The following is a 57,671-nucleotide window of genomic DNA, read 5'->3' as shown; positions in this document are numbered from 1 at the left end:
GCTCACCGCCGGCCTCGCGCTGGCCGTCATCGCGGTGTGGGTGGCCAAGCGGGGGCGCAACCCGATCGTGGTCGTCATCCCGCTGGTCTTCCTGCTGTTCATGACGGTCTGGGCGCTCATCGAGCAGCTCATCGGCTTCCTCGACACCGGCAGCGCCCTGGACATGTTCCTGCTGGCCCCGCTGGACACCATCATCCTGGTGCTCGCGCTCTGGATGATCGTCGAGGCCTTCGTGGCCCTGCGCGACACTTTCCGCGGCACTGCCGACCCGATCGACCCCTCGTCCGAGACCGACCAGGTCGTGGCCGAGGGCGGCACTGTCGTCGGCGGCCGCAAGGACGGGCAGGACCGGGACGAGGCCGCCGTGAAGGACCGCCCGGAGGAGGAGAAGTAGGTGCACCGCACCGACCACGGACGCACGCGGGGGCGGACCCCGTGAGCGCCGGGGACGAGGGCGCCGGGTCCGGCCGCTTCGGCCGGGCCTGGCGCCGCACCGTGAGGGCCTGGCGCCGCGTCGAGGACTTCCACCAGCAGGTCTTCGAGGCGCGCTGGGGCCACGCCCGCGAACGCGAGGCCCGTACCCAGCAGGACACCCTGCGCGCGCTGCTGCTCACCGAGACCCTCGGCGTGGACAACCCCGTCGCCTACGAGACACTGGACCTGATCCCGTACATGGTGGCCGACCTGCACGAATGGCACCAGCGCATGGGGCGGGACGATTTCGGCGGTCCAGGAGGATGCTGTTGAGCGCGCCCATCACTTTCGTCGGCGGCAAGGGCGGCGTGGGCAAGACGACCCTGGCCGCCGCCCGCGGCCTGACCCTGGCCGGGCAGGGGCGGCGCACTCTGGTGGTCTCCACCGACCCGGCACACTCCCTGGGAGACGCCCTCGAACGCGACCTGGGCGACGAACCGGTCGAGGTCGCACCGAACCTGTGGGCGGCCGAACCCGACGCCGACGCCGCCGTGCGCCGCCGTATCGCCCAGGTCGCCGACGACGCCCAGGACGCGGTGCCGCACGAGATCATGCCGGCCGTGCACCGGCACCTGAAGCAGGCCGGATCGAGCCCCGGGATGGCCGAGTCCGCGCTGGCCGACCTGCTCGTGGACCGGATGGAGGAGGTCGGCCGCCGCTGGGACGCCCTGGTCGTGGACAGCGCACCGACCGGCCACCTGCTGCGCCTGCTCAACCTGCCCACCCTGCTCACCCCGTGGGTGCTGGGCCTGACCCGCCAGCGCGAGCGGGCCGCCCGCGCCGAGGCCTTCGCCGACGTGGTCTCCGACCGCGGCCCCGACATGGCCGAGGACCCGCTCCTCAAGCGCCTCAACGAACGCCGTCACCGGTTGGAGCACGCCGCGGTGCTCCTGCGCCGGGACTCGCAGGTGATGCTGGTGACGCTGGCCCGGCGCATGGTGCTGGCCGAGACCGCACGCGCCGTCGAGCAGCTCTCCGAGGCCGGGTTCGTGCTCGCGCCCGTGGTGGTCAACCAGATCCCCGAGCCCGGCGCCGCCGGACCCGACACCGAGGAGGCGCTGCGGGCCACCCGGGAGCGCTTCGCCGGCCTGGGCACGGTCGAACTCGGCCTGCGTACGAACGAGCCCACCGGCCCCGAGGCCCTGCGGGAGATCGGCGAGGCCCTGCCCGGGTGAGGCGGCCCCGGCCCCGGCTCCCGATCGCGGCGCAGCAGGCCGGGCCGATCCTGTGCCACCGGGGTCACACGGGAACCCTCGGGGCCCGGCGCTGCGTTGGTCCCAGTGGAGGACGAACACGCAAACCGGCTATGCGTTGTCATTCCTGTAAAAACGGACTAAACGTACACGCTACGATTGGCGGGCGATCGTCTCCGCACGCAGGGCCGGTGTGCGGACGGGCGCCACACGACGGGACGCAGGTGGCAGCAGTGGTGAGGCCGGTGCCCAGTGTGCCGGAGGGCCGTCCAGTGCCCGCCGGTTATCGTTGGCGCCATGGGGCGATCGGATCACGACGGCAGACACACGGCGGGGGGCGATGTGGGCAGCCCGGTGGTCAGTGACCGCATCTGGACGGTTCCCAACCTCCTGAGCATGCTCCGGTTGTTGGGTGTGCCGCTGTTCCTGTGGCTCGTCCTGGTCCCCAGGGCCGACGTGCTCGCCCTGGTCGTACTGGCCCTGGCCGGGCTCAGCGACTGGCTCGACGGCAAGATCGCCCGCGCCTGGAACCAGGCCTCCAAACTGGGGCAGATCCTCGATCCCCTGGCCGACCGGCTCTACATCTTCGCGGCGCTGCTCGGCCTCGTCGTGAGGGGCATCGTGCCGTGGTGGCTCATGGCCATCCTCGTGCTGCGCGACGTGCTCATCATCGGGGCGCTGCCCCTGCTGCGCCACTTCGGCTACGGCCCGCTGCCGGTCAACTTCGCGGGCAAGGCCGCGACGATGTGCCTCCTCTACGCGTTTCCCCTGCTCTTCCTGGCCGGATACCCCGGTGCCGTCGGGGATGTGGCCAGAATCATGGGTTGGGCCTTCGCCCTGTGGGGAACGGCTCTCTACTGGTGGGCCGGACTGCTCTACGCCGTACAGGGTCTGCGCCTGATCGGCCGGACCCGACGCGACGAACGCGCTGATCGAGCGGGCACTCGCCATGAGGCCCCCGGCGGCGACACCCCGGGCCACGGGGCCGGGTCGACCCGATCCGGAGACGCCGGAGACCGCTGACGTCCGGCGGGACGGCTCACCCCGAGTCCATCCGGATGGAAAGGGAGTGTCGTCTCCGCATGAGCACATGTCCCGCCGCGCGCGACGGTGCGCGTCGCCTGCCGCACGAACACACCAGATCCCCCGCACGCGCGGCCGTACGGAGGTTCCGCTGATGAGCGCCCCGACCGAGTCCGGGGCCGCCTCCGGCACCCCCCAGCCCACGCCCCCCATGAAAGCCGTCGTGATGGCAGGCGGTGAAGGCACCCGCCTGCGCCCGATGACCGCCAACCAGCCCAAGCCGCTGCTGCCGGTCGTCAACAAGCCCATCATGGAGCACGTCCTGCGCCTGCTCCGCCGCCACGGTTTCTCCGAGACCGTCGTGACCGTGCAGTTCCTGGCCACACTGATCCGCAACTACTTCGGTGACGGCGAGGAACTCGGCATGAAGCTGAACTACGTTGCCGAGGAGGTGCCGTTGGGCACCGCCGGCAGCGTGAAGAACGCCGAGGAACACCTGCGCGGCGAACCCTTCATGGTCATCTCCGGCGACGCGCTCACCGACATCGACCTCACCGACATGGTCCGCTTCCACCGTGAGAGCGGCGCCAAGGTCACCATCGCCCTCAAACGGGTGCCCAACCCGCTCGAGTTCGGCATCATCATCGTCGACGAGCAGGGCCGCATCCAGCGTTTCCTGGAGAAACCCACCTGGGGCCAGGTCTTCTCCGACACCGTCAACACCGGCATCTACATCATGGAGCCCGAGGTCCTGGAGAGAGTGGCCGAGGGTGAGGTCGTGGACTGGTCCGGAGACGTCTTTCCCGAGCTCCTGGCCGAGGGCGAACCCCTCTACGGATACGTCGCCGACGGGTACTGGGAGGACGTCGGCACCCACGAGAGCTATCTGAGCGCCCAGGCCGACGTGCTGTCCGGCAAGGTCGACGTCGACATCGACGGTTTCGAGGTCTCGCCCGGGGTCTGGGTCGGGGAGGGCTCGGAGGTCCACCCCACCGCCGTGCTCAAGGGCCCGCTGTTCATCGGCGACTACGCCAAGATCGAGGCCGGCGCCGAACTGCGCGAGTACTCCGTCGTGGGCAGCAACGCGGTCGTGCGTGCGGAGGCCTTCGCCCACCGCACGGTCCTGCACGACAACGTCTTCATCGGGCGCGGCGCCAACCTGCGCGGCACGGTGGTCGGCAAGAACACCGACATCATGTCCGCGGTGCGTATCGAGGAGGGCGCGGTCGTGGGCGAGGACTGCGTCATCGAGTCCGAGGCCTACGTGCACAACGACGTCAAGGTCTACCCCTTCAAGACCATCGAGGCCGGGGCGGTGGTCAGCTCCAACGTCGTCTGGGAGTCCAGGGGGCAGCGCTCGCTGTTCGGCCCGCGGGGCGTCTCGGGGCTGATCAACGTCGAGATCACGCCGGAACTGGCCGTGCGGCTGGCCAACGCCTACGCGACCACGCTCAAGAAGGGCGCGGTCGTGACCACCTCGCGCGACGTCTCCCGCGGGGCGCGCACGCTCAAGCGCGCGATCATCAGCGCACTGACGGCCGCGGCGATCGAGGTGCGCGACCTGGAGGTGGTGCCGCTGCCGGTGGCCCGTTTCATCACCGGCCGCACCGAGGTGGCCGGCGGGATCACCGTACGCACCAGCCCCGGCGACCCGGAGTCGGTCGACATCGTCTTCCTCGACGGGGACGGGGCCGACCTGTCGCCCGGGGCCCAGCGCAAGCTCGACCGGGTCTTCTCCCGCGCCGAGTACCGCAGGGCCTTCCCCGGGGAGATCGGGGAGCTGTCCTTCCCCTCCCGCAACGTGGAGACCTACGCACACGATCTGTTGCGTTCGGTGGACACCTCCGGGGTGGCCGAGGCCGAGCTCAAGGTCGTGGTCGACTGCGCCGGCGGGACCAGCTCGCTCATCCTGCCCTCGCTGCTGGGCCGCATCGGCGTGGACGTGCTCACCGTCAACAACCGCCTGGACGAGGACTCTCCCACCGACACCGTCGCCAAGAAGATGCGCGACCTGGAACGCCTGGGCGAGCTCGTGGCGGGGTCGGGTGCCGACTTCGGTGTGCGCTTCGACCCGGTGGCCGAACGGCTCTTCATCGTCGACGAGAACGGCGGGCTGATCGACAACGACCGCGCTCTGCTGGTCGTGCTGGACCTGGTGGCGGCCGAGCGGGGCCGCGGCACCGTGGCCCTGCCGGTGACCACCACCCGCGTGGCCGAGACCGTGGCGGTCTCGCACGGGCTGCACGTTCGCTGGACCCCCACGGCCACGCACGAGCTCACCAAGACGGTCAGGGACGGCGGCGAGGAGATCGTCTTCGCCGGCGACGGCCGCGGCGGTTTCGTCGTGCCCGAGTTCGGCTCCACCAGTGATGGCATCGCCGCGTTCGTGCGGCTGCTGGGCCTGGTGGCGCGCACCCGGCGTTCGGTCGGCCGGATCGACCACAGCATCCCCCAGGCGCACCTGCTGCGCCGTTCGGTGCCGACCCCGTGGGCGATCAAGGGCAGTGTCATGCGTGCGGTCGTGGAGGCCGCCGGCGACCGGGAACTGGACACCACCGACGGTGTGCGCGTCGTCGAGCCCGACGGGAGCTGGGCGCTCGTGCTCCCGGACACCGCGGAGGCCGTCACCCATCTTTGGGCCGAAGGTCCCGACTCCGACATCGCGCACCGTCTGCTCGACGAATGGGCGGCGGTCGTCGAACGCGCCGAGGGCTGAACACCCGCCGGCGGTGGGGAGGGCACCCGGTGTCCGTCCCCGCCGCCGGCCGGGCCCCGCGCTCCAGTCGAGGGCCGCGCACTCGGGGTCAACCGGTCGGATTCCGGCGCGAAACCGCAGTTCAGTGCCGTGCGGGGAAGATATTCACCAATTCCTCGGTTGAGGGGAGAACCAAACCCGCCTCGGCCGCATCAGCACCAGAACAGGTGTCCGCTCACAGGGGGGCGCGGATCCGGCCCCGGGCCTGGCTCCGACCACCCGCCGAGCGGCGGTCCGACCGTGCCGTGCACCCCGGTGCCACGGCAGGCCGAGGAGGAGCAGAACCCTGCCTGGACAGGGATATGGTTTAAAGTCGAGTGTTCCCTGAGCGCCGAGTCACCACCCGCACCGGGAGTCCCGGCAACGGCGGACACCTCCCGGAGGGTGACAAGGAGTACAACATGGGGGATGAGACCTAGCGACCGACCGTGCGAGGCGGCCCAGCCGCAGTGATGGCCCACCGCCTCGCCTCGTTCCCGGCGGTGTGCGGGCCCCGGCCCGCACCGGCTCGGGGGCGTGCCACCGATCAGCCGAATCAAGCACCGCCCCGTGCGGTAGGAGGCCGAGCCGACCTATGTCGAGCGTTTACTGCACGCAGTGCGGTCACGCCGTTGCGGATGATGCCCGTTTCTGCTCCCACTGTGGAACCCCCATCCGCAGGGCCGAACAGGACAGCCCACGGCCCCAGGGGGGAGGCGACGCCGCCGGAGACGTCACGTCCACCATCTCGATCTCGGGCATACAGGTCCTGGACGAGGAGGAATCGGGGGACGAATCCGGGGGCGAGGACTCGGGCAGCGCCGACGCGCTCCCTCCCGGAACGGCCCTGCTCGTGGTCCGGCGCGGCCCCAACGCCGGGAGCCGGTTCCTGCTGGACAGTGACGTGACCACCGCCGGGCGCCACCCCAACAGCGACATCTTCCTGGACGACGTCACCGTCTCCCGCCGCCACGTGGAGTTCTTCCGCAGGGGCAACGGCTTCGGGGTCCGCGACGTGGGTAGCCTCAACGGCACCTACGTCAACCGCGAGCCGGTCGACGAGGCCGAGCTGGGCGGCGGCGACGAGATCCAGATCGGCAAGTTCCGTATGGTCCTGCTTACCAAGCCGCGCCGCTGAGAACGTCGCAGTCGGCGGCGGTGGGCCGGGAGGTTTGCGGTCCCCCGCCGCCGGAGAGCTTTGTAACGAAGGGTGCCGATTTCGCCTTCGGGTCCTGATCCGACCAAGAGCAGGGAAGAGCGCGCATCCGGCATGACGACTCGTGGGACGGAGACGCTGTGAAACACATGGAGGTCGTCGGCGTCCGGGTTGAGATGCCTTCGAACCAACCGATCGTCCTGCTCAAGGAGGCCGAGGGCGACCGCTACCTGCCGATCTGGATCGGCGGGGTCGAAGCGACCGCCATCGCACTCGCACAACAGGGTGTGGCGCCCGCACGGCCGCTGACGCACGACCTGTTCCGCGACGTGCTCGATGCCCTGGAGGCCGGCCTGGAGGCGGTCCGCATCACCGGCCTGTCGGACGGCATCTTCTACGCCGAGCTCGTCTTCGACAACGGTGTCGAGGTCAGCGCACGCCCGTCGGACTCCATCGCCCTGGCTCTGCGCACGGGCACCCCGATCTACGCCCACGAGGACGTGATCGAGGAGGCCGGCATGCCGATCCCGGACGAGCAGGAGGACCAGGTCGAGGCCTTCCGCGAGTTCCTGGACAACATCTCGCCGGAGGACTTCGGCCGCAGAACCTGAGTCGGCCCTGGCGCCGGGCCCTGCAGGGCCCGGCGTTCGTGTGCCCGCCCGACACTGCTGTGACCTGCGACGATGCAGGGTTCGGCGATGATAGATTGGTCGGTGGACATGACCTTGGGAACCGGAGTGAACGCCCGCGGAGCAAGGGCGGACCGATGAGTCCGGTCCTGCGGTGTGCTCGCGCCGCGACGCGCCGTGGGGTGTCGTTGACGCTGTCTTTGCCTCGTCCTACCGTCGGTGCAGTGGAACCCACGGCGCATCCGTTCCCTCAAGTGGACATCCCCTGTCGAGACCGCCGTGGGACGAGGAGCCGGAGGTCGGCGTGGCGGTAGCGGGCGGTAAGCAGGATCCCCAGGACCGGAGGTCCGCGCTGCGGCTGGCGGGGCAGCGAGGCCTACTGGGCGAAGAGGACGTGGTGGCGCTGCCTATGGACGTCGGTTATCGGGGCCCGGCAGCGTGTACGGCTGCCGGAGTGACCTACCGTCAACTCGACTACTGGGCCAGAACCGGCCTGGTGGAGCCGAGCGTGCGCAACGGTGCCCACAACGCCCCCCTCTACAGCCTCCCCGACATCCTCTTGCTCAAGGTGGCCAAGCGTCTGCTGGACACCGGGATCTCCCTGCAGCAGATCCGTACGGCCGTGGAACACCTGCGCGGCCGCGCCGCCCAGGACCTGGCCCGGATCACCCTCATGAGCGACGGCGTCAGTGTCTACGAATGCACGACGCCCGACGAGGTCGTCGACCTCATGCAGCGCGGCCAGGGCATGTTCGGCCTGGCGCTGGCCAACGTCTGGCGCGAGTTGGAGGAGGCGCTCGGTGTGGTCGCTCCCGAGGAGCGCGCCGATCTGCCCCAGTCCTCCGCCCCGCAGGCCGTGGACGAGTTGGCGCGGCGCCGGCGCGAGCGCCGTACCGGCTGAGAACGGCCGGCCCCACGCATGCGTGGGGACCGTCGTGTGGGGTGCTGCACAAGCGGGCGCTCGGAGCGCGGGTGGGCTGGGTGTTCTGGGGCACCATCAAGTACCGTCGTGGTTGCAATGGGGATGAAGACGACATTTCCCTGTTCGTATGACACGACAACGTCATAGGCCGTCAATACCGCGCGGGAGAGACCTCGGGAACGGGGCGCCGACGGGGCAATACTCCCCAGTAACCTCTCAGGCACCACGGACCGCGCGGAGGAGGCCACTCTGGAGCCGGTGCCCGCGCGCCCGGTGACAGAGGGGGAGACCGTGAGGAACACCGCCGATCCGTTCGGCCCTGTCACCAGGAGGTCTCCGTGCCAGAACAGTCGCCCCACACCCACGGGACACCCGCCCGGGTCTTCGCCGACCGGCACATCGGCCCGTCCCCGGCCGAGACCGAGGAGATGCTCAAGACCGTCGGCCACGGCTCCACCGCCGAGCTCATGGCCGCCGCCGTCCCCGAGTCCATCCTCACCGGCCCCGGCCGCCAAGCCCCGCTGGACCTTCCCGAACCGGCAGGGGAGGCCGAGGCCCTGGCCGAACTGCGGGGTCTGGCCGCGCGCAACCAGGTCACGACCTCGCTGATCGGGCGCGGTTACTACGGGACCCACACCCCGCCGGTCATCCTGCGCAACATCATGGAGAACCCGGCCTGGTACACGGCGTACACGCCTTACCAGCCCGAGATCTCCCAGGGCCGCCTGGAGGCCCTGCTCAACTTCCAGACCGTGGTCTCGGACCTGACGGGGCTCCCGGTCTCGGGCGCCTCCCTGCTCGACGAGTCCACCGCCGCGGCCGAGGCCATGACGCTGGCCCGCCGCGCCACCAAGGCCAAGAGCAACGTCTTCGTCGTCGACTCCGACGTCTTCCCCCAGACCCTGCAGGTGCTGCGCACGCGCGCCGAGCCCCTCGGGATCGAGGTCGTGGTCGCCGACCTGTCGAAGGGGCTGCCCGAGGGCGAGGCCTTCGGCGTGCTCGCGCAGTACCCGACCTCGTCCGGGGAGGTCCGCGACCCCTCCGCCGTCATCGAGAGCGCACACGAGCGCGGCGCCCTGGCCGTCGTGGCTGCCGACATCCTGGCCCTGACCCTGATGCGCAGCCCCGGCGACCTCGGCGCCGACATCGCGGTCGGCTCCACCCAGCGCTTCGGTGTACCGCTCGGCTTCGGCGGCCCGCACGCCGGTTACATGGCCGTGGGCGAGAAGCTGCGCCGCCAGCTCCCGGGCCGCCTCGTCGGCGTCTCGGTCGACAACGCCGGACGCCCCGCCTACCGGCTGGCTCTGCAGACCCGCGAGCAGCACATCCGGCGCGAGAAGGCCACCAGCAACATCTGCACCGCCCAGGTGCTCCTGGCCGTCATGGCCGGCATGTACGCCGTCCACCACGGCCCCGACGGTCTGCGGGCCATCGCCCGGCAGGTGCACACCCGCACCGCCGCGCTGGCCGACGCCCTCACCGAGCGCGGCTTCGAGATCGTGCACCAGGGCTTCTTCGACACCCTGCGTGTGCGGGTCCCCAGCTCCGCCCGGGTCCTGGAGGCGGCACTGGAGCGCGGGTACAACCTCCTGGCCGCGGACGAGCGCACCGTCGGCGTCAGCGTCGACGAGACCACCTCGGAGGCCGACCTCGAGCAGGTGCTCGCCGCCTTCGGCGAAGCCGACCGCTCCGCCGCCAAGCACGGCCCGGTCGTGGACGGCGAGGCCGACCGCATCCCCGACACCCTCGCTCGACGGATGGACTACCTGACCCACCCGGTCTTCAACACCCACCGCAGCGAGACGGCGATCCTGCGGTACATGCGCCGGCTCTCCGACCGCGACCTGGCGCTGGACCGCACCATGATCCCGCTGGGCTCATGCACCATGAAGCTCAACTCCACCACGGAGATGGAGCCGGTCACCTGGCCCGAGTTCGGCACGCTGCACCCCTTCGTCCCGCTCGACCAGGCCGAGGGCAGCGTCGAGATCATCCGCGACCTCGAGGCCTGGCTCGCCGAGGTCACCGGCTACGACGCGGTCTCCCTGCAGCCCAACGCCGGCTCCCAGGGCGAGCTGGCCGGGCTCCTGGCGATCCGGGGCTACCACCGCTCCCGGGGCGAGGCCCACCGCGACGTGTGCCTGATCCCCAGCTCCGCGCACGGCACCAACGCGGCCAGCGCCGTGATGGCCGGCATGCGGGTCTCCGTGGTCGCCTGCGACGAGGGCGGCAACGTCGACCTCGACGACCTGGCGGCCAAGACCGAGAAGCACGCCGACGACCTCGCCGCGATCATGGTCACCTACCCGTCCACGCACGGGGTCTTCGAGGGCACCATCACCGAGGTGTGCCGCATGGTCCACGAGGCCGGCGGTCAGGTCTACATCGACGGCGCCAACTTCAACGCGCTCCTGGGCTGGGCCAAGCCCGGCGAGTTCGGCGCCGACGTCAGCCACCTCAACCTGCACAAGACCTTCTGCATCCCGCACGGTGGCGGCGGCCCCGGCGTCGGTCCGGTCGCGGTCCGGTCCCATCTGGCCGGGTTCCTGCCCAACCACCCGAGCCAGCCCGACGCCGGCCCGCACACCGGGGTCGGCCCGGTCTCGGCGGCCCCCTTCGGTTCGGCCGGGATCCTGCCGATCTCCTGGGCCTACGTGCGGATGATGGGGGAGGAGGGCCTGCGCTCGGCCACCGAGATCGCCGTGCTCTCCGCCAACTACCTCGCCAAGCGCCTGGAGCCCTACTTCCCGGTCCTCTACACCGGGGCCGACGGCCTGGTCGCGCACGAGTGCATCATCGACCTGCGCCCGCTGCAGAAGGAGACCGGCGTCAGCAACGAGGACGTCTCCAAGCGCCTGATGGACTACGGCTTCCACGCGCCGACTATGTCCTTCCCGGTCAACGGCACGCTCATGGTCGAGCCGACCGAGAGCGAGGACCTCGCCGAGCTCGAGCGCTTCGTGCAGGCCATGGTCGAGATCCGCCACGAGATCGACAAGGTCGCCTCGGGTGAGTGGGACCGCGAGGACAATCCCCTGGTCAACGCGCCGCACACCGCGGAGATGGTCACCGCCGAGGCCTGGGAGCACGGTTACAGCCGCTCCGAGGCCGCCTACCCGCTGCCGTCCCTGCGCCAGGACAAGTACTGGCCGCCGGTGGGCCGCATCGACCAGGCCTACGGCGACCGGAACCTCGTCTGCTCCTGCCCGCCGCCGGAGGCCTTCGAGATCTAGAACCGGACCACCACCGAACCACGCGTACCGAGGGGGCCGTCCGCCGGGCGGCCCCCGTCGTGTGCGCTCGGACGCCGGGTCCGCCCGCGTTACAGTGGCCCCACGCCCGCGCGCCCCGACGAGAGCCCCCACCGAAAGCGGTACGCATGACCACCACGCCCGGATCCCCCGCACGTTCCGGAGCCCCCGAACCGCCCGAGGCCACCGACCCCGAGGACCACCCCGACGACGGCGCCGCACCAGGGGCCGAGGACGCCGCGGACCTGTGCGACCAGGCGCAGGACCTCGCCGAGAACGGGCACCTCAAACGCGCCGCCGCGCTCTACGAACGTGCCGTGGCGGCCAACCCCCGCCCCCGTCTGCAAGCACGCGCCCTGCTGGGCCTGGCCGTGGTCCAGGACCAGCGCGGGGACCTCGCCGCCGCCCGCGACGCCGCACGCCGCGCGATGGCCACCGGAGACCAGCGCTTCGGCCCGCGCGCCGCCCACCACCTGGCCCTGTCGCTGGAGCAGGAGGGCGAGCACGCCGATGCCGAACGGGCCTGGCACCGCCTTCTGGAGATCGGCGGCCCCGCCCACGCCGCCGTCGCCCATTACGGTCTCGCCCGCGAGGCCGAGGGCCGGGGCGCGAGCGGGGTGGCCGAGGAACACTGGGAGGCGGCGCTGACCCTGCCCGCGGCCTCCGACCCCATCAGCCGCCTGCACGCCGACACCGTCGTGGAGGCCGCCCGCGACCTGGCCGGGCGTCTGCTCGAACGCGGGCTGCCGGGCGCCGCGGCCGCCGCCGTCGAGCGCGGCCTCTCCCTGTCCGACGACCCCGGCCTGCGCCTGCTGCGCTCGGCCGCCCACCTGGAACACGCCATCGCCGACGCGGGCGCGGTCGTCGACGCCGCCGACACCTCCGACGCGGACGCCGCCCGTCCGGGCCCGCGCACCTCGGCCGCGGCCGTGGAACTCCTGGCCGGGCTCCTGGCGCTGCGCGGGGACCCCGAGTCCTCCGCACGCGCCTGGCGCGTGGGGCTGGACAACCGTGACGGCGAGACCGTCGCCCACGTGCGCCACCGGCTGCGGCGCGGGTTCGCCGCCTCCGACGAGCAGGAGCAGGAGGGAGCGGGGGAGCCCTGGTGGGAGCCCTACCTGGAGGAGGCCGTGGCCACCGCCAGCGCCCCGGCCCTCGCCGGCGAGCTCTTCGCGGTCGTGACCCAGATGCACAACCACCTCGGGGTCCCGGTCGCCGAGGGGGAGGTGCGCCCCGCCGTCCTGCGCGAGGCCATGGAGCAGGCGTTGCGCACACCCGGCGATCTCGTGTGGGGGCAGGACGTGCACGCGGACTTCCGGCGCAGACTCACCGAGGCGATGGGCGGCCAGGACGTGCTGCCCGAGGGCTGGCCCGACCACACCTGACCCAGGGCAGGCACCGGCACACCGGAGGCCGGACACCCCGCTCGGGGATGCCCGGCCTGCGCGGCGGGGTCAGGCCGCGGCGCGGGGGCGGTGCGGGGCGACCACGGCCCCGTCGGGAAGCAGCTCCCCGGTGTCGTCGAACATGACGACCCCGTTGCAGAGCAGGCTCCAACCCTGCTCCGGGTGGCTGGCGACGACCCGCGCGGCCTCGCGGTCGACATCCTCGGAAGAGGGGCAGGCAGGTTCGTGGCTGCACATGGGAACGCCTTTCGGTCATCAGGTGCTCGTCGTCGAGCTGACGCCAAGAGTAGTGGTTCACATCACATGCGTGTGCACGTTTGGGATCGAATGTGGTGGCACCGCTGTTGCCGTTCGCTCTCACCCGGTGAGACGGCGCAGGTCATGCGCGGGTTCTGGCCCGATGCGGACAGAACCGAACCGGCGCCGCACAACCCCTTCCGGAGGCGTGTCGGGGCCTCCGCGGGGCCTCAGTACCCGCCGCGCGTACGCCGGGCAGCCGGACGGCTGCGCATTCCCGCGCCGGCCAGACCGCCGCGCTGGAACGCCCGTACGAGCTCACCACCGAGGTTGACCCCGGCACCCAGCGCCAGCCCGACCGTGACCGCCTCCACGATGCTCAGCAGGCCCGCCACCGTGGTTCCGTGCGTGATCTCGATCAGCCCCCGGTAGAGGATGCTCCCGGGCAGCAGCGGCGCGATCGAGGGGATCAGGTACGGCAGCACCGGGCGCCGGGTGCGCCGTGCCAACCAGTGCCCGACCACACCCACGGCCACCGCCCCGACGACCGTGCCCACCACGGGCGGGGTGTCCAGGAAGGAGCGCAGGCCCGCGTAGATCACCCAGATCATCACGCCCATGACCCCGATCGCGGGCAGCATCCGGGGCGGCACCGCCAGGGAGATCGCGAACGCCATCGCGATGCCGGCCGCGCCCACCAGCACCCACGGCTCCAGGGAGGTCCCGGCCGAGGGCAGGTTCTCCAGGTCCAGGTCCACACCCAGGCGCACCGCCGTGTAGGCGACCACACCCACACCCGAGACGATCGCACCCAGGGTGAAGAAGGTTTCCAACAGGCGGGCGGCCGCGGAGACGTAACTGCCGCTGATGCCGTCCTGCAGGCTCGACACCAACGGGCGGCCGGGCAGCAGCGCCATGATGTTACCGGTGATGATCGCACCGGCCTGGAGCCCAAGATCCAGTTCCGTGCTGGCCCACAGCAGCGCCACACCGATCGTGGAGGCCACCGCCGCGGCCGACGTCATCTGGTAGAACTCCGCCACACCGCGCCGTGCCAGGAACACCGAGGTGCGGTCGCCCAGCACGGTGGCCAGGAACGCCACCGTCGCCACGATCGGGCCGCCGCCCATCATCACACTGGCGCTGGAGGCGATGAGGCCGAAACCGAGCGCGATGCCCCAGTTGGGGTAGGGCATGCGGGCCTTCTGGATCTGCTTGAGCCGCGCGGTGGCGTCCTCGACCTCCAACAGGCCCAGGGCCGACTGCTCCACCAGCGTGTGCAGCTCGTTGACGCGGAAGTAGTCCAGGGTGCGGCGGCGCACCACACGCTCACCGGTGATGGGGGGCTGGTCCCCGCCCGGGTGCGTGGACAGCGAGATGTTGGTGAAGGTGACCGAGACCTCCGACCGGGGCAGCTCGAACGCGACCGTCAGGCTGAGCATCGCCTCGCTGACCGCCTCGGTGCTCTCACCGCTGGCCAGCATCAGCTCGCCCACACGCAGCACGAGGTTGATCACGCGCGCGTCGGGCAGCTGGACCTCCTCGTCCTGGTCCAGGCCCTCCGGCGACAGCTCGCTCTCGTGCGCCGCACGCCAGTCCCGCATCCTGCTGAGCAAGCGGTCCTCGCTCGGCGGGACCGGTCTCCCGCGCCTGTTCGGCATGCCCGTCTTCTCCGTTCCCTCCTCGCCTGTACCCCCGCGGTGGTCAGAGCGATGTTCACAGTCCCTGAGGGGACGCCGCCACGGCTGTCGCGGTTCGCCGCGCGCGGGGTCGGGGGCCCGTGAGGTCGATCACGGGTTCATCCTGCCAAGGCCCGAGGTGCCCCCACAGCGACTCGCCGCGTGTTCAGCGGTTGTTGGCGTGTCCCTCACCGGGGCGTACGAGACCGGTCTCGTAGGCATGGATGACCGCCTGCACGCGGTCGCGCAGACCCAGCTTGGTGAGAATGCTGCCCACATGCGACTTGACCGTCGTGGAGCCCACGAACAGGTGGGCGGCGATCTCGGCGTTGGACCACCCCCGCGCCAACAGCCGCAGCACCTCGCGCTCGCGCACGCTCAACGGGTCCCGCGGTGCGCGCCCGGCGGGCTCGCCGGAGGGCAGCAGCGGGGCGACCTCGTCCAACAGCCGGTGCAGGACCAGGGGCGGTAGCACGGCCCCGCCCGAGGCGACCACCCGCACCGCCGAGACGAGTTCCTCGGGAGGGGTGTCCTTGAACAGGAAACCGCTCGCCCCCGCGTGCAGCGCACCGTGCAGCAGGGGTTCGGAGTCCTGAGGCCCCAGCGCCAGCACCCGGACCCGGTGGCCCAGCGGCCGGGCCCACTCCAACACGGCGCGGATCGCCCTGGTCCCGGCCGGGCCGCCCATGAGGTCCATGAGCACCACGTCCGGAACCAGGGAACGGGCCTCCCGTGAGGCCTCGCGTGCGTCGGACGCCTCACCCACCACCGACAGATCGGGGGCCGACTCCAGGATCATCCGCAGGCCGGCACGGACGAGGGGCTGGTCGTCGACCAACAGAAGAGAGACGCTCACACCGAGATTGTGCCGTATCGTCCGCCCGCCGCGGGACGGAACGGTGCCCGGATCGCCCGTCGGGCGAGGTCAGGCCGTCGGCAGCGGGGGAGGGGTTCCCCCGAACTCCGGGCACAGTGCCTGGTGCTCGCACCACCCGCACAGCTTGCTCGGCTTGGGCGCCCACTCGCCGGTGCGCCCGGCCTCCTCGATGCGCGCCCAGATGTCGGAGATCTCCGACTCGGCGGCGCGCAGTTCCTCCTCGGTTGGGTCGTACCAGCGCACCGCCCCCTTGCCGCCCAGGTAGACCAGCTGCAGCCGGCTGGGGACCACACCCAGGTCGCGCCAGATCATCACGGCGTAGAAGAAGATCTGGAACTTGGCCTTGTCCTCGAACCTCGGGTGCGGGGACTTGCCCGTCTTGTAGTCGACGACCCGGATCTGTCCGCCGGGGGCCACGTCGAGCCGGTCGACGTACCCGCGCAGCCGCAGACCCGTGGGCAGGGACACCTGCAGGCGCATCTCCCGGTCCTGCGGCTCCAGGGCGCCGGGGTTCTCCAACTCGAAGTAGCGCCGCACCAGGGTGCGGGCCGACTCCAGCCACTCCTCGCGCTCCTGCTCGCCCTCGAAGAGCTCCTCGACCGTCGGGTCCTTGGTGCGCAGCCGGTCCCACTGCGGGTCCACCAGCCCCACCGCCGTGCGCGGGGTGCGGGTCTCGGCCGGCAGCTCGTACAGGCGCTCCAGGCACGCGTGCACCAGCGTGCCCCGCAGCGCAGCGGGGCTGGGCGACTCGGGCAGCCGGTCGATGGTGCGGAACCGGAACAGCAGAGGGCACTGCAGGAAGTCGGAGGCGCGCGATGGGGACAGGGCACTCGGCAGGGGCACGGACGTCATACGTTCCAGCCTAGGGCGGCACCCGGAGCGCGACGGACCGGAACGGAAAAGGAGCGGCGGTCCCGCCCCGGATCCGGGGCCGGTCCCTGCGGGGACCGCGTCCGACGCCTCGTACCCTGGAACCGGACAGCGACGGCAGCGGGGGGAATCAAAGTGCGAGCGGCCACCGACCACACGGGGGAGCGGCGATGAGCGCGAGGCCCTCGGCGGCCAAGGGCGGACCCGGGCTGGTCCTCTTCCGCCCCTTCGGCATCCCCGTGCACGTGACCGCCTCCTGGCTCATCGTGGCCGCCCTCATCACCCTGGTCTACGGCCAGCTCGTCGAGGGCCGCCTGTTCCTGGGCGCCGGCTCGTACGTGCTCGCGTTCGTCTTCGCGGTCCTGCTGTACGCCTCGGTCCTGGTTCACGAGCTCGCCCACTCGGTCGTGGCGCGCGGTTACGGGCTCCCCGTACGGCGCATCGTGCTCTACGTCCTCGGCGGCGTCTCCGAGATCGAACGCGAGGCCCCCACCCCCGGGCGCGAGTTCTGGATCGCCTTCGCCGGCCCCGCCCTGTCCCTGCTGCTGGCCGGCGGGTTCTTCGGGCTGTCGCTGTTCGCCGACCCCTTCAGCGTGCCCGGCGAGCTCCTCTTCCAGCTGTGGCTGGCCAACCTGCTCGTGGGGGTGTTCAACCTCCTGCCCGGACTCCCGCTCGACGGCGGACGCCTGCTGCGCGCCGGTGTGTGGAAGCTGACCGGACGCCCCCTCACCGGCAGCGTGGCCGCCGCCTGGGGAGGACGGGTGCTGGCCCTGCTCGTGGTCGCCCTGCCGCTGCTCCTGGCCTGGGCGGCCGGCGGTTCCCCGAGCCCGTGGGCCCTCGTCTGGGGACTGGTGCTCGGCGGCTTCATGTGGATGGGCGCCACCGAGTCGCTGCGCGCCGCCCGCGTGCGCGCCCGCGTCCCGAACCTGCGTGCACGCACCCTGGCCCGCCCCGCCGTCCTGGTGCCGGCCGACACACCCCTGGCCGAGGCCGAACGCCGGGCCGGACAGGAGGGCGCCGAGGCGATCGTGGCCGTGGACGCCGCGGGCACACCCGTCTCGATCGTGCACCCTTCCGCCGCCGAGGCCATCACCCCGGGACGCCGTGCCTGGGTGCCCGTCTCCAGCCTTGCGCGGGCGGTCACCGAGCACTCCGTGGTCCGGGGCGACCTCGAGGGCGAGGAGCTGCTCACCGCCCTGACGTCGCACCCCATGTCCGAGTACCTGGTCGCCGACGCCGAGGGCCGGGTCCTGGGCGTGCTGCGGGCCCGCGACGTCAACGCCGCCATGGCCGGGCGCACCTGAGCCGGGCACCCGGCCCGCTCAGCGGCGGGCCCCCTCCGGCCAGAGCACACTGACCGGCCTGGACAGCGCCCGAGCGTGGGCGACCACGTCCGCGGTCCCGCCCGGCCCGCGGGCGGGTTCGCCGTCCCAGACCGCCACGAGCCGGTCGCAGCGCTCCACCAACAGGCGTCCGGCGTCCATGTGCGCCTCGGACGTGGACGCCCCGTGCCCCAGCTCGTGCACGAGCACGGCCCGCTCGAGCAGCCGGTCGTAGACGGGGTGGTGCTCCTGCGGCAGGGCCTCGCGGTACCCCCGGGACGGCACGACCGCCTCCAACGGGGCGCCCGCGTCGACCACGGCCTCGGCGAAGACGGTGTCGGCCCCGTCGGCCAGACAGGACACCCCCACCATCTCGCAGCCGTGCGGGCGCAGTTCCTCGCGGATCATCGCCGCCACGGTCGCGTCGATCTCGGTGGGAAGGTGCCGGTGTCCGGTGATGCCTATACGGATCACATGACCTCCTCGGGGGCGGGGTCGGGGGCTCCTGCGGGTCCCCTACCCAGTGCCCGGGCCCCTGACGAGAGCGCCGAGGCGCCGGTCGAGGCCGTCCACACAGCGCGCGTCCGGACCCCGATACGCGCGTCGGAACGAACGTACCCGGGACACCAGGCGCCGCGACTCGAAACGCAGCCCCGTCGAGAGGGCGTCGCCGGCCAACCGGAAGGCCTCCTCGACCTCCCCGGAGTCCAGGTGCACCGAGGCCAGCTCCACCTGCAGCAGGGCCGCCTGTTTGGCGCTGGCCGGGCGCTGCGTGTGCGCCTCCTCGAAGGCCTTGCGCGCCTCCTCCGGCCGGTGCAGGCGCACGCCCACCCTGGCCCGGAACCCGGCCACCTTGGTGTGGTCGAAGGCGAACACCCACGGCCAGGGCGGATCGGTGTTGCCGGGGCGGTCGACCTCCTGCTCGGCCCGCCGGATCGCCCGCGCCGCCGCCTCCCCGTCGCCCACGCCCGCGTGCGCGAGCGCGCCCGTGCACGACAGCCACGCCCGGGCGGTGGGATGGGCGGACCGGCCCAGCAGGTGTTCGGCCTCGCGCACCAGCGCCAGCCCCAGTTCGGGTGAGCCGGCCTCGTCGATCTCGAAGGCCGCGAGGGACCCGAGCATGTACACGTCCAGCAGGCGCGTCCGGGACTGCCGGGCGCGGAAGACGGCGTTGCGGTAGTGCGTGCGGGCCTTGTCGATCGAACCCTGGTCGGTGTGCAGCCACGCGGCGAACCCGGAGGCCTCGCTCGCGGCCGCGCACAGGTCCGTGCCGAACGGTGTCCCGCGAGCGTTCATGAGCATCTGCTCGGACAGATGCACGTGCGCCGCAGCGCCGGGCAACAGGTGACGGGCGGAAGAGGTGGCGTCCATCCGCCGCTGCCCGCTCGTGATGGTGCGCAGTGCCGGAGCGGTCGACTCGTCCACCGCGGTCTCTTCCGCGTGCTCGGGCCGGCCGCCCACCGTCAGCAGTGCCCCCGCGGCCACGGCCCGTCCGAAGTCACGGCGTCTCGTGAGGTCCACCCCCTTCGTCCTGCCCGGACCGCGTGGGGCCGGGCCTTCCTCCGAGGGGGCGCCGCCCAGGCGCAGCAGGTGCAGGGGCACGCCCAGGCGACGGGCCACGTCCTGGATCTGGTCGACGGTCAGTGATTGTTGGCCGTTGACCACACGCGAGACCCAGCTCTGGGAGTAACCTGCGGCGCGGGCGAGTTCGCCCTGCGACCATCCGCGCGCCGAACGCACGCCCTCGATGACCGTGGCCATGTCACAGGTGGCCAGGGCGGCCGCCATGGGGGGATGTGACCACAGCTCCGGTGGAAGAACGGTGTCTGGTTGGGGCATGAGCTTAGGTTAGGGACTTCTGGTGTCCCGGGTGGGTGTGTCCAAAAAATAAATCCCGATGCGTGATCCGCATAGAGGGGTGTTCGCGCGCTCACTGTGCGAGAGAGTTGGTGGTGGGGCCGCTGCAGCGCAGCGTCGCCCCGACACGACAGCACCGGTCGGCACGGCCGGACACACCACCTCGGGAGGCATCCGTGAGCGCCCAGACCTCGGACCCGGCCGGGTACGCCCTGAGCGGGCTCGCCGCCGAACTGCGCTCTCGAGGGGTCGACGCCACCGAGGACGGGGACCGCGGACTCGTCCTGGTCCCCGGCGCGCCCGCGGGACACAGCAGCGCGCTGCTGCGTCCCCACCGGGGCGGCCTGTGGTGGTGGATCCGCCGACCCGTACAGGACGGTGTCCCCCCGGCACCGTCAGGGATCCCTCTGGCCCCGGCGCACCGCACCTCCCACGTCGCGGGGAGGATCGCGCGGGCGCCGGAGGGCGTCCCCGGCGGTGCTGTCTGAGCGCGGACCCCTTTCCCGCGCTGGACCGCGGCACGGCCCCGCCGTTCCGGCCCCGTTGGGGACGGCGGGGCCGTGCCACCCCGGTCTCACTGCGCCGCGAGCACGGCGCCCACGATCCCCGCGGTATTGCGCAGTTCCGCCGGCACGGTCGGGGTCCGCAGATCCAGGTGCGGCAGGAACTTGTCCGCCTTGCGGCTGACCCCGCCGCCGACCACGATCAGGTCGGGCCACACCAGGTCCTCCACCACGCGGTAGTAACGCTGCAGGCGCTCGACCGCCCAGGCGTGGTAACTCAGCCCGTCCCGGTTCTTGGCCCCCGACGAGGCCCGGCTCTCCGCGTCGTGGCCGTCGATCTCCAGATGGCCGAACTCGGTGTTGGGCACCAGGCGCCCGTGCACGACCAACGCCGTACCGATCCCCGTGCCCAGGGTCGTCAACAGCACCACACCGGACGTGGTGCGGGCGGCCCCGTAGTGCGCCTCGGCCAGCGCTGCGGCGTCGGCGTCGTTGAGCACGCGCACCGGCCGTCCCAGCACACCGGAGAACAGGGAACCGGCATCGGTCCCGATCCAGGAGCGGTCCACGTTGGCGGCGGTGCGCACCACCCCCTGCTGGACCACACCGGGGAAGGTGATGCCCACCGGGGTGCCCGCGGTCTCGGGGAAACGGCCGGAGATCTCCCCGACCACCTCGGCCACCGCCTCGGGTGTGGAGAGCTCGGGGGTGGCGATCTTGACGCGCTCGGTGAGGAACTCCCCGGTCCCCAGGTCGACCGGTGCCCCCTTGATCCCGCTGCCGCCGATGTCGATGCCCAGCCCGGTCCTGCGCTCTGCCATGGGTCCGTCGTCTCCCGTGTGCCTCGTCCGCGTGCGGTGCCCGTCGCCCCGCCGGCAACGATCCTTCCCCGCTCCGGTCCCCTTCGTACACCCGCCGGGCGTTCCCCGCACGCCGCCGGAGTGGTCGGTGCGGTACCGCCGTGCCGATACTCTGGGCGATCGCCCTTGACCACACGCAACGCGGGAAGACGAGAGCGACGTTGACCGGTATCCATGGCCGCCGCGGCCCTTTCACCGACGGCGACACCGTGCAGTTGACCGACCCGAAGGGCCGGATGCACACCATCACCCTGCGCGAGGGTGGCGCCTTCCACTCGCACAAGGGCCGTATCGCCCATGACGACCTCATCGGCGAGCCCGAGGGCAGCGTCGTGAGCTCCGGTACCGGGACCGCCTACGTCGCGCTGCGCCCCCTGCTCATCGACTACACGCTGTCGATGAAGCGCGGGGCGACGATCGTCTACCCCAAGGACGCGGCACAGATCCTGGTCGAGGCCGACATCCACCCCGGCGCGCGCGTCGTCGAGGCCGGCGCCGGTTCGGGCGCGATGTCCAACTGGCTGCTGCGCGCGGTCGGCGAGCACGGGATGGTCTCCTCCTACGAGCGCCGTGCCGACTTCGCCGAGATCGCCCGCAAGAACGTCGAACGTTTCCACGGCGGCCCCCACCCGGCCTGGAAGCTGACCGTGGGCGACCTGGGGGAGTCCCTGGACGACACCGACGTCGACCGGGTCTTCCTCGACATGCTCGCCCCCTGGGAGAACCTCGACGCCGTCGCCCGCGCCCTGCGCCCCGGCGGCCTGCTGTGCTGCTACGTGGCCACCACGACCCAGCTCTCCCGCATCGTCGAGGAGATGCGCGAGGACGACCGCTTCTACGAGCCGCGTTCGTGGGAGACCATGCTGCGCACCTGGCACGTGGAGGGCCTCGCGGTGCGTCCGGACCACCGGATGATCGGCCACACCGGGTTCCTCGTGGTCGCCCGTCGCCTGGCCGACGGCGCCCAGGCCCCCGACCGGCGCCGCCGTCCCGCCAAGGGCGCCTACGGCAAGGACTACGAGAAGGCGAAGGCGGCCGAGCGCGCCGCCGAGAAGGGTGCCCCCGCCGAGCCGGCGGCCTCCGAGAAGCCCGCCGGCGAAGGCTCCGAGGGCGGCAGCGAGCGCGCCTGAGACACCGTGGCCGTTACCGGCCAGTAGCGGAGAGTGTCCGCATGCTGGTACCACCCTCGAGCCACTGTTTCGCCCATTGGTCTCCCCTGCCCCGGAGGCACCCAGGACCTCACCGAACACGGCCCCGGACACACACCGATCGTGTCCGGGGCCGTTCGTGTGCGCGGGGCCGCTGCAGGTGCTCCGACGTGCGGGATCAGGGCATCCGGGCTTGGCGCGGCGGTGTCCGTGGGCAGGCCCGGAGGTTACGTTCTCATGACGTTGGGTGACCCTCTACCACCCTGACCTGCGCCGACACAAGGCCTGAAAATGAGGGCTACGACACTCGCGAGCGCTGGGAGGTTAGGAAAGGGGCAGGGGTAGGTAGGCTCCCGAGTAGTCGTCCTTCTCATAGGGAGGTGGCGGACGTGGCCGAGCGCGACGACGAGCGCCAGAGCGACCAGGACCGTGAAGTCGCCGAACTCACGGCCCAGGTCTCCTACATGGAAAAGGAACTCAGCGTGCTTCGGCGTAAGCTCGCCGATTCCCCCCGACATGTACGCCTGCTGGAGGAACGCCTGAGGGAGGCGCAGACCAACCTCGCTGCGACCAACAGCCAGAACGAGCGACTCGTCTCCACACTCAAGGAGGCGCGTGAACAGATCGTCGCTCTGAAGGAGGAGGTCGACCGCCTCGCCCAGCCCCCGTCGGGCTTCGGTGTCTACCTCGGATCCCGCGAGGACGACACCGTCGAGATCTTCACCAACGGCCGCAAGATGCGGGTCAACGTCAGCCCCTCGGTCGACGTCGAGACCCTGCAGCCCGGCCAGGAGGTCATGCTCAACGAGGCCTTCAACATCGTGGAGGCCGAGTCCTTCGAGACCGTCGGCGACGTCGTCATGCTCAAGGAGCTCCTGGAGGACGGCGAACGCGCCCTGGTCATCTCCAACCACGACGACGAGCGCATCGTCCGCCTCGCCGAACCCCTGCGCGAGGAACCCCTGCGCGCCGGCGACTCCCTGCTGCTGGAGTCGCGTTCGGGTTACGCGTACGAGCGCATCCCCAAGTCCGAGGTCGAGGAACTCATCCTCGAAGAGGTCCCCGACATCGCCTACACCGACATCGGTGGGCTCGCCGGGCAGATCGAGATGATCCGCGACGCGGTCGAACTGCCCTACCTGCACAAGGACCTCTTCTACGAGCACCAGCTGCGCCCGCCCAAGGGTGTGCTGCTCTACGGTCCTCCCGGCTGCGGTAAGACGCTCATCGCCAAGGCGGTGGCCAACTCCCTGGCCAAGCAGGTCTCCGAGCGCACCGGCCGCGACGTCGGCAAGAGCTTCTTCCTCAACATCAAGGGGCCGGAGCTGCTCAACAAGTACGTCGGCGAGACCGAGCGCCACATCCGCCTGGTCTTCCAGCGGGCCCGGGAGAAGGCGGGCGAGGGCACCCCCGTCATCGTCTTCTTCGACGAGATGGACTCCATCTTCCGCACCCGCGGCTCGGGTGTGTCCTCCGACGTGGAGAACACGATCGTCCCGCAGCTGCTCAGCGAGATCGACGGTGTGGAGGGTCTGGAGAACGTCATCGTCATCGGCGCCTCCAACCGCGAGGACATGATCGACCCCGCGATCCTGCGCCCGGGACGCCTCGACGTCAAGATCAAGATCGAGCGCCCCGACGCCGAGGCCGCGCGCGACATCTTCGCCAAGTACATCACCCCCGAACTGCCGCTGCACGACGAGGACCTGGCCGAGCACGAGGAGTCCCGCCGGGCCACCGTCGACGCGATGATCCAGCGGGCCGTCGAGCGCATGTACACCGAGGACGAGGAGAACCGCTTCCTCGAGGTCACCTACGCCAACGGTGACAAGGAGGTCCTGTACTTCAAGGACTTCAACTCCGGGGCGATGATCGAGAACATCGTCGACCGTGCCAAGAAGATGGCCATCAAGGACTTCATCGACAACCAGTCCAAGGGGCTGCGGGTCTCCCACCTGCTCCAGGCCTGCGTCGACGAGTTCAGCGAGAACGAGGACCTGCCCAACACCACCAACCCGGACGACTGGGCGCGCATCTCCGGAAAGAAGGGCGAGCGGATCGTCTACATCCGTACCCTCGTCACCGGAAAGAAGGGCGCCGATTCCGGTCGGAGTATCGACACCGTCGCCAACACCGGGCAGTACCTGTAATTGCAGGGTGTCCGTCGGGGCCGGTCCGAATCGGGCCGGCCCCTCGGTGTGTGCGGATGCGTGGACGAAACGCCCGAGAAGGCGGCACTTGGGCCACAATTACCGCCGAAGCGTTCAAGACCGGCCCGTGGCGGATAACCTCTCACCATGAGTGTGCGGCGGATCATGGGTATCGAGACCGAGTACGGCATTTCCGTGCCAGGCAATCCCGGGGCGAATGCGATGGTCACCTCGACACAGGTGGTCAACGCTTATCTGGCCGCCTCGGCCGCTCGGGCGCGGCGTGCCCGCTGGGACTTCGAGGAGGAGAACCCGCTGCGCGACGCGCGCGGTTTCGACCTGGCGCGGGAGGTGGCCGACCCCACCCAGCTCACCGACGAGGACCTGGGCCTGGCCAACGTCATCCTCACCAACGGGGCGCGGCTGTACGTCGACCACGCCCACCCCGAGTACTCGGCGCCGGAGGTGACCAACCCCCGCGACGCCGTGCTCTGGGACAAGGCCGGAGAGCGGGTCATGGCCGACGCCGCGGCCCGGGCCGCGGCGACCCCGGGCATCGACCCCATCCAGCTGTACAAGAACAACACCGACAACAAGGGCGCCTCCTACGGCTGCCACGAGAACTACCTGATGGACCGGGCGACCCCCTTCGGCGACATCGTCCGCCACCTGATCCCGTTCTTCGTCTCCCGCCAGGTCGTGTGCGGGGGCGGCAAGGTGGGCCTGGGCGCCGACGGTTCGGGCACCGGCTTCCAGCTCTCCCAGCGCGCGGACTTCTTCGAGGTCGAGGTCGGGCTGGAGACCACCCTGAAGCGTCCCATCATCAACACGCGGGACGAACCCCACGCCGACCCCGACCGCTACCGGCGCCTGCACGTGATCATCGGCGACGCCAACCTGAGCGAGACCTCCACCTACCTCAAGCTCGGCACCACGGCGCTGGTGCTGTCGATGATCGAGGACGGGTTCCTCTCCCACGACCTGACCCTGGACACCTCCGTCCAGGACCTGCGCCAGATCTCGCACGACCCCGGCCTCACCCACCTTGTGCGGCTGCGCGACGGCCGGCGGATGACGGCGCTCGAGATCCAGTGGACCTACCTCGAGCAGGCCCGCAAGTACGTCGAGGACCGCTACGGCGCCGACGTCGACGCCGACACCGCCGACGTGCTCGACCGGTGGGAGCGGGTGCTGGCCACCCTGGGCAGGGACCCCATGGACCTGGCCGATGAGCTCGACTGGGTCGCCAAGCTCAAGGTCCTGGAGGGTTACCGCAGCCGCGACCGGGTGGAGTGGTCCCACCCCCGTCTGCAGCTGGTCGACCTGCAGTACTCCGACGTGCGCGATGACAAGGGCATCTACAACCGGCTCGTGCACCGCGGGCGGATGCGCCGCCTCCTGGAGGAGAGCGAGGTGACCCGGGCCATCACCCAGCCGCCCGAGGACACCCGCGCCTACTTCCGCGGCCGCTGCCTGGCCAAGTACGCCGACTCGGTGACCGCGGCCTCCTGGGACTCGGTCATCTTCGACCTGCCCGGCCACGACTCCCTGCAGCGGGTCCCGACGCTCGATCCCCTGCGCGGTACCCGCGAGCACGTCGGCGGGCTGCTGGACGAGTCCGAGACCGCAGAGGAACTGGTGTCGGTGCTCACCGGCCGCGGCTGAGACCACACGCCGACGCCCCCGTCCGTGCCGAGAGGGCACGGGCGGGGGCGCCTTCATGTGGTCGGCGGGGGGGAGAGCCGACCACCCGGAGGTCAGGTGCTCAGGGTCAGGTTCCAGGAGTTCAGCATCGGGTTGACCTCCTGGTAGTAGGTCGTGCCGCCGGAGGAGCAGTTGCCCGAACCGCCGGAGGTCACACCCTGGGCCTGGTCACCGGAGATGTAGGAACCGCCGGAGTCGCCGGGCTCGGCGCACACGGTCGTGCGCGTCATGTCGGTGACGGTGCCCTCGGGGTAGCTCACCGACTGCCCGCGGGCCTCGATGGTGCCGCAGTGCCAGCCCGTGGTGGAACCCGAACGGCACACCTGCGAACCGATCGGCGCCTGGGTGGAGCCGCCGACGGTCTGGCTGCCGCCGGTGTTGTACCGGCTCACCAGGTTGGTCAGGGTGAAGTTGGACGTGCCCCGCACGAACGCGGCGTCGTTGCCCGGGAAGATCGACTGGTCGAAGGTGCCGCTGCCGTTGCCGACGCTCACCGAGGAACCGGTGGTCCCGCAGTGCCCGGCCGTGACGAACCCGGGGTTGCCCGAGGAGTCCTCGGCCGCGAACCCGATCGAGCACCGGGTGCCGCTGCCGATGGTGTAGGCGATGCCGCCCACGATGTCGGCGTAGGCCTCGGGCGCCTCCGAGGTGGTCTCGACGCGCACGTCGGCGGCGTCGACACCGGCCGAGGAGAGCAGGGCACCGACGTCGGCGTCCGCACCCTCTAGGGTCTCGATCACCACGGTGTCGCTCTCGACCTCGGGGTACCAGCCGACGACGCCCTCCTGGGCGCCGGCGCCGTTCAGGGCCGAGACGAGTTCGTCCAGTCCGTCGAGGCCGTGCTCGACCACGGAGGCCTCGGCCCCCGCTGCTTCGACATCGGCCACGGCGGCCGCGTCGGTGACCAGTACGGTCAGAGTGTGGGTGTCGGTGTCGAAGAGCGAGCCGCCGTAGTGCTCGCCCGCGGCCTCGGTGGCCTCGGCGTCGGTCTCGAAGGCCGCGTCCTGGGCGTCGAGGAGGTCGGAGGCCTCGGCGGTGTTCAGGCCGAGGTCGCGCTCGAGGGCCTCGGCCATGGTGGTGGCCTCGGCCTGCGGGGCGGGGGTCAGCGGTGCGGGTGCTGCGCCGGCGGTCGGAGCGGCGGCCACGGACATGCCGAGGGCCAGGGCTCCGGTGCCGATCGCGGAGATGACGGGGGAGGGTCGCATGTGCCCTGTCTCCAAAGGGGGATGAGCGGGGGATTCGCGGGCCGCACCCCCGACGGGTCCGGCCCCGCGTCCGAGAACGGGCGGTGCCCGGACTCGAAGTTCACCGATACACTCGGTAAACGATTCCCGACTATAGGTCGACACCGTGATCACGGAAAGACCCGTATTCCCCGACATCATTCAGTAACGGGACGCGGGTTCCGGGATGTGAGCCCATTTCCATGGCGCTCGGTAATCGGACGTCCCACCACCTCAGCGTTCTGATGCCGAACGCTCACCCAACGCACCGGAGGCCCGGGCGCAAGGGGTGCAGCGCGGCCGGAAGCGGACACCGTCCTGGGTCACGGCCCGGGCGGGCGCCACACACCGGAAACCCCGGCCTCGCCGCGCTGTACCCGTACACACGAGCGCCCCCGCCCGCAGGTGCGGACGGGGGCGCGGTGCACGTCGGGCGCCGGAGGCGTCCTAGCTGGTCACCAGGTCCAGGCCCCAGGTGTCCAGGACCGGGGCGACCTCCTGGTAGTAGGTCGTGCCGCCGCCGGAGCAGCTGCCGGAACCGCCCGAGGTCATGCCCTGGGCCTGGTCGCCGGCGATGAAGGAGCCGCCGGAGTCACCGGGCTCGGCGCAGGCGTCGGTACGGGTCATGTCCTCGACCGTGCCCTCGGGGTAGCTCACGGACTCGCCGCGGGCCTCGATGGTGCCGCACTCCCAGCCGGTGGTGGAACCGGAACGGCAGATGGCCGAACCGATCGGGGCCTCGTCGGAACCGCCGACGGTCTGGTTGTCACCGTCGTAGGTGTTGACCAGGTTGGTCGCGTCCCAGTTGTCGGTGGCCGCGACGAAGGCCGCGTCGTTGCCCGGGAAGATGGACTCCTCGAACACACCGGAACCGGTGCCGTCCTCGCTCTCGGCGGAGGTGCCGACCGTGCCGCAGTGGCCGGCCGTCACGAAGCCCTCGTTGCCGGAACCGTCGGTGACGGCGAAGCCGATGGAGCAGCGGCCGCCGCCCATGGTGTAGGCGTCGCCGCCGACGATGTCGGCGTAGAGCTCGGGCGTCTCGTTGGTCTGCTCGACCTCGACCGCCGCGGTGTCCACGCCGGCGCTGTCGATCAGGCTCTGGGCCGCGTCGGTGTCGTTGGCCTGCACCACGACCGTGTCGTTCTCGACGTCCGGGTACCAGCTCACGACGCCGTCGGCGCCGCCGGCCGCGTCGAGCTCCTCGACGACACCGGCGAGCGTCTCGTGGCCGTGGTCGACGACAGCGGCCTCGGCACCGGCGGCCTCGACCTGCTCGGCCGCCGCGGCGTCGGTGACGTGGACGGTCAGCTCGAGGGTGTCGGCGTCGAAGACGGACCCGCCGTAGCTGTCACCGGCGGCCTCGGCGGCCTCCGCGTCGATGTCGATGGCCGCGTCCTGAGCCTCCAGGAGCTCCTCGGCCTCGAACGGGGTGAGGCCGAAGTCGCGCTCGAGCGCTTCCTCCATGGTGGCGGCCACGTCGTCCGTGGTCGGCTCGGCCGGGAGGGTGGTCGCACCCGCGCTGGGGGCGACGGCGATCGACATGCCCAGCGCCAGGGCGCCGGTGCCGATCGCGGAGATGATGGGGGAGGGTCGCATGATCCCTACTCTCCTCGGGGGTATGTACGGGGTTCTCGGGGCGGCCGACCGGGGGGACGGCCGGCCCCGAAGGAGCCCCGGGGGTGGGGCTCCTGGGGGTGTTCACCGAGACGACCGGTAAACGAGCCCACACCATAAGTGCGCATCCTGCACAGCGAAAGCCCGCTGACTCGGAGCATCGTTCAAGATCGTGTGGAATGATCGAGACATCCGATGAATGACATTCTGTGGGGACAAGTCGTGACTTTCCTGACCTCGCGCTTTCCGGGGGAACTCGGAACACCTTCAGACGGGGACTGTGTGGGTCAAGGGAAAGCTGTGGCCGGATGCGGCCATGGAATCGGGTGCCATCCGTGACGGCTCCGACACGTACGCGTAACCCCGGAGGTCAGTCAGGGTGACCCGCCAGTAGCCCCGTGGAGCCCCCTCGCTGCCCGTTCCTCCGCGCCCGCCGCGGACCAGGGTCCGGGGAGCGCGGGCCACCGGTCCCGCTGCCTGTTCGCTCTCGAGTAACTAGCGCGTATCGGGCCCCGGGAAGGGGGTTGAGCCGCTCAAGGTTGGGCCAAGATAAGGGCGAGAGCCCCGAACGGGAGGAAGCAAGCCATGGCGACCAAGGACAACGGCGGTCAGAAGCACGGATCCCGTCGCGAGGAAGAGGTCGAGGAGACCGAGGCGACCACCGAGGCCACCGAGCGCGACGAGAGCCTCGACGAGGACGTCGACGACATCCTCGACGAGATCGACGACGTCCTGGAGAACAACGCCGAGGACTTCGTGCGCCAGTTCGTGCAGAAGGGCGGACAGTAGTCCGGGGCGTGCGCGGCGGAGGCGCGGCGGAGCAGGGATCCGCCGGGCATGCCCTAATGTCGTTCCCACCGGACCGCCGGGCCGGTCCGGGCATCACACACAAGGACCAGAGGCGCCCCGCCTGCACCCCCTGCTTCTCGGAGGGCGGGGCGCGAGTGGAGGGAGACGCGTGTTCGAAGGGTTCGAGGGCGGACGGATGCCCGCCGCGTTCATGAGTGCGGGGACATCGTCCTTCACCGAGTTCCTCGGTGCGGTCAGCCCCGAGTCACTGCCCGGGCACGACCTGCCCGACCGGAACGCGGGTGAGCACATGACCCCCGACGCGACGACCATCGTCGCGCTGACCTTCCCCGGGGGAGTGGTCCTGGCCGGCGACCGGCGGGCCACCCAGGGCAACGTCATCGCCAACCGGGACATGGACAAACTGTTCCGCACCGACGAGTTCTCCGCCGTCGCCATCGCTGGGTCGGCCGGGATCGGGATCGAGCTTGCCCGCCTCTACCAGGTTGAACTGGAGCACTACGAGAAGATGGAGGGGCGCGCCCTCTCCCTGGAAGGTAAAGCCAACAAGCTGGCCCAGATGGTGCGCGGCAACCTGGGCATGGCGATGCAGGGCTTCGTCGTCGTCCCCCTGCTGATCGGTTACGACGAGCGCTCCGAGGAGGGGCGCGTCTTCAGTTACGACGCCGTCGGCGGACGCTACGAGGAGCACCGCTACCACTCCATCGGTTCCGGTTCGGTCTACGCCAAGGGTTCGCTCAAGAAGCTCTACCGCGACGACCTGTCCGAGACCGACGCCGTCAAGGCCGCCCTGGAGTCGCTCTACGACGCGGCCGACGACGACTCGGCCACCGGCGGCCCCGACCTGCACCGAAAGATCTTCCCCCTCGTGGACGTCATCACCGACGACGGCCACCGGCGGGTGGCCGTCGACGAGGTCGAGCGTCTGGCCACCGAGGTGGTCGAGGGGCGTGCGGCCCATCCCGACGGGCCCACCGCCCCGCTGAGCTGACCGCCCGGCTCCCACGTCAGAACTCTCCCGACCAGGTAAGGAACGATCCGCGGTGTCGATGCCGTTCTACGTCGCCCCCGAACAACAGATGAAGGACAAGGCGGACTACGCGCGAAAAGGCATCGCGCGGGGCCGCAGCGCCGTCGTCCTGCAGTACGACGGCGGGATCCTCATGGTGGCCGACAACATGTCCCGCACCCTCCACAAGATCAGTGAGCTCTACGACCGCATCGGCTTCGCCGCCGTGGGCCGCTACCCCGAGTTCGAGAACCTGCGTCTGATGGGGGTGCGCTTCGCCGACGTGCGCGGTTACCAGTACGACCGCCGCGACGTCAGCGGACGCCAGCTCGCCAACATCTACGCCCAGACCCTGGGCACGGTCTTCAGCGAGAGCCTCAAGCCGTGGGAGGTGGAGATCCTCGTCGCCGAGGTCGGTGAGAGCGCCGCCGACGACGAGATCTACCGCATCAACTTCGACGGCACCATCGTCGACGAACAGGGGTTCGTGGCCGTGGGCGGCTCCTCCGAGCACGTGTCCAACCAACTCAAGGACCGCTTCGCCGCGGACGCGCCCCTGGCCACGGCGCTCAACACCGCCACGCGCGCCCTGGCGCACGAGAACGGTGACGAGCGCGAGCTGGAGGCCGGCAACCTCGAGGTCGCCGTCCTGGAGCGCGCCCGCGAACACCGCAAGTTCCGCCGTGTCCACGGGCGCCGGCTGCGCACCCTCCTGGAGGAGGGCCGCGCCGGTACCGGGCGGGCCGCGACCGACGAGCCGGAGGCCGACGGCGGGGACGAGGAGTGACCTGAGGACGACGCATGCGGTGCGGTGCCGCCCCGGCACCGCACCGACCGGGTGGGTGCGGACGGCGCGGCCCCGCCGCCGGCACCTTCGGGACGGGAAGTTGGTGAGGCCGCGTGGAACGACGCATCTTCGGGCTGGAGAACGAGTACGGGGTCACGTGCACCTTCAGGGGGCAGCGCCGGCTGTCGCCCGACGAGGTCGCCCGCTACCTCTTCCGCAGGGTCGTCTCGTGGGGGCGCAGCAGCAACGTGTTCCTGCGCAACGGTGCACGCCTGTACCTGGACGTGGGCAGCCACCCCGAGTACGCCACCCCCGAGTGCGACAACCTCGTGGACCTGGTGGCCCACGACAAGGCCGGTGAGCGCATCCTCGAAGGCCTGCAGGTCGACGCCGAGCAGCGCCTGCACGAGGAGGGCATCGCCGGCGACATCTACCTGTTCAAGAACAACACCGACTCGGCCGGAAACTCCTACGGCTGCCACGAGAACTACCTCGTGGGGCGGCACGGGGAGTTCGGGCGCCTGGCCGACGTCCTCATCCCGTTCCTGGTCACCCGGCAGATCATCTGCGGGGCAGGCAAGGTCCTGCAGACCCCCCGGGGTGCGCTCTACTGCGTCAGCCAGCGGGCCGAGCACATCTGGGAAGGGGTCTCCTCCGCCACCACCCGGTCGCGGCCCATCATCAACACCCGCGACGAGCCGCACGCGGACGCCGAACGGTTCCGCCGCCTGCACGTCATCGTGGGCGACTCCAACATGAGTGAGACCACCGCGCTGCTCAAGCTCGGCTCGACCGACCTCGTGCTGCGCATGATCGAGGCCGGTGTGGTCATGCGCGACTACACGCTGGAGAACCCCATCCGGGCCATCCGCGAGGTCAGCCACGACATGACCGGGCGCCGCAAGGTGCGCCTGGCCAACGGGCGCGAGGCCAGCGCCCTGGAGATCCAGCGCGAGTACCTGGAGAAGGTCCAGACCTACGTCGACCGCCACGGCACCGACGCCACCGGCAAGCGCGTGCTCGACCTGTGGCAGCGCACCATCGAGGCGGTCGAGACCCAGAACTTCGAACCCGTCGCCCGGGAGATCGACTGGGTCGCCAAGTACCTGCTCCTGGAGCGCTACCGCGAGAAGCACGACCTGTCGCTGTCCTCGCCGCGTGTGGCCCAGCTCGACCTGACCTACCACGACATCCATCGCGACCGCGGGCTCTTCTACATGCTCCAGGCACGCGGCCAGATGGACCGGGTGGTGGACGACCTGAAGATCTTCGAGGCCAAGTCGGTGCCACCGCAGACCACCCGGGCCAAGCTCCGGGGCGAGTTCATCCGGCGGGCCCAGGAACAACGGCGCGACTTCACCGTCGATTGGGTCCACCTGAAACTCAACGACCAGGCGCAGCGCACCGTGCTGTGCAAGGACCCGTTCAAGGCCGTCGACGAACGGGTCGACAAGCTCATCGCCGGTATGTGACCGCAGGTCACAGCCTTCGGCCCCGGGTGCGTGCGCTCCGCGTCCCGGGGCCGCGGCATGCCCGGGCCGTGCCCGCGCGGCGGGCGGGGTGGCCGCACTCCCCGTATTCGGTAGTGTGACCCTGTCCCAGGCCCGAAATCAGAGGTTGTGACTCATGCACCGACGTGCTGTAGCCCTCGCGGTGCCGGCGACCGCCATCGCCCTGACGGTCTCCAGCTGCGGATCCATCCCCGAGGATTGGCGTACCCCCGCCTTCCTCCAGATGGGGGAGGACGAGACCGACGAGCGGCTGCCCGCCGTGTCCGGAGAGATCGGCGAGAAGCCCGAGGTGACCTTCCCCGACATGGAACCGCCGGACGAGGAGGTCTCCGGTGTCGTCCACGAGGGCGAGGGCGAGGACGGCCTCGTCCGCAACGACGACCTGGTCGTGGCCAACTTCGCCCAGTACGAGTGGTCCGCCGCCGGCGAGGGTGAGGAGCTCGACCCCGACCAGGCCAGTTACGAGACCGGCGCCCCCGACCTCATCCGCATGGAGGAGATGCCGGACGAGCTGGCCTCCCCGATGGTCAACCAGCCCGTCGGAAGCCGCGTCGTCTACGTCATGCCTCCGCTGAGCGAGGAGGAGCGCACCCAGGCCGAGTCCATGGGCCAGGAGGTGCCCGAGGGCGCCACCGTGCTGGTCCTGGACCTGATGGACCGCTTCGGCGCCGGCGCCGTCGTGCCCGGTGAGCAGACCGAGGACGGCGGGGACGACCTGCCCACCGTCGTCCAGGAGGGCCACTCCGAGCCCGAGATCGACGTTCCCGAGACCGACCCGCCCGAGGACCTGACCGTCGAACCCCTCATCGAGGGCGAGGGCGACGAGGTCGAGGAGGGCCAGCAGGTCATCGTCCAGTACACGGGCGTGCCCTGGGAGCCCGACGAGGAGGGCCGCAACGAGGTCTTCGACTCCACCTGGAGCCAGGGCGGCACCCCCTTCGACGTCAACATCGGCGGCGGTGCGGTCATCGAGGGCTGGGACGAGGGCATGGTCGGCGAGAAGGTCGGCAGCCGACTGCTCATGGTTGTCCCGCCGGACCTGGCCTACGGCGACGAGGACACCGGGATGGGCACGCCCACCGGCACGCTCGTCTTCGTCGTCGACATCCTCGACGCCGTCGAGAACCCGCCGCAGCCCGACCCCGAGGACATGCCCGAGCAGCCCGAGGGCATGCCGGAGGGGATGCCCGAGGGCGAGATCGACCCCGAGGACCTCGAGGGCCTCATGCCCGAGGAGGGCGACCCCGGGCAGGAGTGACGCCCTTTCCCGCCTGCGCCGACGCCCCCGCCACGACCGGCGGGGGCGTCCGCGTGTCCGGGCGCCCCCGTATCGGCGCGGTACGTACAGTCGGACCACGCTTCAGGGATGGCGAGGGGGAACCATGCAGCGTCGGTACTGCTACGTGTCCGGACTCCGGCTGGGCGTCCCGGCCCTGGAGGAACTCTGCGCGCAGGGGCGGCCGCCCTCCCTGGTGGTGTCCTACCCGGCCGAACTCGCCCACCGCTGCGGCTACACCGACTACGAGGACCTCGCCCGCTCCCACGGCGTGCCCCACCTGCGCGCAGCCGACGTCGGTTCCGACGAGGCCCGCGACGCCCTGACCGCCCACGGCATCGACCTCATGGTCGTGGCCGGGTGGTCACAGCAGATCCCCGAACCCGTCCTCGAGGCCCTGCCGCTCGGCGCGGTCGGACTGCACCCCGCGCCCCTGCCGGTGGGCCGCGGGCGCGCCCCCATCCCCTGGACGATCCTGCGCGACATGCGCTCCAGCGCCGTCACCCTCTTCCACCTGGACGGCGGCGACCCCGGGAGCGGCGACGTCGTCGACCAGCGCTGGTTCGAGGTCGACCCCGACGTGACCGCGACCGGCCTGTACGAGCGGGTCGGGCACATCCAGGCCGAACTCCTGGTCCACCACCTCGACGACCTGCTCGCGGGGACCGCGCCCCGACGCGCGCAGAGCGGGCACGCCTCGGTCTGGCCGCGCCGCCGTCCCAGCGACGGGCTCCTGGACCTCAGCGCCGCCGGACGCGACGTCGACCGGATGGTGCGCGCCCTCGCCGAGCCCTACCCGGGGGCGTTCGTGATGTTCGGGGACGCCAGGGTGACCCTGTGCGACGGCACGCTCAGCGACGTGCCCGGAGGTGCCCCGGGTGAGATCGTCTCCGCCGGACCCGGCCGCGCCTGGGGTGTCACCTGCGGGGACGGGACCGTGTTCGTGCCCGGGTCGGTGCGGGTGGACGAAGGCGTGCGCGCCGACCCGGCTTCACTGGCGATGTTCCGGCCCGGTGCCTTCTTCGACGAACCGGCCCCGCACATGGTCGACGACCAGGGCCGCGCCGTCGTGCCGGGCCAGGCCTCCGCGGCCGACGCCCTCCTTCGCGCTTAGAGCGTGAATGGGACCACTCGGGGATCTTGCTACCAGAGCCGATATCGGCGCTGAAGTCGGCTCTGGTAGCAAGATCCCCGCAGGAGGGCCTGAGCCCTCACAGCAGCAGGCGCGCGGCGTGGCGACCGGCGGCCGCCGCGCTCAGGAACGCCGCCCGGTCCTGCTCCAGTCCCCGCCCCATCGTGGAGACCTTCACCGGCAGGGCCCGCAGCTCCTCCTCCAACCCGTCCACCGGGATCTGCACCAGCGTGTGCCGGGCCCCCAGGTCGCAGGCCTGATCGCGCACCCGCTCGCCGAACGCGCCGGGCAGATCCGGAACCACGACCTCCGCCGGGGCCAGCGCCACACGCCCGTAGGCGGTCAGGCTGTGGTGGGACACCCCACGGTGGCGCGGACGCGGATCGGCCTCGCTCACCCGTAGCGACGCCACGGCACGGCCGTCCAGGGCCGCGACCGCGTTGACCGCCTCACCGCAGGAGACCCCCGAGAACCCCCAGGGCGTGCCGGTCCCCAGGTTGCCGGGCCCCTGGCACAGCACTGCGAGGTCGGCGCGCAGTACGTGCCGGGCCGCCAGCAGGCCCGAGTGCACAGTGACCGCCTCCAGGTCGCCGCCGAAGGCCTGTCCCGTGGTCACACACCCCGCCAACAGACCGTGCCCCCGCAGAGCCGCCACCAGTTGGGAGAACGCGGCCGGCAGCGCCCCGCCGTCCGACATCACGTACACGATCCGGGTCCGCGGCCGTTCGGCCCGCACACCCGCCACCACCGCCGGCAGGGCCGAGTGCAGGTCGGCCACCACCACCGGCATCCCGTCGATCCCGGAGGCCTCACAGAGCGTCTCGTGGTGGGGCGATCCCTGTTCGTCGGCGCCCTGCACCGTGGCCTGCACGGGTGTGTACCGGGCCTTGACCAGGTGGCCCGGGCCCTCGCGATCGGCCGGGAGGCGGTCGGGCACCGCCACCACCAGTGCGTACCCGCCGGTGCCCAGCCCAAGGTCCAGCGCCCCGGTGTTGAGCAGCACCGTGTCACCCACCTCGGGTGTGCCCACCAGGGTCGTGTAGGCCAGCGCACGGCAGGTGGGGGAGGCGCCGCCCCCGGTGTCGTGGCGTGTGCTGACGGAGACCACACACAGGGCCACACCGGGCCACGAAGGGAGGATCTGACGAACTTCGCCACGGCGCCACCGGATCATGGTCGGCACGGTACCGTCATTGCTGAACCGCACCCGGGCAAGGCGCGCCCGGGCTCCCCGGCGGTTCACGCACAGGTCGGAACACGGGCGGAAAGCGGGTGCGTCGCATGTCGCGCAGGAAGACCGAACGGCAGTTGAACCTCGTCATCTGCCTGTTGTCCACCCGGCGGTACCTGACCGCCCACGAGATCCGCGAGACGGTGCACGGCTACACGGAGGTCGAGACCGAGTCCGCCTTCAAGCGCATGTTCGAGCGCGACAAACACGAGCTGCGCGAGAGCGGCATCCCCATCGAGGTCGGCACCGGCGACGCCTTCAGCGGCGAGGACGGCTACCGGGTACGGCGCGGTGAGTACGAACTGGCCGAGATCGCCCTGCTGCCCGACGAGGCCCTCGTCCTGGGACTGGCCGCCCGCGCCTGGCGCCACGCCTCCCTCGGTTCGGCCGCCTCCGACGCCCTGTTCAAGCTCCGTGCCGCCGGTGTCCCCGTCGACCCCGACGCAGCACCGGGCCTGACCCCCGCCATGCGCACCGACGAGCCCGCCTTCGGGCCGGTCTGGCAGGCCGTGCGCGACCGCCGCCCCATCGCCTTCGACTACCGCAAACCCGGCCGCGCCGACACCGAGGCCCGGGAACTGGAGCCCTGGGGCATCGTCAACCTGCGCGGCCACTGGTACGTGGTCGGCCACGACCGACTGCGCGGGGCACGACGGGTCTTCCGCCTCAGCCGGGTCCGCGGACCGGTCCGTGTGCTCACCACCGGCCCCGCCGTCGAGGTGCCCGAGGGCGTGGACCTGCGCTCGGTGGCCGCCGCACACCGCAGCGAACCCGAACGCACCGCCCGACTGCGCGTGCGCACCGACACCGCACACGGGCTGCGCAGGCAGGCTCAGCGCGTCGTGGCCGGCGAGCGCGGGGACGGCTCCGGCTGGGACACCCTCACGCTCGCCTACACCGACCTCAACGCCCTCGTGGGGAAGGTGGCCTCCCACGGGTCCGACGTCGCCGTGCTCGAGCCCGCCGAGGCCCGCACCGCCGTGGCCCAGCACCTGGCCGCCGTCGCCGAACGCGAACCCGGGCCCGACCCCGCCCCCGACGCACCCGGGCCCGCGGCAGCCGGGTCCTCGTCCGGGCGCGGGCCCCGCTCCTCCGACCAACTGCGCCGCCTGCTCATGCTCGTGCCCTACGCGCTGGGCCGGGACGTGCGCGTTCCGGAGGTCGCCGCCCACTTCGGCCTCACCCAGAAGCAGGTGGTCGACGACCTCCGGCTCCTGTGGATGTGCGGCCTGCCCGGCTACACCCCCGGCGACCTCATCGACGTGGACCTGGACGCCGCCCGCGAGTCCGGCGAGATCATCATCGCCAACGCCGACACCCTCGCCCAACCCCTGCGCCTGACCGCCGACGAGGCCGCCAGCCTGGTCGTGGGCCTGTCCCTGCTGGAGGAGCTCGACGGCAGCGGCGTGCCCGAGAGCGAGGCCCTGCAGCGGGTCGCACGCAAGCTCCGCGAGGCCGCCGGGACCGCCGTGGCCCGACTGGCCGACTCCGTCGACGTGCGTGTGGAGGACGACGCCCGCGCCGAACAGGTGCGCTCGGCCTGCTCCCGGGCCCTGGACAACGGCCAACGCCTGCACCTGCGTTACCTGCACGGGTACTTCGACCGCGTCGACGACCGCGAGGTCGACCCCATGGGCCTGGTCGTCGAGGGCGGCCACACCTTCCTGGAGGGGTACTGCCGGCTGCGCCAGGACGTGCGCTTCTTCCGCCTCGACCGGGTGCTCGACCTGCAGGTCCTGCCCTTCGCCGCCGAGATCCCCGAGGGGGTGACCCGGCGCGACCTGTCCCGGGGCGTGCTCCAGCGCTCCGAGGCCGACGCCGTCATCACCCTCGACCTGGAACCCGGCGCCGGCTGGGTCACCGAGGAGTACGTGTGCGAGTCGGTCACCGACCTGCCCGGCGGGGGCGTGCGCGCAACCCTGCGCACCCCCGCCCCCGCCTGGATCGCGCGCCTGGCGTTGCTCCTGGGACCGGAGGGGCGCGTGGTGTCCCCGGGGTCCCTGGCACGGGAGGTACGCGACGAGGCCGCCCGCGCGCTCGGGCACTACGGCTCGGTGCAAACCCCGTCGGAACAGGTCGAGACCGCTTCGTCGCCCACGTGAGCCCCAGCTGTTCATCCGGGGGTGGGGCGTACTCGACCCGGGACGGGATATGGTTGGAGGCATGATCGTCCTCGCTGTCCTATTCGGTGCGGTTCTCATCGGATCCGTCACCGTCGCCGCCCTGTCGGTCCGGGCCGGCCGCGCCGCGCGCGAGCTGTCCACCGAGGTGGCGCGGGTGTCGGGGGAGCGCCAGACGATCGGTGCCGAGCCACGTGCGGCCGGGGAACCACGGGACGGTGCACGTACGTGACGGCCCCGAGACCGAACGCGCGTACCATCGACGGCGCTTGGCGGCGCCCCACAGAGAGGTAGAACCATGGGACCGTTCAACGGACCTACCATCGCCATTCTGGTGATCCTGGCCCTTCTGCTGTTCGGAGCCAAGAAGCTCCCCGACCTGGCCCGTTCGCTGGGCCGCAGCGCCCGCATCCTCAAGGCCGAGAGCAAGGGCCTGGTCGACGACGAGAACGAGGGCAAGGACGGGGAGTCCGGCCAGCAGGACCAGCAGGCGCAGGCCCAGGGGCAGCAGCCCGAGCAGCCGCCGCAGCAGAACCAGCAGGCGCAGGCCGACGAGACCGTCCAGCACGACCCGCGCCAGCTGCCGCCCGGCCAGCGCATCGTCAACGAGTCCGGCGAGTCCGCCCACCGCAGCTACGGCAACTAGAAGCACCCGCCGCCGAGAACGGCGGGTCCGCGTCGGGCGCACCCCGCCCCCCAGCCACACGCGGTGACGACGGGCGCGGCGCCTCGGGCGCCGCGCCGGACCGTTGTCGGAAGGGGTCGCGTTCCTCCCGCCCGCGCCCCGAGGAGAAGAGAGTGACGGCACGATGAGGTCCCGCCACCGGGAGAATCCGGAAGCCCGGATGCCCCTCATGGACCACCTGCGCGAACTGCGCGGCCGCCTGACCAAGGCGGCGCTCGCCCTGGCCCTGGGCACCGTGGTCGGCTTCGTGTTCTACGACCAGGTCTGGGACTTCCTGACCGAGCCCTACTGCTCCCTTCCCGACTCCCAGGTCGTGGAGGGCGGGGGCTGCTCCCTCATCGTCACCGGCCCCTTCGACGCCTTCTTCGTCGCCTTCAAGATCTGGCTGTTCGTCGGCGCCCTGGTCACCGCGCCCCTGTGGCTGTACCAGCTGTGGGCGTTCGTCGCCCCCGCCCTGCACGGCCGCGAGAAGAAGTACGCCTTCATCTTCGCCCCGCTGGCCGGGATGCTGTTCGTCGCCGGCGCCGCCCTGGCCTACACGGTCACCGCCCTGGCGCTGCAGATGCTCTTCGGCTTCCTGCCCGAGGACGCCGACCCCTACCTGACCATCGGCGAGTACCTCAGCTACATGCTCATCATGATGGGCATGTTCGGCATCGGTTTCGTCATGCCGCTGCTGGTCATCCTGCTCAACATCGTCGGGATCCTGACCCACGAGGCCATCGCCAAGTGGCGCCGCGTCATCATCTTCTGCGCGTTCCTGATCGCCGCGGTCATCACCCCGGCCGAACCGATCTCCATGCTCGCTCTCGCGATCCCGCTCGTGGTGCTCTTCGAGATCGCCGAGCTGTTCTGCTTCCTCAACGACCGCCGCCGCAAGCGCCGCGACCCCTCCGCCGACCTCGACGACGACGAGATCTCCGAGCTCGACGAGACCCCTTCCGCCATGGACGAGGCGCCCTCACCCCTGGAGGAGCTCGAGCAGGCCGACGGAAGAGAGGACAAACGCCCCTGACCGGGAGGGGTTCGCGCTAGGGTCTGTTCGGTGGATGCCTTCCGTAGGTAATTTGGCATCTGCTGAGCAGACCCTGGGGTCCCGTGTGGGGCCGGGCCGTCCCGGCTTCGTGCAGACCATCCCCCCGGCGGGGCCCGGCGTGCGCGGCGGGCCCCCGGGCCACTGAGCGGAGGAGACCGACCGTGACCGAGCCGACCGAGCAGGAACGCGAGCTGCCCCCCGAGGCCAAGGGCAACACCAAGTGGCACGACACCACCCACGCGGTGTGGATGCGTTCGTCGCTGTCCGAGGAGAGCTCCGAGGCGATCGTGGAGGTCGCCGAGTTCGACGACGGGTTCCGGGCCGTGCGCGACGGCAAGTCCCCCGAGAAGGGCACCCTGTTCTTCACCCCCGCCGAGTGGGAAGCCTTCGTCCTGGGCGCCCGTGACGGCGAGTTCGACATCCCCGAGGAGTACCTGAGCGAGGAGGAGGCCGCGGTCCAGCGCGGCGAGGCCGGGTCCGAGGCCTCGTGGGTGCCCTCCCCGCTCAACACCCCCGAGGCCATGGCCGAGTACCATCGCCGCGAACGCAAGAAGGCGACCACCGCCTCGGACTGAGCGCGGCGCACACCCGGGCGCGAGGGTGTGTCGGCCCGTCCCTCCTCCAGCCGTCCATCCCTGCCCGGGTAGTGAAGGACCCCCGCATGACCCCCCACATCGCCCTCCTGGTCAACCCCGCTTCCGGCCGCCGTCGCGCCGCTGTGGCCGCCGTCCGCCTCAAGGACGCCCTGCGCGCCGCCGGGGCCCGCGTGCACGTCTACACCGGAAGCTCGGCCGCCGACAGCCGCCGCATGGCCCGCCTGGCCGCCGCCGACCGCCCCGACGCGCTCGTGGCCGTGGGCGGGGACGGCCTCGTCCACCAGGCCCTGCAGGGCGTGGCCTCGACCGGTGTCCCCCTCGCCGTCGTGCCCACCGGCACCGGCAACGACATCGCCCGCGTCCTGGGCCGCCCGCCCCGCACCGCCCGAGCCACGGCCGAGGCGATCCTGGCGGGCCGCACCCGCGCCACCGACGCCGTGCGCCTGCGCCTGGCCGACGGCACTCACCGCTACTACCTCAGCGTGCTGGCCTGCGGGTTCGACGCCCGCGTCAACGAACGGGTCAACGGGTTCCGGTTCCGCGTCGGCCGGGCCGGATACGTCGCCGGGCTGCTCGCCGAACTGCGCTCTTTCGTGCCCATCGACTACGAGATCGAGATCGACGGCCGCACCCGCATCGCCGAACCCGGCATGCTCGTGGCCGTCGGCAACACCTCCACCTACGGCGGCGGCATGCAGGTCTGCCCCGACGCCGACCCCGCCGACGGGCTGCTCGACGTCACCTTCATGCGCGAAGGCCCCCTCCACCGGTTCCTGCGCCTGTTCCCCCTGGCCTACACCGGCGCACACACCCACCTGCCCGAGGTCGTCGTCGAACGCGGGCGCACCGTGACCGTGCGGGGCAACGGATCGGGCCCCGCCTACGCCGACGGGGAACGCATGAGCGCCCTGCCCTTGGTGTGCGAGACCGCCCCCAAAGCGGTCGAGATGTTGGACCTGACCTCATAGTCTGAACGTGATGAGTAGTCCAGCAGAGCGGTACGCCGCCTTCCGTCGGCGCCAGGCCGCCACCAGCGCCGCGATCGAGGCCTTCCAGGGCCTGTACGGCTTCGATTTCGACCCCTTCCAGCTCCGGGCGTGCAAGGCCCTGGAGAACGGGCACGGGGTCCTGGTGGCAGCACCCACCGGGTCCGGAAAGACCGTCGTCGGCGAGTTCGCGGTGCACCAGGCCCTGCAGGAGGGCACCAAGTGCTTCTACACCACGCCCATCAAGGCGCTGTCGAACCAGAAGTACAACGACCTCGTCAAGCGCTACGGAAGTGACCAGGTCGGGCTCCTGACCGGGGACAACAGCGTCAACGGCGAGGCCCCGGTGGTCGTGATGACCACCGAGGTGCTGCGCAACATGCTCTACGAGGGCTCCTCCACGCTCTCCGGGCTGGCCTACGTGGTCATGGACGAGGTCCACTACCTCGCCGACCGGTTCCGCGGCGCCGTCTGGGAGGAGGTCATCATCCACCTCCCCGAGTCGGTGCGCATGGTCGCCCTCTCCGCCACGGTCAGCAACGCCGAGGAGTTCGGCGAATGGCTGCAGCAGGTGCGCGGCGACACCACCGTCATCGTCGACGAGAAGCGCCCCGTGCCGCTGTGGCAGCACGTCATGGTCGGCAAGCGTGTGCACGACCTGTTCGTGGAGGCTGAACCGGAGCCGCAGGCCACCGACGGCGACGAGGAGGAGGGCGCCGGCCGCGGGCGCAAGCGCCGCCGCGAACGCCGGCGCCGGGAGGACCGGCCCCGCCAGATCGAGGTCGGCGGCCAGGTCCTGCACATCAACCCGCGGCTCATCCGCATGGCCGAGGAGGACGCGCGCACCACCCAGCTCGCGCACCGCAAGCGCCATCCGCAGAACCGGGCCCGCGGACGCATGCGCCCGCGCACGCGTTACGCACCGCCCTCGCGCCCCACCCTCGTGGAGGAGCTCGACGACGAGGGCCTGCTGCCCGCCATCACCTTCGTCTTCAGCCGCGCCGGCTGCGACGACGCGGTCCGCCAGTGCGTGTCCTCCGGGCTGGTGCTGACCACCCCCGAGGAAGCCGCGCAGATCCGCGAGTACGCCGAGACGCGCTGCGCCGACATCCCGCCGGCCGACCTGGCCGTGCTCGGGTTCGACCAGTGGCTGCGCGCCCTGGAGGCCGGCATCTCCGCCCACCACGCGGGCATGCTGCCGACCTTCAAGGAGATCGTCGAGCACCTGTTCTCCCGCGGGCTGATCCGCATGGTCTTCGCGACCGAGACCCTCGCGCTGGGCATCAACATGCCCGCCCGCACCGTGGTCATCGAGAAGCTCGACAAGTGGAACGGTGAGACCCACGCGCCGCTGACCCCCGGCGAGTACACCCAGCTGACCGGGCGCGCCGGACGCCGCGGCATCGATGTGGAGGGCCACGCCGTCGTGGTGTGGCAGGCCGGGACCGACCCCGAGGCGGTCGCGAGCCTGGCCGGGACCCGCACCTACCCGCTCAACTCCAGCTTCCAGCCCTCCTACAACATGGCGGTCAACCTGGTGGGCCAGGTCGGCCGCAGGCGCAGCCGCACCATGCTGGAGGAGTCCTTCGCCCAGTTCCAGGCCGATCGGGCCGTGGTCGGGCTGACCCGGCAGCTGCGCAAGCAGGAGGAGGCCCTGGAGGGGTACGCCCAGGCCGCCGAGTGCCACCTGGGCGACTTCATGGAGTACGCCGCCCTGCGCCGGGCCATCAAGGACCGCGAGAGCGAGCTCTCCCGCGGCCGCTCGGCCCGCCGGCGGGACGACGCCGTGCGCAGCCTCGAGGTGCTGCGGCGCGGCGACGTCATCCGTGTTCCCGCCGGCCGCTTCGCCGGGCACGCGGTGGTCCTCGACCCGGGGCTGCGCAACGACACCCCGGCTCCGCTCGTGCTGACGATGGACAAGCAGATCAAGCGCCTCAACGCGGGCGACTTCACCCGGCCGGTCGAGGCGATCCAGCGCCTGCGCATCCCCAAGACCTTCTCGCCCAAGTCGTCGCGTTCGCGCCAGGACCTGGCCTCGACGCTGCGCAACAAGCTCCGCGAGAACGGCGACGAGTCCGCGAGCGAGCGCCGCGGGCGCCGGGGCGCCGACGCCGAGGACCCCGAGGTCGCGCGGCTGCGGTCGGAGATGAAGGCGCACCCCTGCCACGGGTGCCACGACCGCGAGGACCACGCCCGCTGGGCCGAGCGCTACTTCCGGCTCGCGAAGGAGACCGAGGGGCTGCAGCGCCGGGTCGAGGGGCGTTCCCACATCATCTCGCGCACCTTCGACCGGGTCTGCGGGGTGCTGGAGGACCTGGAGTACCTGGACGGCGACACCGTCTCCGACGACGGCAAGCGCCTGGCCAAGGTCTACTCCGAGCTCGACCTGCTCGTGGCCGAGTGCCTGCGCCGCGGGATCTGGGAGCACCTGGGCCCGGAGGAGATCGCCGCCTGTGCCGCTGCTCTGGTCTACGAGTCCCGGCGCGACGACGACCCCTACCCGCGTATCCCTCAGGGCGACGTCGAGGAGACGCTCGAGGAGATGGTGCGCCTGTGGGGCGACCTGAACGAGGTGGAGCGCCGCCACAAGGTGACGTTCCTGCGCCAACCCGACCTCGGGTTCGTGTGGACCGCCTACCGGTGGGCGCGCGGCGACCGCCTGGACTCGGTGCTGCGCCAGTCCGACATGACCGCGGGCGACTTCGTGCGCACCACGAAGATGCTCGTGGACATGCTCGGCCAGATCGGCGGCGCCGCGGGCGACCCGGGCGTGCGCCGCAACGCCCGAAAGGCCGCCGACCTCATGCTGCGCGGCGTGGTCGCCTACTCCTCCTTCAACTGAGGCCACACATGACGGCGGCCCGGACCGAAGGGTCCGCGCCCGCCGTAGGCCCCGCCGGGGAGTGAGGCTTCGGGTGGGGCCGGTGGGCCGGCCGGTGGGGCGCAGCGGCCATCATGGTGAGCAGGGTGTGCGGCCGCGGCCGCACACCCCAGGGCACGGGACCCCCGCGGGGGCCTGTAATCCGTACACCACCCGAAAAGAGGCCCGAGCTGTGCTGCGCACTCTCATGAACGGCAAGATCCACCGAGCCACCGTCACCCAGGCCGACCTGCACTACGTCGGATCGGTGACCATCGACGCCGACCTGATGGAGGCCGCCGACATCGTCGACGGCGAACAGGTCCACATCGTCGACATCGACAACGGCGCCCGCCTGGTCACCTACGCCCTCGTGGGGGAGCGGGGCAGCGGCGTCATCGGCATCAACGGCGCCGCCGCACACCTGGTCAGCCCCGGCGACCTGGTCATCATCATCGGTTACGCGCAGGTCGAGGAGGCCGAGCGCGCCGAGCACCGCCAGAACGTCGTGCACGTGGACCGCGGCAACCGCATCGTCAAGATCGGCAACGACCCGGGTGAGCCGGTCCCTGGTGACACCACGCTGGTCGCCGGACGCTGACCCGGAGGACGCCGACACGGGGGACACCGCCCCCGGGCGCAACCCCACAGGCTGGCCGGTTCCGGTCGGATCGGGGCGAACCGCCCGAGGGTAGGTCCCCGGTCGGTATGGACACAGCGGACGAGGGACGGCGGGTCGCCGAGTACGTCGAATGGCAGAAGCAGGGTGCGTGGGTGGTCCTGTGGGGCCCCTACACCCGTTGCTTCTGGGCCTTCGCCTGCTGGCCCGTCGTCCCCCGCGAGGGTGTGGTGATCCGGGCCGAGGACCCCGACACCCTCTACTCCGAGATGCGCTACGTCGAACGCATGCACGGATACCTGTGGTGGCGCTACGGCCGCGGCCGCACCCCCGCCCCGCGCCCCCGTGTGTGAGGGTGTGGAACACTACGGTTCGTCCGTTGATGGGATGCATGTGAGGGGTGGGGCGGTGTCGGCCGAGACGACAGGACCGGTGCGTGACACAGCCGGGGTCCAGCGCCGTACGGTCCTGGTCCTGGGCCTGACGCAGATCGCCGGCGGTATCGGCATGGGCGCGATGCTCGCGGTCGGTGCGCTCCTTGCCCTGGAACTGTCCGGGTCCGACACCTGGTCGGGCATGGCCACCACCATGATCACGCTCGGGGCAGCGGTCTTCGCCCTGCCCCTGGCCTCCCTCGCCGCACGCCGCGGACGCCGCCCCGGCCTGGCCGCCGGATGGGCCCTGGGCGCGCTGGGCGGCACCGCCGTCATGGCGGCGACCGTGCTGGAGAGCTTCGTGCTCTTCCTGGCCGCCATGCTGCTCGTGGGCGCGGGCACCGCCACCAACCTCCAGGCCCGTCACGCCGCCGCCGACCTGGCCACCGAACGCACACGCGCCCGCGACCTGTCGATCGTGGTCTGGGCGACCACCGTCGGCGCCGTGCTCGGCCCCAACCTGGTCGGCCCGACCGCGCCGCTCGCCCGGGCGCTCGGCCTGCCCGACCTCCTGGGTCCGGTCCTGGCGACCACGGCGGGCATGGCGGTCGGCGCGGTCCTGACCACCGTGCTCCTGCGCCCGGACCCGCTGCTCCTGGCCACCCGCCCGCAGACCGGTGGCGTCCCGGCCTCGGCGAAGCTCTCGGTTCCCGGTGCCCTCCGTGTGGTCGCGGCGAGCCCCGGCGCGCTGCTCGCGGTGGTGGGGATCGTCGCCAGCCACACCGTGATGGTCGCCGTCATGACGATGACCCCCGTGCACATGTCCCACCACGGGGCCGCGCTGACCGTCATCGGCCTGACCATCTCCCTGCACATCGCCGGGATGTACGCGCTGTCCCCGGTCGTCGGCTGGCTCACCGACCGCCTGGGCCGGGTCCCGATGCTGCTCACCGGACAGGGGATCCTCGTGGCGGCCGCCGCGGTCTCCGGCACCGCCGGCCACGACGAGGTGTGGGTGACCACGGGGCTGGTGCTGCTCGGGCTCGGGTGGTCCTTCGGGCTGGTCTCGGGCACCGCGCTGCTGGCGGAGTCCCTGTCGGCCGAGGTCCGGCCCCGCGTCCAGGGCATCAGCGACCTGGTGATGAACCTGGGCGGCGCGGCGGCAGGCGGGCTCTCCGGCTTCGTGCTGTCCCAGGCCGGGTTCGGCGGGCTCAACCTCTTCGCCGCCCTGTTCACCCTCCCGGTGTTCGTCCTCGCCGTGCGGACCCTCATCACCGCGGGGCGGGGCGCTGACACGGGCGACACGAACGCGGCCTGACCTTTACCGGAAACGCCCTCTTTCCTGCCCTGTGTCGACCTCACCCACGGTTACCGTGCGGTTGAGGGCGCGCGCCGCCCGCCGGGCTGACCGGCCCGGACGCGATCTGGGGGAGGAACGGTGACCGAGCGGGGACCCGAGGACGGGCGAGGCAGAGAACCGGATCGGGAACAGGACCCGGTCGACCACCATCCGCCTGAGGAATGGCGTCCCGGTGACGCCGGCGATCCCATGTCCGGAGGCGCGCAGCCGCCGGGCGAACCACCCCACCGTTTCCCCCACCACGATCCGCCCGTGGACCGTCACCCGCCCGAGGAGTGGCGGCCCGGTGATCCCGGCGACCCGATGCGGGGCGGACCGCAGCCGCCGGGGGAGCCCCCGCACGAATCCCCGCCGTACCGCGGGGACGCGCCGCAGGGGAGCGGGTACGGCCGCCCGCCGGTGGAGGGCTCCCACCCGGCCTTCGCCCCGCCGCCGGTACCAGGGGGCCCCTACAAGGCTCAGGGGGACCCCTACCTGGGTTCCGGGCACAGTGGAGGCCCTCGCCCGCCCGGGGGCCCGTCCTCTGAGGGCGGCTCCGAGAAGTTCCACGGCGACCCGTACCAGAGCCACGGGGGTCCTGCCGCCCCCGGCGCCCAGGGCCCCTACGGCGGCCCCGGGGGACAGGATCCCTTCGGGTACCCGCCGGGACAGGGGCCCGCTCAGCCGTCCGGGGGGCAACCCGGGTGGTATCCGCCCGGCGGGCACCCCACCGGGGGGCCACCCGAACCGGTCCGCAACTCCGGGGAACTGTCCGAGGGCCCCAGCGGGCTCGATCAGGCCGGTTACGAACACGCAGGGTACGCGCCCGGGTACGGGGAGACGAACGTGCCCGGCATGGGCGCGGGGAGCTACGCGGGCTCCGGCCCCCAGCCGGGGTACGGGAGCGGGGGCATCTACCCGCCCGGCCCTCCCGGCAACTACCCGCCGGGCACCTACGCCGCCGGGGGATACGGCTACCCGCCCGGCGGTTACACACGGCCCGATCCCGCGCCCACGCCCTGGGGCAAGATCCTCGGCATCGGGTGCGGCGTGGCACTGCTGCTCATGCTGGTGGCCGGCGGGTGCATGGCGCTGGCGATGTTCACCGTCTCCGACACCTCCCCGACCGCGGAGGAGCCCACCAGCGAGGACCCCTGGCCGACCGACGAGCCCCCCATCGAGGGCACCGACATCACCGCGGAGGACGCCGACTTCGTGCCCAGCCCGCTCTACAACGGCGGGGAGTACACGAGCGTGGACGTGAGCGTGACCAACAACAGCGAGGAACAGGTCGACGTCAACCCGCTCTACTTCACGGTGGTCGACGACGACGGCCAGAACCACTCGAGCCGCACGGGGGTGGGCATGGACGAGAACGAGATCGGCGCCGAGACGCTGTCCCCGGGCCAGGCCACCAGCGGGGCGGTCACCGTGGAGGGCAGCCTGACGCCGGAGCGGGTGGTCTTCGCGCCGATCGGCCGACAGCCCCTGGAGGTACCGGTCAACTGACCCGGCGCACCACCGGCCGCGCACACGACAGGGCCCCGGAACCGTCGACGGTTCCGGGGCCCGATGCTGTGTGCCGGTCCCTCAGGGTGCCAGCGCCGGGTCGCGCAGCCACTCCGAGAGGTCCTGCTGCCGCTCGGCGTCGCACTTGAGCGGGCACGTCGTGCAGTAGCCGTGCTCGGGGTCGCCCTTGTAGTCGAAGCAGCAGGTGCCTCGCACCGCCCAGGTGCCCCGCGGGTGCTCGGGGGCGAAGGGGAACAGGCGCGGGCGCTTGCGGGTGACGGCCCCGGCAGCGACCACGGCGTCGCCCAGACGGGTGGCGCTCTCCCAGGCGGCCTCGGCGTCGCGGCCAAGGAACCGGGCCGGGTTGAGCATGTAGAAGTGCAGTGTGTCGAGCACCCAGCCCCACAGGGTGCGCTTGCCCGAGCGCGAGTGCCGGTGCACCTCGTCCACGATCGGCGCGAAGGCCGAGAAGACCGCCTCGCCCGCCATCGTGAACTGCTCGTCCTCGTCGCGGGCGACCACGGTGTCGGCGTCGTCGGCGGCGGGGTCGTCGGGCAGGACCGCCCAGCGCGCGCCGACCACGGCGGGCCGGCCGAACTCGGAACGGTCGGTGTGCCAGGGCAGGCGGAGCGTGTGCGCGTCGATGAGCGGGGCGCGTCCGGTGAGGTAGAGCGAGGCAGCGGCGAGGAAGATCGGCTCGCGCAGGGTCACCCGCAGGAAGTTGGTGGCGGCGGGCAGGTTGTGCCCGGGGCCGTGCTCGGTACGGAGCTTGTCGAACAGGACCGGGATCCAGCCCTGCTCGGCCATGGACGCGGCGCTGTGCCACTGCACGTCGGCCGGGGCCGGTGCCTGCGGTCGGCCCGCCTCGACCAGGTCGGGGAGCGGGGCGAACTTCAGCGTGGCGCACGCTTCGTGCAGCGTGGCGATCGGCTGTGGTGTCACCGCGGACCTGCCCTTCGTCGCATGATGCCGTCATGTCCGGGGGTGATGTGGTCGCAGTTACCTCCGGAGCGGCGGGTACATCTGCGCCTCTTAAGTGAGGCTACCCTAACGGGCTCGGCCCGGGCAATGCGTGTCCGCCCCGATCCGTTCGGATCCGTTGTGGATCCGGGCAGGTGAGCGGATACGCACGGCCCGGGCAGCGTGCCGGGGAGCGAAGAGGGAGCCCCGAGCGCGCGCCTGCGGGACGCGATCCCGCCCGGGGCTGCGGTCAGCGTCCGAGGCGGGCGAAGCGGCGCAGAGCCAGAGGTACCACAACCACCATCAGGAGGAGTGGGACGACGGCGGCCACGAGTACGGCGTGTTCGGCCGGCCAGGCGTCCGAGGGCAGCGACGGGTTCCCGAACAGCTCGCGCGCGGCGGTCACCAGCGACGAGACCGGGTTCCACTCGGCCACGGGGGCCAACCAGTCCGGCATGGCCTGGGCCGGGACGAAACTGGTCGAGAGCACGGTCATCGGGAACGCCAGCGGGTAGATGAGCATGCTCGCCGCGTCCGGGTTCGGTACCACGAGTCCCAGCAGCACCCCGGCGCACACCAGTGACAACCGGAACAGAAGCAGGAGCGCGATCGCCGCGAGCGCGCCGGCCGGGTCCGACTCCACGCGCCATCCCAGGAGCAGGCCGACCCCGAGCAGGAGCGCGATCTCCACGACGGCGCGGAGCATGTCGGTCAGTACCCGCGCCCACAGCAGGGCGGCGGGCGACATCGGCAGGGTCCGGAACCGGCTCATGACCGCGAGCGAGGTGTCGCGGGCGACCCCCGTCGCGGTTCCGGCGATCCCATAGAACATGACCATGGCGATCATCGCGGGCACGAGCATGGCCCGGTACTCGGCCTCGTCGCCGGTCGGGGACATCACCCCGCCGAACACGTAACCGAACAGCAGCACCATGAGTACCGGCATGCTCAGCGCGATGGCCGGCTCGAAGGGTTCGCGCGCCATGTGCCGCAGGTTGCGGCGGGTCAGGGTCAGCGTGTCCGACCACGTCTTGGCCGGTCCCTGCCGCGGTGTCCTGCGCCGGGTCGGTGCGGGTGCAGGTGCGGTGGCGGTGCTCATCGTGTGGCCCCCACGGTGGTGCCGTCGGTCTCGGCCGGGGCGGTCGCGTGCCCGGTCAGGGACAGGAAGACCTCGTCCAGGCTCGGGCGGCGCACGTCGAGGTCGGCGATGCGCGGGCCCATGTCCTCCAGGGCCCGGGCGGCGCGGAACAGGGCCTGGACCCGGTCGGTGACCGGCACGCCCACACGCAGGCCGCGGGTGTCGACGGTGGGTGCGGCCCCCAGCGCCCCGCCCAGGAGCTCGGCGGCCCGGCCCAGGTCGGCGGGGTCGTGCACGGCCACGTCCAGGCGCAGACCGCCCACGCGGGCCCGCAGGTCGTCGGGGGTCCCGTCGGCGACGGCGCGCCCGTGGTCGATCACGGTGACCCGGTCGGCGAGGCGGTCGGCCTCCTCCAGGTACTGGGTGGTCAGCAGCACGGTGGTGCCGCCGCGCACCAGTTCGGCCACGGACTCCCACACGCCCATGCGGCTGCGCGGGTCGAGGCCGGTGGTGGGCTCGTCCAGGAACAGCACGTCCGGTTCGCGGAGCAGGCTCACTGCGAGGTCGAGGCGCCGGCGCATGCCCCCGGAGTAGGTGGCCGCGCCCCGGTCGGCGGCGTCGGTGAGGTCGAACTCGGTGAGCAGGTCCTCGGCGCGCCCCCGTGCCGCCGTGGCCGTCATCCCGTGCAGGCGGGCGAACATCTCCAGGTTCTCGCGGCCGGTGAGGAGCTCGTCCACGGTCGCGTACTGGCCGGTCAGGCCGATGCGGGCGCGTACCTCGTCGCCGCGCGCGACCGTGTCCAGGCCGTGGATGCGCGCCCACCCGGTGTCGGGGGCGGTGAGGGTCGTCAGGGTCCGTACGGCGGTGGTCTTGCCTGCGCCGTTGGGTCCCAGGAGCGCCAGGACTGTGCCGGGTTCGGCGTGCAGGTCGAGGCCGTCCAGGGCCCGGACGGCGCCGTAGCGCTTGGTCAGCCCCTCGGCGTGGACGGCCGGGGCCGGTGGTGTCGGCGGGGTGGGCTGCGCCATGATGTGTACTCCATAAACTGTATATGTCGCATACTTATTAGTGTAAGTAGTACACAGAACTAGGATGGTGTCAACGCCGAACCGAACCGGACCCTGGTGGAACATGACGAGCGAGCAACCGGCCCCGGCCTCCACGACCGACGAGATCCGACTCCTGTGGGGCGACCACGCGTCCGGCCGCGGGCGCAGGGGGCCGCGGCCCAAACTCACACGGGGCGAGATCGTGGCCGCCGCGGTCCGCCTCGCCGACACCGAGGGCTTGGCCGCGGTGTCCATGCAGCGTGTGGCCGGGGCCCTGGGGTACACGACCATGTCCCTGTACCGCTACGTCGAGCGCAAGGACGACCTGCTCCTGCTCATGGTCGACGCCGCCATGGACGCCACGCCCCCCGGTCCCCGTGAGGACGGCGACTGGCGGGCCGGGCTGGAGCGGTGGTGCCAGGAGGTGGTCGCGCTCTACCGAGCCCACCCGTGGATGGTGAGTCTGCCCGTGTCCGGCCCGCCCAGTGGCCCCAACGGGATCCGGTGGATGGAGGCCGCGCTGCGCGAGATCTGCGCCTCCGGGCTGGGGCCGCTCGATTCGCTCCAGATGCTGACCGTGCTCTCCACCGTCCTGCGCGAGACCCTGCGCACGCAGATCGAGATGTCGGAGGCGGCAGAACGCCGGGGCACACCCATCGGAGAGAGCGAGAACGCCTGGGCGCAGGGGCTGCTCGGCGTGCTGGACCCGGCCGCGTTCCCGACGGTCACCGGGATCCTGGAGCGGTTCGGGACCGAGGATGAAGAGTTCGATGTGCGTTACGACCCCGACCAGGTCGGAGGCCCCGCCGAAGGGCTCGGGTTCGGGATCGACCGCATCCTCGACGGCATCGAGGCCCACGCCCGGGCGCGCACGCAGGCCTGACGCGCACGCACGAAAGCGCGGTTCTCGGGCGGAGGGCCCGCGCGCGGCGCACGCAGGCCCTCGCACACGGGGCTAGGTCCCGATGAGCACCAGGTGGTGGCGGGCCAGGGCCGAGACGGCCTGGGCGGCGGTCTCGGTGCCCACACCAGCGCGTTCGCCCAGTTCACCCACGGTCAGCGAGCGCTCCTCGGCCAGCACCTCGAGCACCGGCTCCACCACCGCGGGGAACCGGTACCGGCGTCCGGCCACCGTCAGGGCCACCTTCCCGTCGTCCTCGCGGGTGACGGGCGGCGGAAGGATCGGCACGAACTCCGCGCGGGCGTCCTCCGGCGGCAGCCCCTCCTCCACGGGCCACGGCAGGCTGTAGGAGGCCCGGCGCGGGAACCGGCCGTCCCGCTCGGCCAGGAAGGCGTCCAGGTCCCCCTCCTCGGCCAGCTCCAGCAGGCGCGACAGCAGCACGTGCCGGTGCTTGCGGCGCTGCTCGGGCGAGGCGAACCGCGGCAGGTCGCGGCGGAAGGCCTCCTCCTCGTACAGGCGCCGCACCAGCGCCTCCGCCCAGTCCACCCCGGTCGCCCGCGTGAACCCGAAGGTCAGGTGCATACTCATCTCGCCGGTCCCGGTCACCGTGTGCCACCAGCCGCGCGGCACGTGGATCGCCTGCCCCGGACGCAGCACGCCCTCCCACACCATGGAGAGCTCGCCGTCGGCACCCCGCGGCGGCCCGTGCTTGTGATCGGTGTCGTTGCGCATCGGGAACGGGCGCGACCCCGGGCCGTGCACCTGCCAGTGCTTGGTGCCGGCCACTTGCACGATGACCGTGTCGTGGTCGTCCCAGTGGGTGTCGAAACCGCGCGACTCACCCCAGATCAGGTACAGGTTCGCCTGCGCGCGCTCGCGTACCAGCCGCATCAGGTCGTCGGCGGCCGCCCCGATCGGCGGATGCATGCGGTCGATGCTGTCCAGCACCAGGCTCGCGCCCTTGCGCAACTGCCCGTACAGCGACTCCGGACGGATCACCCGCCGGGCGGAACGCGACTCCGAGGCCAGGTCGGTGTAGGCCTCCAGCGGCACCGGAGACCCGTCGCGGTGCAGGCGCAGCCGCGGAGGCTCGGGCGAGCGTGTGGCGAGCAGATGGTTGAGGTCCTCGAAGGTCAACAGCGAGCGCACCGCGTCCGCGCCCAGGTCGGCCAGGAAGAACTCCTCGGACAGGCGTGTGGTCAGGGCCTCGCGGCCCACGGTCTCGCACAGGTCCCGGGTGAAGATCTGCCCCGGATCGGTCACGGTCCCTCCCGACAGGGGTGGTTCGGTCGGCGGCGGGCGCCCGCCCGACCCGCGCGGGGCCGGGCGGGCACACATCAGATGAAGTCGGAGCTGGAGTCGGTGCCGTCGTTGTCGCCACCGGCGGTGACGTCGCGGGAGGTCACCTCTGCCAGGTCCTCGACCTCGACCTCGATGGGGTCCATACGCACCTCTGCCTTTCTGTTCGCCGTTTCTCCTTGCAGCAGGGCAACCGGCACACGCTCAGCGCGGCGGGAGCCCCGTCTCGTGGGCCGCGAACGCGTGGGCGTCCGCGGCGAGGGCGACCGCCCGGCTCACCGAGCGCGGTCCGTGCCCGACGTCGCGCTCGTAGCGCAGCAGGGCCGGCGGGCGGTCGGGGTCGTGGCCGGCGCCCAGCAGGGCCGCGCACATCTTGCGCGGATGGGCGGCGTCGGTCCGGGTGTCGCCGTCGAAACCGGTCAGCAGTACCCGCGGCAGCCCCGGGTCCGGGCGGCGCCGGGCCGGGTCCAGCGCACGGTGGTAGGGGGAGTACGACATCAGCGCCGCGAAGTCCTCGGGGTCGGCGGCGGTGCCGAACTCACGGGTCCACATCCGGCCCAGTCCCAGGCGTTCGAACCGGACCATGTCGGCCAGCGGCGCGGAGGCGATCACCGACCCGCACACGTGCGGCCGCCACAGCGCCGCGGCCAGGACCAACAGGCCCCCGGCCGAACCGCCCGACAGGCACAACTGCTCCCGCGTGCACAGCCCGTCGCCGACCAGCGCGTCGGCCGCGGCGACCAGGTCCTCGACCGCCCGCGGTTTGTGCCGACCCGCTCCGCGCAGGTGCCAGGAACGCCCCGCGTCGCCGCCACCGCGCACGTGCGCCACGGCGTAGCGCCCGCCGGAGAGCAGCCACGCCAGGACCGTCGCGCTGAACCCGAACTGGCGCGGGCGGCCGAACCCGCCGTAGGCGTGCAGGATCGTGGGCCCCGGGGCCTCCGCCGCGTGCGGGGGCTCGAAGACCGTCACGGGGACCTCGGTCCCGTCCTCCGACCGGCACCGCACCACCGAACGCCGGATCCGCGGAGCCGGAACCCCGTCCCCTGTGTGCGGAGGCCAGGGGAGCGGCCGGTCCGCGCCCGGTGCCAGCGACAGCACCCGCTGCTGGGTGGCCACGTCGGCGTACCCCAGGAACACGGTCCCGTTCGGCGCCGTCTCGGGCACGGTGACCATGCCCTCCCCGGGGAGCCGGACCGTGCGCAGGGGCGCCCCCGTGACCGCGTCGTGCACCGCCGCCTCGCTGATGCCCAGGCGGGTGCGCACCACCAGGAGCGCGGCCCCGGCCCCGGCGTCGGCATCGGCGGGGCAGACGGCGAAGGCGTCCAGAGTCGCCTCCGGGTCCTCGGGCACGACCTCGCGCCAGCGTTCCACCCCGGGATCGTCGGGGTCGGCCGCGCACAGTCGGCGCAGGGGAGCACCGAGGGTGGTGCGCAGGTACAGCAGGCCGTCCGTGCCCAGGCGGGCCTCGGTCTCGGCCTCCACCCCGACCTGGACCGGACGCAGATCGGGGCGGTCCGGCGCGGACGTGTGCAGGTCGGCGATCCACAGGTCGGTGCGGTGCCCGGTTCCGTGGCTCTCGGTCACCAGCAGGCGGCGCCCGCCCAGGATCCGCACGCCCGGAACGGTGCCCGGGGCGGTGCACCGGTGCACGAGGGTCTCGGTCCCGCACGCGACCCGGCGCAGCCACACACCGCGCGTTCCGTGCCGGTCGTCGCGGCGCACGTAGTAGAAGGCGCCGTGGGAGAACAGGCCCTCGGGGAGCCACGCCACGTGGGAGTAGCGCACGCCGCGCACCGGGGGGCCGACACGGGTGCCGGTACCGGTGCACAGGACCCGCAGCTCACCGCGTTCCACCCCGCCCGACGAGGTCTGCACGGCCAGGAGCCGACCCGAGGGATCGGGCTCCCAGGAGTCCAGGGTGGTGCGGCCGGAGGGGTCCTGCGCCGCCGGGTCGAAGACCACCTGCTCGTCGCCGCCCTCGCGGTCGAGGGAGACCACCCGGGGGTGTTCGTCGCCGGCCCGGCGCACGGTGGCGAACATGCGCCCGGTGCGGTGGCGCGGGGACGACCAGAGCTCGGCGCGCACCAGCGAACGGATGCGCTCGCCCAGGCGCCCGCGCAGCGGCCACTGCCGAGCCCGCTGCTCGAACTCGCGGCCCCGCTCGGCCAACCAGCGCCGGGTGGCGGAGCTGTCGGCGGTCTCCAACCACCGGTAGGGGTCGGCGACCGGGCGGCCGTGGAGGGTGTCGACGACCGACCCCGGTCCGTCGGGCCCCGGGGCGGGGGAGAGGGCGGTCGAGAGGGCGGCTCCGTGGGCTCCTCGGTCAGTCACCTTCACATGTTTGAGTGGCCAGGGAGCGGGGGTCAATGCACAGGTTCCTCACCCGGGGCAACGCGACTGTCACGTGAGGGGAAGGTTTGGCGCGCGAAGCCCCTGGCAGTACCGAGGGCCTACCCTGGCGGGAGCTGAGAACCCCGCGGCCGACATCCACAGCCGCCGTCCCGGGCCCGGCACACAGAATGCGCCCCTGCAGGCCGGCCCCGCCCGACACGAGGGAGCGGCCCCCGACCGACGGGTCGGGGGCCGCTCCCTCGTGTCGGGCGGGGGGCAGCTCTAGCTGTGGCCGATGGCCAGACCGCTGTCCTGGTCGAAGAAGTGCAGCTGCGACACGTCGACCGACAGGTTGATGGTGCCGCCGGGGGTGACGTTGCTGCGTGGGCTCACCCGTGCGGTGAACTGCGACCCCTCCGAGGCCAGCGGGAGCGCGGCGTCGCCGTTGTCCTCGTCGCCGGCCGCGTCCTTGGCCAGGGCGGCGGCGTCCTCGTGGCGCACCGGGGGAGCGTCCACACCGAAGATCACGTTGATCTCGGTGCCCAGCTCCTCGGTCACCCGGGCGGTCACCTCGATCCGGGGGTCGCTGTCGCCGGAGAACTCGGCGTCGTTGAAGTCCGAGGGGCGGATGCCCAGGATCACCGAACTGCCGATGTAGTCGCGCAGGCCCGGACGGGAGTCGACGAGCTCGGCCGAGACCGGGAGGGTGTGGTCGGCGAACTTCAGGGCCGCACCGTTGCCGTCGCTCTCCAGACGCGCGTCCACGAAGTTCATCGCCGGGGAACCGATGAACCCGGCCACGAACAGGTTCACCGGGGCGTCGAACAGGCGCTTGGGCGTGTCGACCTGCTGCAGGCGACCGTCGCGCAGCACCGCGACCCGGTCGCCGAGCGTCATCGCCTCGACCTGGTCGTGGGTGACGTAGACGGTGGTCACACCCAGGCGCTCGTGCAGCTGGTTGAGGGAGGCGCGCATCTGCACACGCAGCTTCGCGTCCAGGTTCGACAGCGGCTCGTCCATGAGGAACGCGCGGGGCTCGCGCACGATCGCACGGCCCATCGCCACACGCTGGCGCTGACCACCGGAGAGCGCCCCGGGCTTGCGCTTGAGGTAGGGCTCCAGGCCCAGCATCCCGGCGGCCTCCTTGACCCGGCGCGCGATCTCCGACTTGGAGACCTTGCGCAGCTTCAGACCGAAGGCGAGGTTCTGCTCCACGGTCATGTGGGGGTAGAGCGCGTAGTTCTGGAAGACCATCGCGATGTCGCGGTCCTTGGGCGGGCGGTCGTTGACGATCTCGTCGCCGATCGCCAGGGTCCCGCCGGTGATCTCCTCCAGTCCCGC

General features: G+C 71.8%; 49 protein-coding genes and 1 riboswitch (2 of these 50 only partly in view). Of the genes, 33 read left to right on the top strand and 16 right to left on the bottom strand.

Translation table 11 applies throughout. The features are described from left to right. From IDM40_RS02930 to IDM40_RS02885, 10 genes are all read left to right on the top strand, one after another. A protein-coding gene (locus IDM40_RS02930; RefSeq protein ID WP_193120314.1) for a carbon starvation CstA family protein crosses the window boundary here: on the top strand, window positions 1-394 show its 3' end. The gene continues 1,463 nt to the left of window position 1, outside the view; only the last 394 of its 1,857 coding nucleotides appear in the window; the start codon falls outside the window, past its left edge; the stop codon is at window positions 392-394. 41 nt (window positions 395-435) lie between these two features. Further along, on the top strand, window positions 436-747 hold the full coding sequence (locus IDM40_RS02925; protein WP_407939926.1) for a cory-CC-star protein: 312 nt from the start codon (window positions 436-438) through the stop codon (window positions 745-747). Beyond that, the gene (locus tag IDM40_RS02920; RefSeq protein ID WP_193120313.1) at window positions 738-1,649 is read left to right on the top strand and encodes an ArsA family ATPase; all 912 of its coding nucleotides are present in this window, start codon (window positions 738-740) and stop codon (window positions 1,647-1,649) included. The genes IDM40_RS02925 and IDM40_RS02920 overlap by 10 nt, the downstream gene beginning before the upstream one ends. Before the next feature lie 315 nt (window positions 1,650-1,964). After that, a complete protein-coding gene (locus IDM40_RS02915; protein ID WP_216630248.1) occupies window positions 1,965-2,690 on the top strand; it encodes a CDP-alcohol phosphatidyltransferase family protein in 726 nt (241 codons plus the stop codon). A 211-nt stretch (window positions 2,691-2,901) separates the two neighbouring features. Further along, window positions 2,902-5,406 (top strand): mannose-1-phosphate guanyltransferase, encoded by a 2,505-nt coding sequence (locus IDM40_RS02910; RefSeq protein WP_193120428.1) that lies wholly within the window; start codon window positions 2,902-2,904, stop codon window positions 5,404-5,406. A gap of 613 nt (window positions 5,407-6,019) precedes the next feature. Next, the gene (locus IDM40_RS02905) at window positions 6,020-6,562 is read left to right on the top strand and encodes an FHA domain-containing protein (protein ID WP_193120312.1); all 543 of its coding nucleotides are present in this window, start codon (window positions 6,020-6,022) and stop codon (window positions 6,560-6,562) included. Window positions 6,563-6,720: 158 nt separating this feature from the next. Further along, window positions 6,721-7,191, top strand: a complete 471-nt coding sequence (locus IDM40_RS02900; protein ID WP_193120311.1) for a bifunctional nuclease family protein — start codon at window positions 6,721-6,723, stop codon at window positions 7,189-7,191. A gap of 427 nt (window positions 7,192-7,618) precedes the next feature. Then, window positions 7,619-8,110: a MerR family transcriptional regulator gene (locus tag IDM40_RS02895; protein WP_193120427.1), complete on the top strand. Its 492-nt coding sequence runs from the start codon at window positions 7,619-7,621 to the stop codon at window positions 8,108-8,110. A 173-nt stretch (window positions 8,111-8,283) separates the two neighbouring features. Next, window positions 8,284-8,374: riboswitch (glycine riboswitch) on the top strand. A 95-nt stretch (window positions 8,375-8,469) separates the two neighbouring features. After that, entirely contained in the window at window positions 8,470-11,364 is a 2,895-nt protein-coding gene (gene gcvP / locus IDM40_RS02890; RefSeq protein ID WP_193120310.1) for an aminomethyl-transferring glycine dehydrogenase, read from the top strand. A gap of 146 nt (window positions 11,365-11,510) precedes the next feature. Then, window positions 11,511-12,767: a tetratricopeptide repeat protein gene (locus tag IDM40_RS02885; protein ID WP_193120309.1), complete on the top strand. Its 1,257-nt coding sequence runs from the start codon at window positions 11,511-11,513 to the stop codon at window positions 12,765-12,767. A 69-nt stretch (window positions 12,768-12,836) separates the two neighbouring features. Here IDM40_RS02885 and IDM40_RS02880 read toward each other — a convergent pair whose 3' ends face one another. The 4 genes from IDM40_RS02880 to IDM40_RS02865 form a co-directional block, all read right to left on the bottom strand. Then, the gene (locus IDM40_RS02880) at window positions 12,837-13,025 is read right to left on the bottom strand and encodes a DUF5999 family protein (protein WP_193120308.1); all 189 of its coding nucleotides are present in this window, start codon (window positions 13,023-13,025) and stop codon (window positions 12,837-12,839) included. A 230-nt stretch (window positions 13,026-13,255) separates the two neighbouring features. Next, window positions 13,256-14,629 (bottom strand): threonine/serine exporter family protein, encoded by a 1,374-nt coding sequence (locus tag IDM40_RS02875; protein ID WP_193120426.1) that lies wholly within the window; start codon window positions 14,627-14,629, stop codon window positions 13,256-13,258. Between the two features lie 241 nt (window positions 14,630-14,870). Beyond that, the gene (locus tag IDM40_RS02870; protein ID WP_193120307.1) at window positions 14,871-15,560 is read right to left on the bottom strand and encodes a LuxR C-terminal-related transcriptional regulator; all 690 of its coding nucleotides are present in this window, start codon (window positions 15,558-15,560) and stop codon (window positions 14,871-14,873) included. Between the two features lie 69 nt (window positions 15,561-15,629). Further along, window positions 15,630-16,433, bottom strand: coding sequence for a RecB family exonuclease (locus IDM40_RS02865; RefSeq protein WP_193120306.1), 804 nt, complete (start codon window positions 16,431-16,433; stop codon window positions 15,630-15,632). Window positions 16,434-16,621: 188 nt separating this feature from the next. On the opposite strand from IDM40_RS02865, the gene IDM40_RS02860 reads away from it, so the two are divergent. After that, window positions 16,622-17,755, top strand: coding sequence for a site-2 protease family protein (locus tag IDM40_RS02860; RefSeq protein ID WP_193120305.1), 1,134 nt, complete (start codon window positions 16,622-16,624; stop codon window positions 17,753-17,755). A gap of 18 nt (window positions 17,756-17,773) precedes the next feature. On the opposite strand, the gene IDM40_RS02855 is transcribed toward IDM40_RS02860, so the two are convergent. Together IDM40_RS02855 and IDM40_RS02850 are read right to left on the bottom strand one after the other, a co-directional pair. After that, window positions 17,774-18,247 (bottom strand): hypothetical protein, encoded by a 474-nt coding sequence (locus IDM40_RS02855; protein ID WP_193120304.1) that lies wholly within the window; start codon window positions 18,245-18,247, stop codon window positions 17,774-17,776. 42 nt (window positions 18,248-18,289) lie between these two features. Next, a complete protein-coding gene (locus IDM40_RS02850) occupies window positions 18,290-19,561 on the bottom strand; it encodes a helix-turn-helix domain-containing protein (RefSeq protein ID WP_193120303.1) in 1,272 nt (423 codons plus the stop codon). Between the two features lie 245 nt (window positions 19,562-19,806). Between IDM40_RS02850 and IDM40_RS02845 the strand changes: the two genes are divergently transcribed. After that, window positions 19,807-20,118, top strand: a complete 312-nt coding sequence (locus IDM40_RS02845) for a hypothetical protein (RefSeq protein WP_193120302.1) — start codon at window positions 19,807-19,809, stop codon at window positions 20,116-20,118. Between the two features lie 86 nt (window positions 20,119-20,204). Here the strand turns inward: IDM40_RS02845 and ppgK are convergent, their stop codons facing one another. Further along, window positions 20,205-20,954, bottom strand: a complete 750-nt coding sequence (gene ppgK / locus IDM40_RS02840; protein ID WP_193120301.1) for a polyphosphate--glucose phosphotransferase — start codon at window positions 20,952-20,954, stop codon at window positions 20,205-20,207. A 200-nt stretch (window positions 20,955-21,154) separates the two neighbouring features. On the opposite strand from ppgK, the gene IDM40_RS02835 reads away from it, so the two are divergent. The 3 genes from IDM40_RS02835 (at window position 21,155) to dop (ending at window position 25,956) form a co-directional block, all read left to right on the top strand. Next, window positions 21,155-22,123 (top strand): tRNA (adenine-N1)-methyltransferase, encoded by a 969-nt coding sequence (locus IDM40_RS02835; protein ID WP_193120300.1) that lies wholly within the window; start codon window positions 21,155-21,157, stop codon window positions 22,121-22,123. 398 nt (window positions 22,124-22,521) lie between these two features. Continuing rightward, window positions 22,522-24,291 carry a proteasome ATPase gene (gene arc / locus IDM40_RS02830; RefSeq protein ID WP_193120299.1) on the top strand — a complete coding sequence of 590 codons (1,770 nt, stop codon included), beginning with the start codon at window positions 22,522-22,524 and terminating at the stop codon, window positions 24,289-24,291. 147 nt (window positions 24,292-24,438) lie between these two features. Continuing rightward, window positions 24,439-25,956, top strand: a complete 1,518-nt coding sequence (dop, locus tag IDM40_RS02825) for a depupylase/deamidase Dop (RefSeq protein WP_407939925.1) — start codon at window positions 24,439-24,441, stop codon at window positions 25,954-25,956. A gap of 92 nt (window positions 25,957-26,048) precedes the next feature. Here the strand turns inward: dop and IDM40_RS02820 are convergent, their stop codons facing one another. Both IDM40_RS02820 and IDM40_RS02815 read right to left on the bottom strand, forming a co-directional pair. After that, the gene (locus IDM40_RS02820; RefSeq protein WP_193120298.1) at window positions 26,049-27,200 is read right to left on the bottom strand and encodes a S1 family peptidase; all 1,152 of its coding nucleotides are present in this window, start codon (window positions 27,198-27,200) and stop codon (window positions 26,049-26,051) included. 465 nt (window positions 27,201-27,665) lie between these two features. Beyond that, window positions 27,666-28,814 (bottom strand): S1 family peptidase, encoded by a 1,149-nt coding sequence (locus tag IDM40_RS02815; protein ID WP_193120297.1) that lies wholly within the window; start codon window positions 28,812-28,814, stop codon window positions 27,666-27,668. Window positions 28,815-29,417: 603 nt separating this feature from the next. On the opposite strand from IDM40_RS02815, the gene IDM40_RS02810 reads away from it, so the two are divergent. From IDM40_RS02810 to IDM40_RS02785, 6 genes are all read left to right on the top strand, one after another. Continuing rightward, window positions 29,418-29,621 (top strand): ubiquitin-like protein Pup, encoded by a 204-nt coding sequence (locus IDM40_RS02810; protein WP_017611944.1) that lies wholly within the window; start codon window positions 29,418-29,420, stop codon window positions 29,619-29,621. Window positions 29,622-29,790: 169 nt separating this feature from the next. Further along, window positions 29,791-30,633 (top strand): proteasome subunit beta, encoded by an 843-nt coding sequence (prcB, locus tag IDM40_RS02805; RefSeq protein WP_193120296.1) that lies wholly within the window; start codon window positions 29,791-29,793, stop codon window positions 30,631-30,633. Between the two features lie 52 nt (window positions 30,634-30,685). Continuing rightward, entirely contained in the window at window positions 30,686-31,438 is a 753-nt protein-coding gene (gene prcA, locus IDM40_RS02800; RefSeq protein WP_193120295.1) for a proteasome subunit alpha, read from the top strand. Between the two features lie 113 nt (window positions 31,439-31,551). Then, window positions 31,552-32,910 carry a Pup--protein ligase gene (pafA, locus tag IDM40_RS02795; protein WP_193120294.1) on the top strand — a complete coding sequence of 453 codons (1,359 nt, stop codon included), beginning with the start codon at window positions 31,552-31,554 and terminating at the stop codon, window positions 32,908-32,910. A 154-nt stretch (window positions 32,911-33,064) separates the two neighbouring features. Beyond that, window positions 33,065-34,207 (top strand): FKBP-type peptidyl-prolyl cis-trans isomerase, encoded by a 1,143-nt coding sequence (locus tag IDM40_RS02790; protein ID WP_193120293.1) that lies wholly within the window; start codon window positions 33,065-33,067, stop codon window positions 34,205-34,207. Between the two features lie 124 nt (window positions 34,208-34,331). Continuing rightward, window positions 34,332-35,339 carry a methionyl-tRNA formyltransferase gene (locus IDM40_RS02785; protein ID WP_193120292.1) on the top strand — a complete coding sequence of 336 codons (1,008 nt, stop codon included), beginning with the start codon at window positions 34,332-34,334 and terminating at the stop codon, window positions 35,337-35,339. A 97-nt stretch (window positions 35,340-35,436) separates the two neighbouring features. Here IDM40_RS02785 and IDM40_RS02780 read toward each other — a convergent pair whose 3' ends face one another. Next, entirely contained in the window at window positions 35,437-36,531 is a 1,095-nt protein-coding gene (locus IDM40_RS02780; protein WP_193120291.1) for a DUF3866 family protein, read from the bottom strand. Window positions 36,532-36,638: 107 nt separating this feature from the next. On the opposite strand from IDM40_RS02780, the gene IDM40_RS02775 reads away from it, so the two are divergent. From IDM40_RS02775 to IDM40_RS28760, 11 genes are all read left to right on the top strand, one after another. Beyond that, on the top strand, window positions 36,639-38,690 hold the full coding sequence (locus IDM40_RS02775) for a helix-turn-helix transcriptional regulator (protein WP_193120290.1): 2,052 nt from the start codon (window positions 36,639-36,641) through the stop codon (window positions 38,688-38,690). A gap of 61 nt (window positions 38,691-38,751) precedes the next feature. Further along, window positions 38,752-38,940 (top strand): hypothetical protein, encoded by a 189-nt coding sequence (locus IDM40_RS02770; RefSeq protein WP_193120289.1) that lies wholly within the window; start codon window positions 38,752-38,754, stop codon window positions 38,938-38,940. A 66-nt stretch (window positions 38,941-39,006) separates the two neighbouring features. Next, window positions 39,007-39,354 (top strand): Sec-independent protein translocase subunit TatA, encoded by a 348-nt coding sequence (gene tatA / locus IDM40_RS02765; RefSeq protein ID WP_193120288.1) that lies wholly within the window; start codon window positions 39,007-39,009, stop codon window positions 39,352-39,354. A 199-nt stretch (window positions 39,355-39,553) separates the two neighbouring features. Then, window positions 39,554-40,408, top strand: coding sequence for a twin-arginine translocase subunit TatC (gene tatC / locus IDM40_RS02760; RefSeq protein WP_193120287.1), 855 nt, complete (start codon window positions 39,554-39,556; stop codon window positions 40,406-40,408). A 182-nt stretch (window positions 40,409-40,590) separates the two neighbouring features. Continuing rightward, the gene (locus tag IDM40_RS02755) at window positions 40,591-41,004 is read left to right on the top strand and encodes a DUF397 domain-containing protein (protein ID WP_193120286.1); all 414 of its coding nucleotides are present in this window, start codon (window positions 40,591-40,593) and stop codon (window positions 41,002-41,004) included. A gap of 86 nt (window positions 41,005-41,090) precedes the next feature. Next, window positions 41,091-41,993: a diacylglycerol/lipid kinase family protein gene (locus IDM40_RS02750; protein WP_193120285.1), complete on the top strand. Its 903-nt coding sequence runs from the start codon at window positions 41,091-41,093 to the stop codon at window positions 41,991-41,993. A gap of 10 nt (window positions 41,994-42,003) precedes the next feature. Next, window positions 42,004-44,853: a DEAD/DEAH box helicase gene (locus tag IDM40_RS02745; RefSeq protein WP_193120284.1), complete on the top strand. Its 2,850-nt coding sequence runs from the start codon at window positions 42,004-42,006 to the stop codon at window positions 44,851-44,853. A 211-nt stretch (window positions 44,854-45,064) separates the two neighbouring features. Then, window positions 45,065-45,472, top strand: a complete 408-nt coding sequence (panD, locus tag IDM40_RS02740) for an aspartate 1-decarboxylase (RefSeq protein WP_193120283.1) — start codon at window positions 45,065-45,067, stop codon at window positions 45,470-45,472. 107 nt (window positions 45,473-45,579) lie between these two features. Beyond that, window positions 45,580-45,843: a hypothetical protein gene (locus IDM40_RS02735; RefSeq protein ID WP_193120282.1), complete on the top strand. Its 264-nt coding sequence runs from the start codon at window positions 45,580-45,582 to the stop codon at window positions 45,841-45,843. A 34-nt stretch (window positions 45,844-45,877) separates the two neighbouring features. Beyond that, window positions 45,878-47,182, top strand: a complete 1,305-nt coding sequence (locus IDM40_RS02730; RefSeq protein ID WP_216630247.1) for an MFS transporter — start codon at window positions 45,878-45,880, stop codon at window positions 47,180-47,182. Between the two features lie 294 nt (window positions 47,183-47,476). Next, window positions 47,477-48,712, top strand: a complete 1,236-nt coding sequence (locus IDM40_RS28760; RefSeq protein WP_328806920.1) for a DUF4352 domain-containing protein — start codon at window positions 47,477-47,479, stop codon at window positions 48,710-48,712. Window positions 48,713-48,793: 81 nt separating this feature from the next. Here the strand turns inward: IDM40_RS28760 and IDM40_RS02720 are convergent, their stop codons facing one another. The 3 genes from IDM40_RS02720 to IDM40_RS02710 form a co-directional block, all read right to left on the bottom strand. After that, on the bottom strand, window positions 48,794-49,654 hold the full coding sequence (locus IDM40_RS02720) for a (2Fe-2S)-binding protein (protein WP_193120280.1): 861 nt from the start codon (window positions 49,652-49,654) through the stop codon (window positions 48,794-48,796). Window positions 49,655-49,922: 268 nt separating this feature from the next. Further along, window positions 49,923-50,771, bottom strand: a complete 849-nt coding sequence (locus IDM40_RS02715; protein WP_193120279.1) for an ABC transporter permease — start codon at window positions 50,769-50,771, stop codon at window positions 49,923-49,925. Further along, entirely contained in the window at window positions 50,768-51,775 is a 1,008-nt protein-coding gene (locus tag IDM40_RS02710; protein WP_193120278.1) for an ATP-binding cassette domain-containing protein, read from the bottom strand. The genes IDM40_RS02715 and IDM40_RS02710 overlap by 4 nt, the downstream gene beginning before the upstream one ends. Before the next feature lie 103 nt (window positions 51,776-51,878). On the opposite strand from IDM40_RS02710, the gene IDM40_RS02705 reads away from it, so the two are divergent. Continuing rightward, window positions 51,879-52,679 (top strand): TetR/AcrR family transcriptional regulator, encoded by an 801-nt coding sequence (locus IDM40_RS02705; RefSeq protein WP_193120277.1) that lies wholly within the window; start codon window positions 51,879-51,881, stop codon window positions 52,677-52,679. 72 nt (window positions 52,680-52,751) lie between these two features. On the opposite strand, the gene IDM40_RS02700 is transcribed toward IDM40_RS02705, so the two are convergent. From IDM40_RS02700 to IDM40_RS02690, 3 genes are all read right to left on the bottom strand, one after another. After that, entirely contained in the window at window positions 52,752-53,960 is a 1,209-nt protein-coding gene (locus IDM40_RS02700) for a JmjC domain-containing protein (RefSeq protein WP_193120276.1), read from the bottom strand. A gap of 240 nt (window positions 53,961-54,200) precedes the next feature. Beyond that, a complete protein-coding gene (locus IDM40_RS02695) occupies window positions 54,201-56,330 on the bottom strand; it encodes a prolyl oligopeptidase family serine peptidase (protein WP_328806919.1) in 2,130 nt (709 codons plus the stop codon). Between the two features lie 282 nt (window positions 56,331-56,612). Then, window positions 56,613-57,671, bottom strand: the 3' portion of a protein-coding gene (locus IDM40_RS02690; RefSeq protein ID WP_193120274.1) for an ABC transporter ATP-binding protein. The gene runs 150 nt beyond the window's last position; the window shows 1,059 of its 1,209 coding nt (coding positions 151-1,209); its start codon lies off the right edge, out of view; its stop codon occupies window positions 56,613-56,615.

It is taken from the genome of Nocardiopsis coralli (genome assembly GCF_014892575.1).
Classification (GTDB): Bacteria; Actinomycetota; Actinomycetes; order Streptosporangiales; family Streptosporangiaceae; genus Nocardiopsis; species Nocardiopsis coralli.
The sequence above is the reverse complement of the archived record's forward strand: the minus strand, read 5'-3'. Positions and strand labels throughout refer to the sequence as shown.

Bases quoted from the DNA above. Each gene is read 5' to 3' on its own strand.
- IDM40_RS02920 (WP_193120313.1), top strand. From the start codon at position 738: ATGCTGTTGAGCGCGCCCATCACTTTCGTCGGCGGCAAGGGCGGCGTG.
- IDM40_RS02915 (WP_216630248.1), top strand. From the start codon at position 1,965: ATGGGGCGATCGGATCACGACGGCAGACACACGGCGGGGGGCGATGTG.
- IDM40_RS02910 (WP_193120428.1), top strand. From the start codon at position 2,902: ATGAAAGCCGTCGTGATGGCAGGCGGTGAAGGCACCCGCCTGCGCCCG.
- IDM40_RS02905 (WP_193120312.1), top strand. From the start codon at position 6,020: ATGTCGAGCGTTTACTGCACGCAGTGCGGTCACGCCGTTGCGGATGAT.
- IDM40_RS02895 (WP_193120427.1), top strand. From the start codon at position 7,619: ATGGACGTCGGTTATCGGGGCCCGGCAGCGTGTACGGCTGCCGGAGTG.
- IDM40_RS02885 (WP_193120309.1), top strand. From the start codon at position 11,511: ATGACCACCACGCCCGGATCCCCCGCACGTTCCGGAGCCCCCGAACCG.
- IDM40_RS02880 (WP_193120308.1), bottom strand. From the start codon at position 13,025: ATGTGCAGCCACGAACCTGCCTGCCCCTCTTCCGAGGATGTCGACCGC.
- IDM40_RS02875 (WP_193120426.1), bottom strand. From the start codon at position 14,629: ATGCGGGACTGGCGTGCGGCGCACGAGAGCGAGCTGTCGCCGGAGGGC.
- IDM40_RS02865 (WP_193120306.1), bottom strand. From the start codon at position 16,433: ATGACGTCCGTGCCCCTGCCGAGTGCCCTGTCCCCATCGCGCGCCTCC.
- IDM40_RS02860 (WP_193120305.1), top strand. From the start codon at position 16,622: ATGAGCGCGAGGCCCTCGGCGGCCAAGGGCGGACCCGGGCTGGTCCTC.
- IDM40_RS02850 (WP_193120303.1), bottom strand. From the start codon at position 19,561: ATGGCGGCCGCCCTGGCCACCTGTGACATGGCCACGGTCATCGAGGGC.
- ppgK (WP_193120301.1), bottom strand. From the start codon at position 20,954: ATGGCAGAGCGCAGGACCGGGCTGGGCATCGACATCGGCGGCAGCGGG.
- dop (WP_407939925.1), top strand. From the start codon at position 24,439: ATGAGTGTGCGGCGGATCATGGGTATCGAGACCGAGTACGGCATTTCC.
- IDM40_RS02820 (WP_193120298.1), bottom strand. From the start codon at position 27,200: ATGCGACCCTCCCCCGTCATCTCCGCGATCGGCACCGGAGCCCTGGCC.
- IDM40_RS02815 (WP_193120297.1), bottom strand. From the start codon at position 28,814: ATGCGACCCTCCCCCATCATCTCCGCGATCGGCACCGGCGCCCTGGCG.
- IDM40_RS02810 (WP_017611944.1), top strand. From the start codon at position 29,418: ATGGCGACCAAGGACAACGGCGGTCAGAAGCACGGATCCCGTCGCGAG.
- IDM40_RS02790 (WP_193120293.1), top strand. From the start codon at position 33,065: ATGCACCGACGTGCTGTAGCCCTCGCGGTGCCGGCGACCGCCATCGCC.
- IDM40_RS02785 (WP_193120292.1), top strand. From the start codon at position 34,332: ATGCAGCGTCGGTACTGCTACGTGTCCGGACTCCGGCTGGGCGTCCCG.
- IDM40_RS02780 (WP_193120291.1), bottom strand. From the start codon at position 36,531: ATGATCCGGTGGCGCCGTGGCGAAGTTCGTCAGATCCTCCCTTCGTGG.
- IDM40_RS02775 (WP_193120290.1), top strand. From the start codon at position 36,639: ATGTCGCGCAGGAAGACCGAACGGCAGTTGAACCTCGTCATCTGCCTG.
- IDM40_RS02770 (WP_193120289.1), top strand. From the start codon at position 38,752: ATGATCGTCCTCGCTGTCCTATTCGGTGCGGTTCTCATCGGATCCGTC.
- tatA (WP_193120288.1), top strand. From the start codon at position 39,007: ATGGGACCGTTCAACGGACCTACCATCGCCATTCTGGTGATCCTGGCC.
- tatC (WP_193120287.1), top strand. From the start codon at position 39,554: ATGCCCCTCATGGACCACCTGCGCGAACTGCGCGGCCGCCTGACCAAG.
- IDM40_RS02750 (WP_193120285.1), top strand. From the start codon at position 41,091: ATGACCCCCCACATCGCCCTCCTGGTCAACCCCGCTTCCGGCCGCCGT.
- IDM40_RS02745 (WP_193120284.1), top strand. From the start codon at position 42,004: ATGAGTAGTCCAGCAGAGCGGTACGCCGCCTTCCGTCGGCGCCAGGCC.
- IDM40_RS02735 (WP_193120282.1), top strand. From the start codon at position 45,580: ATGGACACAGCGGACGAGGGACGGCGGGTCGCCGAGTACGTCGAATGG.
- IDM40_RS02730 (WP_216630247.1), top strand. From the start codon at position 45,878: ATGCATGTGAGGGGTGGGGCGGTGTCGGCCGAGACGACAGGACCGGTG.
- IDM40_RS02715 (WP_193120279.1), bottom strand. From the start codon at position 50,771: ATGAGCACCGCCACCGCACCTGCACCCGCACCGACCCGGCGCAGGACA.
- IDM40_RS02710 (WP_193120278.1), bottom strand. From the start codon at position 51,775: ATGGCGCAGCCCACCCCGCCGACACCACCGGCCCCGGCCGTCCACGCC.
- IDM40_RS02705 (WP_193120277.1), top strand. From the start codon at position 51,879: ATGACGAGCGAGCAACCGGCCCCGGCCTCCACGACCGACGAGATCCGA.